The organism is Staphylococcus sp. 231237_7MaSpsaltlick (assembly GCF_043107035.1).
This window is the reverse complement of record NZ_JBICNX010000015.1, coordinates 57,672-112,077: the sequence shown is the minus strand read 5'-3', so window position 1 is coordinate 112,077 and position 54,406 is coordinate 57,672. Positions and strand designations below refer to the sequence as shown.

Here is a 54,406-nt window from a genome sequence, read left to right as displayed (position 1 = left end):
TAGCTATGTATGGACGGGATAAGTGCTGAAAGCATCTAAGCATGAAGCCCCCCTCAAGATGAGATTTCCCAACTTCGGTTATAAGATCCCTCAAAGATGATGAGGTTAATAGGTTCGAGGTGGAAGCATAGCGATATGTGGAGCTGACGAATACTAATCGATCGAAGACTTAATCAATTTTTAAATGTTTTGTTTTGGTTGAATCATATTTTACTTACTATCTAGTTTTGAATGTATAATTTCATACATTTCATTGTCTGGTGACAATGGCAAAGAGGTCACACCTGTTCCCATGCCGAACACAGAAGTTAAGCTCTTTAGCGCCGATGGTAGTCGGACTTACGTTCCGCAAGAGTAGGACGTTGCCAGGCAGCATTATAGGATGCGATGAGCCGAGACCGAGAGGTCTCTTTTTTTATGCGCGAAGAGCTTAACTTCAATAGAGAGTAATGGTCGGTTGCAACGGAATACATGAGCAGAAGCTCATGCATAAGTGGTGACTAACTCCCGCTAACTCAATAAATTGAAAATGGTCCTTAAAAGGCCGAGACATATAAAATTTACGTCTCGGCCATAATATACATATAATTATTGTTAAGAAGATTCCTTTAACATACATAATTAAATGAGTAGGGAATAAAGCATTTTATTTTCATTAATATAAATATTAGAATTATCAAACTCGTCTACATTTGCTTTTAAGTTATCTAAATCTTTGTGGTTATTTAATTGGATACCTATGATTACTGTACCTGTATTTTGAGAAGATTTTTTAAGATACTCAAATTTAGTTATATCATCTTTAGGTCCAAGGACTTCATTAACAAACTCTCTTAGTGCACCAGGACGTTGTGGAAAATTTAAAATAAAATAATGTTTCATTTCTTCGAATAATAAAGAACGTTCTTCAATCTCTTTCATTCGATTAATATCATTATTACCACCGCTGACTACACATACAACTGTTTTGCCTTTGATTTCTGATTGATATTGATCAAGTGCTGCGACGCTTAAGGCACCAGCAGGTTCTGCAATAATAGCTTGTTTTGAGTACATATCTAAAATAGTTGAACAAACAGCACCTTCATGTACTTGAACGTAGTCATCAACTACATTTCTACAAATATCAAATGTGATTTGACCTACACGCGCTACAGATGCGCCATCAACAAATTTATCTATATCAGGTAATGTGACAATTTGTTTTTCTAAAACTACTGAAGCATACATACTGCTTGCACCAGCAGGTTCTACACCAATAATCGAAGTTTCAGGAGCATGTTCTTTAAAGTAAGTGCCTACACCTGAAATTAAACCGCCACCACCGATTGCAGCAAATAAATAATCAAATTGAATATCATCTTCTTGTGATTGTTCAATTATTTCTTTTGCTAGTGTCCCTTGTCCAGCAATTGTAAAAATATTATTGAAAGGATCAATAAAGTTCATTTTATTTTCTTCTGTATATACAAGGGCTTCTTTTAAGCAATCATCAAATGTATCTCCAGTTAAAACTACTTCAGTATTACTGCCACCAAAGAATTTCACTTGATTGATTTTTTGTAATGGGGTAGTTACTGGCATAAAAATCACTGCATTTAAATTCAACTTACTAGCAGTATATGCTACACCTTGAGCGTGGTTACCAGCACTAGCACATGTAATGCCGTTTTGGCGATCAATATCATTTAGTGCAATAATTGCATTATATGCACCTCTAAGTTTAAATGATCTTACCCATTGTAAATCTTCACGCTTGAGATAAACATTACAATCATATTTATGAGATAAATAATGATCTTTTTGTAAGGGCGTCTCTTTAGCAATATCTTTTAATTGTAAATAAGCTTCATCGATATCTTTAGAAGACACAGTAGTTTTTACAGTCATATGATTTCACACCTTTATTTATTAATTTAGTAATTAGTTAATACGTTTTTGCTGATTCATAAGATTTTATTGCATCTTCGTATTGTAAAGTCAATGCAATATCATCAAGCCCGTTAACGAGTTTATTCTTCCAAGTTTCATCAATTTCAAAATCAAAAGATTTATCTGATGTAGAAACTGTTTGATTTGGTAAGTCTACAGTAATTTCACCTGCTTGTGCAAGATATTTTCTTACATCTTCATCTAATACTATTGGTAACATCGCATTTTTAGTACAATTCATATAAAAGATATCACTATAACTACCAGCGATAATAATATCAAAACCGTAGTCTTTAAGGGCCCAAGCTGCGTGTTCACGGCTTGAACCACAACCAAAGTTTTCACCAGTAATTAATATCGTAGCATCTTTATATTCAGGTTTATTTGGGTTAAAGTCTGGATTATCTGATCCATCATCTAGATAGCGCCACTCATCAAATGCAAAAGGGCCAAAACCTGATTTTGATATGCGTTTCAAATGTACTTTGGGTATAATTTGATCGGTATCAATATTATCATGGAATAAGGGAACTACTTTACCTGTATAAGTAGTAATAGGTTTAATTTCCATATTAGACAACCACCTTTCTTACATCTACAAACTTCCCGTTAATTGCTGCAGCTGCTGCCATTGCAGGGGAAACTAGGTGAGTCCGTGCACCTTTACCTTGTCGACCTTCAAAGTTTCGATTGCTAGTTGATGCACAATGTACGCCATCAGGTACTTGGTCAGGGTTCATACCTAGACACATTGAGCAACCAGGTTCACGCCAATCAAATCCTGCTTCTTTGAAAATTTTATCAAGACCCATTTTTTCAGCCTCGATTTTCACAGTACGCGATCCAGGTACCACAATAGCTGTAATATTTGGATGAACTTTATTTCCTTTTATGATATGACTAGCTTCAACCAAATCAGAGAGACGAGCATTTGTACATGATCCTAAGAATACATATCCTAGGTTAATATCTTCAGCTTTTTGACCAGGTTGCAGACCCATATAATTATAAGCACGCTCATCGTTAACATTTTCTATTTCAGGGAAAGGTGTATGGAAACTTACGCCCATTTCTGGACTTGTCCCCCATGTTACTTGAGGCTCTAAATCAGATACATCCATTTCAATGACTCTATCAAATTCAGCGTCTTCATCTGTATAGAGTTCACGCCACGCATCAATATCATATTCAAAGTTAGTGGCATAAGGACGGCCCTTAACATAATCAAATGTAGTATCATCAGGAGCCATCATACCGTATTTTGCACCTGCTTCAATAGCCATGTTACAAATAGTCATTCTTGCTTCCATAGATAGGTTTTGAATTGTTTCACCAGCAAATTCCAATGCATAACCTGTACCAAAATCAACACCATATTGGTTAATTAAATATAGAATAATATCTTTTGCATAAACACCAGTAGGCAATTGACCAGTGACTTCAATTTTTAGATTCTTAGGTTTAGTTTGCCAAAGTGATTGTGTCGCAAAAACATGTTCAACTTCACTTGTACCAATACCGAAAGCAATTGCACCAAACGCACCATGTGTTGCAGTGTGTGAATCTCCACATACTATAGTTTTCCCTGGCTGTGTTAAACCAGTTTCAGGACCAACCATGTGGACAATCCCTTGTTCATCAGAGCCCATGTCAAAGATATGAACACCAAATGCTTTAGCATTATTTTGCAAAGTCGTAATTTGTTTATTTGCAATTTCATCTTTAATATTAAAAATATCTACTGTTGGTACATTATGGTCAAGCGTAGCATAAGTCAAGTCTGGTCTACGTAGTTGTCTATTATTAAGTCTTAATCCTTCAAAAGCTTGAGGAGATGTGACTTCATGTATAAGGTGCAAATCTATATATAATAACTGCGGGTCACCTTCTTTACCAGTTAGTACATGTTTGTTCCAAACTTTATCAAATAGTGTTTTACCCATATGACATCTCCTCCTTTTTAAAGATTTTTCTTAACGTAATTAAAAATATCAGATGTATTATAATCTCCATTGAGATCGCGTGTTGTTTTGCCTTCTTTAATTAATTGATAAATAACTGATTCTAATTTATCAGCTGCGTTATTTTGGTTTAAACTTTCTCTAAGACACATCACAACAGATAGTAGCATACCAAATGGATTTGCAATATCTTGGTTAGCAATATCTGGTGCAGAGCCATGTATAGGTTCATAAAGTCTAGGACCCCGTTCACTAAAGCTTGCAGAAGGTGATAAACCTAGAGAACCTGGGATTACAGATGCTTCATCGCTTAAAATATCGCCGAATAAATTTTCTGTAACAATGACATCGAATTGTGCTGGATTAGTGATTAAGTGCATCGCACAAGCATCAACAAGTAAATGGTTCACTTCAACTTCAGGGTACTCATGGGCGACATCATTAATCACTTGACGCCATAATTTACTGGAAGATAATACATTTTCTTTATCAACTGAAGTTAATTTTTTATGACGCTTTTGAGCTAAATCAAAGCCAACTCTAGCAATTCTTTCAATTTCAGTTCTAGTATAAGTTAATGAATCGAGTGCGTCGTTATCATTTAATTGTTTTGGCTCACCGAAATAGATACCACCGGTTAGCTCTCTTACTATAATGAAATCTGTACCTGCAACACGTTCTTCTTTAATAGGGGATAAATGGCTAGTGCCATTCGTAACTGTAGTAGGGCGTATATTTGCAAACAGACCTAAAGCTTTACGAATACCTAATAAACCTTGTTCTGGTCTATTATTAGGATCTGTCCAATTAGGTCCCCCCACAGCACCTAATAGAATTGCGTCTGCATTTTTACAAGCATTTAATGTTGATTCTGGAAGTGGTTCACCGTGATTATCAATGGCAATGCCACCAAAATCATGTGTTTCTATACCATAATCAAAATTAAAGGATTTACTGAGTTGTTGTAATACTTCTAATGAACCATTCAATATTTCAGGTCCAATTCCATCTCCTGGAAGGGCTACAATCTTATGGCTCATGAGTGAATACCTTCTTCCTCATGAGTATTTGCTACATATTTGGCATGCGCTTCAACATATGATTTACAAGAAGCTAATAAGATATCATGGTCAATACCTACACCAGTAACAATTTGATCATCTATCTTAATTTGTACATGTACTTCTGCTTGAGCGTCTGTACCTTCAGTTACTGAATCTATGCGATACTCAATAAGTTCTGTATTGCGATCAAAAATACGATCAACAGCGTTATATACGGAAACAATTGATCCAGTACCAATACTTGAATCTTGATAGGTGTTACCATCTTTATCTTTAATAACGACAACTGCACTTTGTAGACCATTAGATACAAATTGGAGCTGTAATGTTTCTACTTTATATATTGCATTTTGTTCATGCTCTGTACCTTGAATTAATGCATGAATGTCACGATCTGTGACTGATTTCTTCTTATCTGCAATTGTTTTAAACTGTTTAAATAATGCTTTTTGATCTTCTGGTTCTACATCGTAACCTAAAGCTACTAGTTTTTCTGCAAAGGCATGCTTACCTGATAGTTTTCCAAGAGGTAGTTCAGTAGTTTTTACACCAACTAGTTGCGGCGTCATAATTTCATATGTTTCTGGGTTTTTCAGTACGCCGTCTTGATGAATACCAGATTCATGACTGAATGCATTTTGTCCGACTATTGCCTTATTTCTAGGGACTCGGATACCTGCAAATCTAGCAATTAAATCTGAAGTTTGTTTGGTTTCTTGTAGATTGATTTTTGTTTGATTATTGTAATGATCTTGTCGAACGTAAAGGCCGAGAGCAACTTCCTCGAGGGCTGTATTACCTGCACGTTCCCCAATACCATTTAATGTACCTTCGATGCGTTTCGCACCATTTTCAATTGCTGCCATACTATTTGCTACAGCTAGTCCAAGGTCATCATGACAATGCGCACTATAAATTACTTCATGGTTAGTTGTTATTGATTCTTGCAGTGTTTTGAAAATTTGGCCATATTCTTTAGGATAACTGAATCCTACAGTATCAGGTATATTGATAACACTGGCTCCGGCGTCTACAGCTGTTTGAACACATTCGATTAAAAATGATGGTTCTGTTCTTGTAGCGTCTTCAGGTGAAAATTGAACGACATCAAAGTATTGTTTCGCATAAGCTACATGCTCTTTAATTGAAGCTAATACTTCTTCTTTAGACATCATTAATTTTGAATCTCGGTGTATTGGACTAGTCGCTATAAAAACATGAATTCTCGGTTTTGCAGCTTCTTTTGTAGCTTCATATACAGCATCTATATCTTTCTTTACACAACGTGCTAATCCACAAACTGCAGTTGTAGTTAATGCTCTAGATATTGCTTCAACAGATTTGAAACTACCAGTACTTGATGCAGGAAAACCCGCTTCTATGATATCGACGCCCCATTTTTCCAGTTGTCTTGCTATCTTCAATCTTTCATCGAATGAAAAGTTTACTCCAGGTGTTTGTTCACCGTCTCTAAGTGTTGTATCAAAAATTTGAATATGGCTACTCATTTTCAACATCTCCTATTTCTAAATTTTAGACACAATTGCTAAGTCGTAAGTATTAAAGAATCTCAAAGAGGGGAGAAAATTAAGCGTGATTATACCTAATGAGATTCTTCTTACTACGAGTTAACAAATATAGTGTCTATTTATTTTTCAATACTTTTAGATTTAATGAATGGCATCATTTCACGAAGATCTCTACCAACTGCTTCGATTTGATGTCCATGTTGTTCTTCACGTAGTTTGTGGAATTCTTCAAAGTTATTTTCATTATCTTTAATAAAGCGATCACTGAAGTTTCCTTTTTGAATATCTTCTAGTACAGCTTTCATATTATCTTTTACATCTGGTGTGATAACACGTGGACCAGAAACATAGTCGCCAAACTCTGCTGTATTAGAAATTGAATAACGCATGTTTTCCATTCCGCCTTCATACATTAAATCAACGATAAGTTTCATTTCATGTAATACTTCGAAGTAAGCAATTTCAGGTTGATAACCCGCTTCTACTAACGTTTCGAAACCAGATTGGATTAATTTAGTAGTACCACCACATAATACTGCTTGTTCACCAAATAAATCAGTCTCAGTTTCTTCTTTAAATGAAGTTTCTAATACACCTGCACGAGTTGCTCCGATACCTTTTGCATAGCTTAATGCTAAATCAGTAGCTTCACCACTAGCATCTTGCTCAACAGCAAATAGGGCAGGGACTGCACTACCTTCAGCGAATGTACGACGTACTAAATGTCCTGGTCCTTTTGGTGCAACTAGGAATACATCTACGTCTTCTGGTGGTTGAATTACACCGAAATGAATATTAAATCCATGTGCAAATACTAATGCATTATTAGGTTCTAAATTAGGTGCAACTTCTTCTTTATATACTTGTCCTTGGATTTCATCTGGTAAAAGTACCATGATAACATCAGCTTGTTTTGCTGCTTCATTTACAGGGTATACTTCGAAGCCATCATCTTTTGCTTTATCAAAAGAACGTCCATGTCTGATACCGATAATTACGTCATAACCGTTGTCTTTTAAATTTTGAGCGTGGGCGTGTCCTTGAGATCCATAGCCTAAGACTGCTACTTTTTTACCTTGTAAAGCGTCTTTCGTTACTGATTGGTCATAATAAACTGTTGTCATAATAAAATCCTCCATGTTTTTTAAAATTTAGTTATTGTTGTTTCAAAACTATACTAAAGCTGCTGAACCGGTTCTTGAAACTTGTTCAATTTGATATGATGATAGATCATCTAATAAATTATCCATCGTATATTGTGGACCTGAAGCTTGAAGGTAAGTATACTCATCTTCATTTTTCAATATAGAGACTAGCGCATCATAAGGTTTGATTACTTTTTGTAAGTCTTGTTGATTTATTGGTTTTTGTAATTTCACCAATACCAATTCTCTATTGTAAGTATTGGTTTCTGTAATATCTTCAACGTCTATGATATTAATTTGTTTTTCAAGTTGTTGTAATAAATTACGTAATACATCTGTATCTGGTACTTCTGCTACAAACGTTATATCAGATATACCTTCCTCTAATGTAGGTGTCGCAGAGAGTGTAACGATGTTAAATTGTCTACGAACGAAAATACTCGTTAATCTATTTAATGTACCAGCTTTATCTCTTACCTTAGTTCTAAATGTCCTTCTCATAATAGTCCCTCCATCTCATGGTTGGCTTTACCACTTGGTACCATAGGAGTTACTGGTTCGATTGGTGAAATACGAACGTCGATTAGTGCTGGTCCATCGTGTTGGAAAGCCGCATCAATTTGTTGTTCTAATTGTGCAGGATCATCAACGATATATCCTTTGACATTATATGCTTCAGCGATTTTTAAAAAGTCTGGTTGACCATTAAATACTGAATGTGAGAAACGTTTATTGAAAAACTTATCTTGCCATTGTTTAACCATACCTAGGGTACCGTTATTAACAATTACAATTTTTATATCAAGGTTGTATTCTTCTAAAATTGCCATTTCTTGATTGGTCATTTGGAAACCACCGTCGCCTACAAAGCAAATAACTGTTTTATCAGGTTCTGCAAGTTTTGCTCCAATAGCAGCAGGGATACCAAATCCCATTGTTCCTAAACCACCACTTGTTACAATTTGCCCGTGGTCTTTGAATGGGTAGTACTGAGCAACCCACATTTGATGTTGACCCACATCGGTTGTTACGATTGCATCTCCATTTGTGATTTCGCCTATATACTCAATTGTACGTTGTGGCTTGGAGAAAACACCTTGCTCATCTTCTTGATAGGCAAAAGGTTGATTTACTTTGTTTTCATTACAAGTTTCTAACCATGCTTCATGTTTAATTGAATAGCTATCAAAATCTAATAGTGCCTCTAATGTAGCTTTACAATCTGCAACAATGCCCAAATCTACTTTGATTATTTTATTAATTTCTGATGGATCGATGTCTACGTGAACAATCTTAGCGTTTGGCGCAAATTCATCTGGATTACTAGCTAAACGGTCATCAAAACGACTACCAAAGTTGATGAGTAAATCACATTCAGTTAATGCCATATTACTGGCGTATGATCCATGCATACCGCCCATACCCAAGAAATAGGGGTTTTCATATGGTATTGCACCAAGCCCAAGTAATGTACTAACTACTGGTAATTGATGTCTATTTATAAATTCAGTAAATACATCATTCGCTTTTGCATGGTTAATGCCTGCACCAGAAAGAACAACGGGTTTTTTAGAGCTTTTTAAATAATCACGAAGCTTTTGTATGTCTTCCTTTGCTGGTTGATTTGGCACTGTATAACCTGGTAATTCAATTTCGTTTGTGATTTGAGCGTTGGTCGATAAGATTCCCATATCTTTAGGGAAATCGATAACCACAGGACCTTTTCTACCACTATTAGCGATATAGAAAGCTTCATGGATTATTTTAGGAATATCACTAACATTTTTAACTTGGTAGTTATGTTTTGTTATTGGTGTTGTCATAGAAAGTAAATCTGCTTCTTGAAAGGCATCTTTACCTATGCCTGGTGTTGCTACTTGTCCAGTGATCACTACCAAAGGTAACGAATCACTATAAGCATCAGCGATACCAGTGATAGCATTTGTTGCCCCTGGACCACTCGTGACAACAACTACACCAGTATTGCCTGATACACGTGCATAACCCTCTGCTGCATGAGTAGCACCTTGTTCATGTCTTGCTAGAATATGCTTGATTTTACCTTCATAAAAAGTGTCATAAAGCGGAAGAACCGCGCCACCAGGATATCCAAATATAAAATCTACTTTTTCATTTGCAAGAGATTCAACGAGCAATTCTGAACCAGATTTCATTTCATCTATTGTTTCTTGTTCTAATTCAACTTCAGGTTCAACAGTTTCAGCGGCTTCTAAATAATCAAAATTTTCTGACATTTCTTGTTCAAGCGTTTCAGTTTGTCTAGACATAGTGCTCACTCCTTAAATTAGATTTTCTGGTACTTGCATGATGCCACCTGTATTAGCGCTTGTTACTAAAGCAGTGTAACGTGCAAGATAACCTGTTTTTACTTTTGCTTTAAATGGTTTTAAATCTTGTTTTCTAGCTTCTAATGTTTCGGTTGATACTTCAACGTCTAAAGTTCTGTTTGTTAAATCAATTGTAATTTCATCACCGTCCTTGATGAGACCAATTGGGCCACCTGAAGCTGCTTCTGGAGATACATGGCCTACTGCGATACCACGTGTTGCACCTGAGAAACGGCCATCTGTTATTAAAGCTACATCCTTACCTAATCCTCTACCTACAATTGAGGAAGTAGGGGCTAACATTTCTGGCATTCCAGGACCGCCTTTAGGACCTTCGTATCTAATAACTACTACGTGACCTTCACGAACAATATGGTTATCAATTGCTTCAACTGCTTCATCGTGTGAATCAAAACAAATTGCTTTACCTTTAAATACTTTAATAGATGGATCAACGCCGCCAACTTTTATAACTGCACCTTTTGGCGCTATGTTACCGTATAAAATGGATAAACCACCTTGTTTATCATAAGGGTTATCAAGATGCCTAATAACATCATTGTTTAAAATTGCTTTGTCTTCATTATTTTCTCGTAATGTTTTGCCTGTAGCTGTTATTCTGTCTGGATGAAGTGTACCTTCTTTTTTGAACAATTCATTGATGATTGCAGGAACACTACCAGCTTCATGTACATCATGCATTGAATATGAAGAGCTAGGTGCAATTTTTGAAAGATAAGGTGTCTTTTTGGCAATTTCATTGATTCGTGTTAAATCATAATCGATACCCGCTTCGTTAGCAATTGCTAGTGTGTGTAATACAGTATTTGTTGAACCACCCATTGCCATGTCTAAAGCGAATGCGTCATCAATTGCTTCTCGTGTTACGATATCTTTTGGTTTTAAATCGTTTTTAATGTTATCTACTAATTTAAATGCTGCTTCTCTAATCATTTCTCTGCGTTGGTCACTCACTGCTAATGCTGTACCATTGTATGGAAGGGCAAGTCCTAATACTTCCATTAAACAGTTCATTGAATTGGCTGTGAACATTCCAGAACACGAACCACAAGTAGGACACGCATTTTGTTCCATATCTAAGAATTCTTCTTTCGAAATTGAACCATCTTTAAAGGCTCCTACAGCTTCAAACATTGATGATAACGTTAAAGCTTTTCCTTCAGAAGATAGTCCTGCTTTCATAGGGCCGCCCGAACAAAAGATTGCAGGGACGTTTGTTCTTACTGCAGCTAATAACATACCAGGTGTTATTTTGTCACAGTTTGGAATGTAAAATACGCCATCAAACCAGTGTGCATTAATTACAGTTTCTGCAGCGTCTGCGATGATTTCTCTAGAGGGTAGGGAGTATCTCATTCCAATATGACCCATTGCGATACCATCATCAACGCCGATTGTGTCAAATTCAAAGGGAATTGCGCCTGCTTCACGAATTGCTTCTTTGGCAATATCTGCTAATTCTCTCAGATGTACATGTCCAGGGACAATGTCGATATACGAATTACAAATTGCCACGAAGGGCTTGTTCATATCTGTTGGTTTTTCTAATGCACCAGTAGCGTGCAAAAGACTTCTTGCTGGAGCTTGCTGATCTCCTTTTTTGATCATATCGCTTCTCATATCTAATTCCCCCATAAAATTGAAAATAAAAAAGCGTCCCAATAAATAATTGGGACGCTTTTAAGTCCCATTCAACTAGAATAAGGACTTAAACGTTTAGTAGTTTCTTTACTAAAGTTCCAGTCCTATGAGCATAATAAAATGACTAAAATATTTGAAGTTGTTGGTTGATATTGCGTTGTATTTTTGGTCATTTTATTATACTCCTCTCGATAGAATGGTTTATTTTTTTGATTTGTTTGAAATGTCTAAAAATTTGATAAATTAAATTTACTACATCATATTGCCTATGTCAACAATTTTTTGTAATTTTCTATCAATTCAAACTATTCTAATTTGGTAAGAACTTGTTTCACTTTGAAGTAATATTGGAAAAAATTTGTTAAACTATAATAGTTAATTTTATGTAGATAAAAAGTTATAAGGATGTATACACTCAAAATTTATATTTAAGCTTTCCAAAGTTTATTGCACAACAGTGGCTGCTAATGCATAAGCGACACTAATCCAAATAAATTTGGAAGTGGAAAGAGGAACGCCTTAGCTTAAAGCAAATGCATAAGCGACACTAATCCAAATAAATTTGGAAGTAGAAAGAGGAACGCCTTAGCTTAAAGCAAATGCATAAGCGACACTAATCCAAATAAATTTGGAAGTGGAAAGAGGAATGCCTTAGCTTAAAGCAAATGCATAAGCGACACTAATCCAAATAAATTTGGAAGTGTCGCTAAAAAAGAGGGAGAGGAATATGATAAAAATTAATAATATAAATGACATGTCACGTTTTGGTGAGGTGTTAACTAAACATCTATCTGCCGGTGATTTAATTTTACTGAATGGAGACTTAGGTGCTGGAAAGACAACTTTAAGCCAGTTTATTGGAAAGTCATTAGGCGTAAAACGCAACATTAATTCTCCAACATTTAATATTATAAAGTCATACCAAGGTACGGATTTAAAATTACATCATATGGATTGTTATAGATTAGAAGATTCAGAAGAAGATTTAGGTTTTGATGAATATTTTGAAGATGAGGCTGTAATTCTAATTGAATGGAGTCAATTTATAGCAGAATTTTTACCCGAGCATTATTTATCTGTTAATATTCAAACAGAAAATGATGCCGAGCGCACAATAACAATAAATGCTCAAGGAGAGCATTATCTTAGAATTAAGGAGGACGTTGAACGTGAACTATCTGCTAATTGATACATCTAATCAGCCCTTATCAGTTGCTGTAATGCAAGATGATAAAGTGCTAAACGAGATAAATACTAACGAAAAAACAAATCATTCAGTACAATTAATGCCAGCTATTTCCAAAGTGATTACTGACAGTCAATTAGCAAAAGAAGATATAGATTCCATTGTAGTAGCCGAGGGACCAGGTTCGTATACTGGTCTAAGAATTGGCGTTACTGTAGCTAAAACATTAGCCTATGCCTTAAATGCTAAACTTTATGGTGTATCTTCACTAAAAGCACTCGCCGCGACAGCAATTGAAGAAACTGGTTTAATCGTACCAATATTTGACGCACGACGTGAAGCGGTTTATACAGGCGTTTATAAAAAAGAAAATGGGCGATTAAAGCAAATTATAAAAGATCAATATATATCAATTAAAGCATTGTTAGATTTATTACACGAACTAGCTGAACCATATAAATTTATTGGGATAGATAGCGAAAAGTTAGAGGCGTTATTAGATAATTCTTGTATTCCAAACTTACCACAAGCCAAGTATATGCAAGCACTCATAGATCAACCAACCGAAGTACATCAATTTAAACCAAACTATATTAAAGTATCTGAGGCTGAAAGAAATTGGTTAAACCAACAGAACAAGAGTTAAATATTCGGTTAATGAATTTGGGGGACGTCCCTCAAGTATTTGATATAGAAAGAAATAGTTTTAATGATAGTAGTTGGTCAATTGATGCATTTTATCATGAAGTAGAAAAAAATGAATTTGCACATTACTTTATTATAGAATTTAATGAAAAAATAATTGGCTATATAGGTGTTTGGATTGTTATAGATCAAGCACAAATAACTACGGTTGCGATAGATGAATCTTATAGAGGCTATGGTTTAGGACAATTATTACTCAAATATGCAATGAATTATGTCCAAACTAAATGTGAAATAATGAGTTTAGAAGTGCGCGTAGATAATGAAATCGCGCAACATGTTTATACAAACTTAGGTTTTCAATATGGTGGTAAGCGAAAAAATTATTACGGTGAAGGTGAGGATGCAATAGTTATGTGGGTGAATTTAAATGAATGAAGCAACAATAATATTAGCAATTGAATCCAGTTGTGATGAAACAAGTGTCAGTGTTATTAAAGATGGGACAGAGATATTAAGTAATATTGTTCTAAGTCAAATTGAAAGTCATAAAAGATTTGGTGGCGTCGTACCAGAAGTAGCGAGTAGACATCATGTTGAAGGTATTACAGCTACTATTGATGAGGCGCTGAATACTGCTGATGTAACAATGAAGCAAGTTGACGCAGTAGCAGTCACACAAGGTCCAGGCTTGATAGGGGCATTGCTAGTAGGTATAAATGCTGCGAAAGCACTGGCATTTGCGTACGACAAACCGTTAATCCCAGTACATCATATAGCAGGTCATATATACGCAAACCATTTAGAAAAGCCACTCCAGTTTCCAGTTATGTCCTTAATCGTTTCGGGCGGACATACAGAATTAATTTATATGAAAAATCATTTGAACTTTGAGGTAATTGGTGAAACTAGAGATGATGCCGTAGGTGAAGCATATGACAAGGTAGCTAGAACCATTGGTCTTAGTTATCCAGGTGGGCCACAAGTTGATAAATTAGCAGTTCAGGGTCAAGATAGCTATGATTTTCCAAGAGTATGGTTAGATAAAGATAGTTATGATTTTAGTTTTAGTGGATTAAAAAGTGCAGTAATAAACAAACTTCATAACGTTCGACAAAAAGGTTTAGAAATTAACGAAGCGGATGTTGCCACAAGTTTTCAAAATAGTGTTGTTGAAGTATTAGTTGGTAAATCCATAGCAGCATGTGAAGCTTATAATGTAAACCAACTTATTGTTGCAGGTGGTGTAGCGAGTAATAAAGGTTTAAGATCTGCATTATCTGAAGCTTGTGAAAGTCACAATATCACACTCTCAATACCAAGCCCTAAACTATGTACAGATAATGCTGCTATGATTGGTGCAGCGGCTCACTATTTATATCATGCAGGCATAACAGCAGATATGACATTGAACGGTGTTAACAGTTTAGATATTGAAGCATTTACAGTTAAATAATTAGTGAAAATTACTAACTTAATATTAGGTAGTTACTTTCAAAAAAGTCCTGGACATCAATAAATGTCTTGGACTTTTTCATGTTTATCAGACTTATGGATATTGAATAAATTGGTTGCTGTTCTTTAAGTTTTTAACTATTTAAGGTTGTCGTGCAAAAAATTAAAATTCCAAACTTTATAACAACAGAATATGGGTATAGGTAGTTTATAGAGAGTTAAATAATTGATTTAATATGTGTTGATGTTTAACACAACAAGGAGGATGTTAATAATGAAAGCAGTTCAATACTTTAATTTTCAAAATAGTTTAGCCGCGTTAAACTTTTATGAAGAGCATTTTGGCGCGACGGATATACAACGTGTAGGTGGAGACCATGAAATGTTCGCAGATATGCCTGAAGAATATCAAGTGGATGCAGATTTTACAATGAACGCCTCATTTAATATACTTGGCGAAACATTTTATTGCAGTGACACATGGAAAAATAAAAAAATAGATAATAGTGGTGCGATTGTTACATTTACATTTGATGGCTCGAATGAATCTGAAAAAGAAACAGCGAAAGCGTTTTTTGATAAAGCAGTAGCAGCAGGGTGCGAAGTAACGATGCCATTAGGTAAAACAGAATGGTCAGATCTTTATGGCATGTTTAATGATCCATTTGGCGTTACTTGGATGATTAACGCAGAATAAATCATGAATTTAAGTCGAATCTTTATAACAAATAAACTGAATTATACAAATCGAGAGGTTGGATTATATCACCATCCTCTCGATTGTGGTTATAGGTCACAACAAACAAAATGAAATACATTTTTGCGATTAGTTTTTGTGGTTTGCGGTTGACTTTGCACGATTATAAATTTGGTTTGGAAACGACATAATCCTAAGTAATTCTATTGCATTGCGAGTGTCAGCTTTACCAGGCTTAATCTTAAAGTCGAATGAAATATTATCTTCAGTTATAGATTCGTTAAAATGATAGTTTGAATACATATTGTCTAATAAAGTTGAGAGTTCAATATCGTGTGTAGCAGCTATAACAGTATAACCCTTGAGTTGGTCGAGATAACTCAAGACAGACTCTGAGGCAGCAATGCGCTCTGTTGTATTTGTGCCTTTAAAAATTTCATCAATGAAGCAATAAACTTTTGTAGTCGTTGTGATTTCAAATAGACGTTTAATAGACTTGATTTCGGTCATGAAGTAACTATCTCCTGTCAAGATATCATCTTGGTTGACCATTGAGGTATAAATCATACCAGGTTTATACTCAAATTTCTCAGCTGTAGCAGTATTAATGGTTTGCGATAATATTAGATTAAGCGCAACAGCTTTCATAAATGTAGATTTACCTGATGCGTTTGAACCAGTTAGTAAAATATGATTGTCTATTGCTAAATCGTTTGGAACTGCGTCATTAATCAATGGATGTGTTAATTGTTCAAAATGAATAACATCTTTTTCTACAACCTGAGGAACTGTATAATGATCTAGAGTTTCTCTCCATAAGGCCACGGCGTAGTGATTATCAATATTAGCGATGTATTCATAGCATGCCATTACTTCATCTTCGTACTTTTTAAAACTGTTTTGAATTAAATGAAATAGATGGTAATCCATCATAAAGATTAATTTGAATAATAACGAAAACACAGATGTTTCGTCGTTTGAGTTCACACGACCTAATAAGCCACTAAATTTGCGTGCAGTAACAAAATGTTTAAAGTCAATATCTAGATCGGGTGCAAGCTCATGTTGTTGGATAGCATACGCTTTTTTAATAACGGTTGAAGTGTAGAACATTGAATTTAAATCTTGTTCATAGGTCTTTTTTAAAAATCCACTTAATATCATATTAAAGATAGCTGAAAAAATAGTTAAAGTTATGCCAATGCTAGGCGTAAAAATGGATATTATTATAAAAATTAATGGTAGGTAAGTACAAAGCATAAAAAAATTATTGCGTTTAATCGATGAAATTTGGTCTGGAAAAGTAGGATAGATTGCTTTTCCAATTTGTGCTAAATGTAGAGATACTTTATTTCTGAAACCCGTGTTGATTTTAAAATCAGAAATAAGTTTAGCATCTGTTACTTGAAACATATTTTTTAAAGTTGCAAAGAGTCTCATTTCACCAATAGCTGTAAAGTTAAAATTCATATTATGAAATACGCTATCAAGGTTTAAATCTGACCATGTTTTTTCATCTATCAATGTTTCACTGTTATATTTGTGTTTATATGTATCAAATTGATAACGATAAGTATGATTCGGTCGAATGAAGGTTTCTAATGGACGTTTATTCGACCATAATGGCTTGATATCATGCATGAGTTTTTTGTTGGCGACAATGGGTGAGAAAACCATCAATGCCGTACCCAATAAAAGAAAAGCTATGAAGAACCAAAAAATTGCTGGCATGTTTTATTACTCCCTTATTTAATATGTAAATGACTGTGTAATAATTATGCCATTATCATCAAAATTTAACAAACTGAGGTGATTATTTTAATGTCAATAGAGAACATGCGTACTTATCAACAAATAGTGCACAAACTGTGGATAAGTTTGGGCAAAATGTGTGGATACATACCGTTATCTGAATTTTATACGCAATAAAAAATTACTTTTTACTTGTGGGTAACTAGGATAACTTTGTGGATAGCCTTTATTGTAGGGTGAAGGTTGTGAATAGTTATTGTGTATTTCAGGACAAGAAAAAAAGGTAAAGTAGAAAATTCTACTTTACCTTTTGATTTGAATAAGCGTTTATATTAATTTTTCTTGTAATTCTGCCCATTCGACCATGACTTGTTCTAGTTTTTGTTCGATTTCTGATTTTGAAATCGCTAGAGAATTGGCTTTTTCAGGGTCAGAGTATATATCTGGCAATGTAAGTTGATGGTTAATCTCATTTATTTCTTCTTCGTAGGTTTCGATATTTAATTCACATGTTTCAATTTGACGTTCAATTTGACGTTGCTCACGTTTTTGTTGTTTTTGATCAATATATGAGTCATTTTGTTTGATAACCGTATCATTTACTGTTGGATTTTCTAATTCTTCTTTGGCTTTTAATGCAGCTTTTTCTTCTGTTTTTTCAATATAATATTGATAATTTCCTAAATACATTGTGCCACCGTCATAATCTACATCATAAACTTTATTGGCTAATTCATTAATAAAATAACGATCATGAGATACAAACAGTATTGTGCCTTTAAAGTTTGCTAAAGCTTGTTCTAACATTTCTTTTGAATCTATATCTAAATGGTTTGTAGGTTCATCTAAAATGAGGACATTGTTTCGCTCAAGCATTAATAAGGCAAGCTGTAAACGAGCTTTCTCGCCACCCGATAAATCGTTAATTATTTTTTTAACGTCTTCTTGTACAAATAGAAAGCGACCTAAAACAGCACGAATGTCTTTTTCATTCATAGTAGGGTATTGGTCCCATAAGTAATCAAGTATTGTTTTATTTGATTTGAATTCGGCTTGTTTCTGATCATAATAACCAATTTTTAAGTTAGCACCGGTAGTGATTGATCCATTTAATGCATTTTGTATATTGGCAATGGTTTTTATTAAAGTGGATTTCCCAATACCATTAGGACCGATAATTGCAATATGATCTCCTTTTGTTACTTCAAAAGTAATCCCTTTAGTAATCGGAGACTCATAGCCAATCTCTAAATTTTTTATATGGAATACATCATTACCAGTATTACGATCAAATTCAAATTGAATGTTAGCACTTTTAGCATCAATCATAGGTTTATTAATGCGTTCAATTTTTTCTAACATTTTCCTACGGCTCTTAGCCATACCTGTAGTTGAAGCACGAGCAATATTTTTATCGACAAAAGTCTCTAATCGTTTAATTTCAGCTTGTTGACTTTCATATTCTTGCATACGTTTTTCATAATATTTGTCTCTTTGATCAATAAATTGAGCATAATTGCCTACATAATGCTGAACGTCGCCGAGTGCTACGTCATAAATTTGAGTCACAATTTTATCTAAGAAGTACCTATCATGACTGATAATTACAATGGCACCTTTAAAGTAATTTAAATAACTTTCTAACCATTGGGTCGTGTCCATGTCTAAATGGTTGGTGGGTTCGTCCAAAAGTAATAAATCAGGCTCGCTTAATAACATTTGTGCCAAAGATAACCTTGTTTTTTGACCACCGCTAAAGTCATTGATAGGTCGATCAAAATCCGCTTCACTAAAATTTAGTCCATGTAAGACTGTTTTAATTTTGCTTTCATATTGATAGCCATCTTGTTGTTCAAATTGATTGGATAATGCTTCGTAGCGATCGATATGAGATTTATATGTCTCAGTATCGTATTCAGTGGCATGTTGTGCTAACCAATCTGTTTCCAATTTCATTTCTTGTTCTAAATTTTTCATTGCTTCAAACGGTTTAGACATTTCTTCAAATACAGTTTGGTCTGTATTTAATGTCATTTGCTGTGTTAAATAACCAAGTTTTAAATTTTTACTCTTAGAAATATGACCACTATCATAATCTTCAACGCCAGCAATTATTTTCATTAATGTAGATTTTCCCGCACCATTACGGCCTACAATACCAATGCGTTCACCAGTTTTAACTTCAAAATCCACATTATTAAAAATATCTTCACCGTCAAATGATTTAGTTAAATCATTGAGTTGTAATAATATCATCTGATTTTGCACCTCTCTATTCATTATCATTCTACAGTATTCAGCGTGTTGTTAAAACTATCATTGTTTATTTTTATTATTCAGTCATGTATAATGTTGTAGTGATTATAAAATTAATGAATAACAGATAATGAAATAGGGGGACATGATCTTGGCTAATCAAAGCGAAAAGATTCCTCGTGCCACATTGAAACGTTTACCGTTATATTATAGATTCGTCAATACATTAAAATCTAAAGGCATTGATAGAGTTAATTCTAAAGCCATCAGTGAAGGCTTAAATATTGATTCTGCAACGATTCGAAGAGATTTTTCTTATTTTGGTGAGTTAGGCAAGAAAGGCTATGGCTATAATATTGATAGTTTATTACATTTCTTTAAAAATGAAATAAGCGAAAATGACGAGATTAAAATTGCAATTGTAGGTGTAGGGAACTTAGGTAAAGCATTATTGACATATAACTTTTCAATACATGATGAAATGACTATAACTGAAGCATTTGATATTCGCGAAGAAATTATTGGGACACAAATAGGTAAAGTGACAGTGAGCCCATTTGATAAAATAAAAGAAATATTATCACAAGAAGATATCGATGTAGTGATATTGACTACACCAGAAGAAGCAGCTCAAAATGTAGCTGATGTGTTAGTAGATTCAGGTGTTAAAGGGATACTTAATTTTACACCAAGTCGTGTACTAACACCTTCAGATGTTCAAGTGCATCATATTGACTTAGGTATCGAATTACAATCTTTATTATTCTTTATGAAAAATTATAGTAATAAATAAGAAATAATTTAGTTAGTTTTTTATAGATACAGTAATACACTTTGTGTGCTGTGTTTATAAAAAACTATTTTTTTATGAATTTTTAATTAGAATTTCAACATACTCTTCCTATTAAGTTAGTTGAAGTTTAAAAATTTATGAGTTACAAGGTTGAAATTTTATACGATTTCTAATATTATTAATCTTATTGATTTTATCGGGAAAGAGGTTATTAATATGACTTGGTTAATAATCAGCGGCATTATTGTGGGCAGTCTTTTAGGCTTTGTTATGCAAAGGACACGGTTTTGTCTAGCTGGCGGTTTTAGAGATATGTATATTCAAAAGAGTAACAAAATGTTTTATGCATTACTTATAGCAATTTCAGTACAAAGTATAGGGTTATTAATTTTAACTTCTACTGGTTTAGTACAAATACCTGAATCGACTTATCCTGTTATTGGAACGGTAATAGGTTCGTTTATTTTTGGTTTAGGTATTATATTAGCTGGTGGATGTGCGACTGGTACATGGTATAGAGCTGGTGAAGGTTTAATTGGTAGTTGGATGGCACTTATTGCTTATGCATTTACATCGGCAGCTACAAAATATGGTTTGTTGTTACCGTTAATGGATGGTGTTAATAAGCCTACCAATGTTAATACGAGTATGTCACAAACTACTGGGATACCGACATGGGTTTGGGTACTATTGCTTACAGCTATAACAGTATTTTTCGTAGTCAAAACATTACGTAAACCGAAACCTAAATTCGCTGTTCCTAAATTAAAACAGAAATTTACGGGCGTACGTCACTATTTATTTGAAAAGAAATACCATCCATTCGTTGCTGCAATAGCAGTAGGTATCATTGCATTAATTGCATGGCCTGTAAGTGAATCGACAGGAAGAATGTATGGGCTTGGAATTACTACTCCATCTGCCAATCTTGTACAATTTTTTGTAACTGGCGATTTGAAATTATTAGACTGGGGTGTGTTCTTAGTCCTTGGAATATTCCTAGGATCTTATATTGCCGCTAAAGGTGCAAGAGAGTTTAAATGGAGATTACCAGACAAGAAAACTATCCGTAATAGTATCATCGGTGGTGTGTTTATGGGATTCGGTGCTTCAGTGGCAGGTGGTTGTTCAATCGGTAATGGACTAGTAGAAACAGCAACGATGTCATGGAAGGGTTGGATTGCACTCGCTTCAATGATATTAGGCGCTTGGACAATGAGTTATTTTGTATTTATTAGACCTATGAAAAAAGCACAAAAGCAAACTTCTAATGAAACGGCAACGTCACAAACACAAACAATATAATTAATATAGGAGGCACAAATTTTGGTACATGAATTAGGTACAGTAGGAATGGTATGTCCATTCCCATTAATAGAAGCACAAAAGAAAATGAATACGCTAGATAATGGTGAAGAATTAAAAATAGATTTTGATTGTACTCAAGCAACTGAAGCATTACCAAATTGGGCGGCTGAGCAAGGCTATCCAGTTACAAATTATGAACAGTTAGATGATGCATCATGGACAATCACAATTCAAAAAGCTTAATTAAGAGTAATAGCTGAGATTGACATTGCAAGTGAACTTCACTTATTCAATTAGACAACATGATAATTAAAATAAAAATGGTCGAATTCCTAGCTATGCTTTGAGTTCGATCATTTTTATTTATTTATATATTTTTTAGTCAGAATTTTGTTTTTTAATATTTGAATTAATACATAGATTCCAATTATTAACATTATTATTGGTAATATCATGATCAAATAAATAGAAAAACCTTCAAAAATATTAATAGTTAACGCTAACATTAAAACAATGAGTAAAAATGAATTTAATAGATTTAACCTTACAGTTCTTGTCATGTTTTCCTCCATTAAACTAAATAAGTATATAATCAATAACCCTGTTAATCTTTATCATTATTATTGTCTTTAGCTTTAAAGATGGAGGCAATAATTAATATAATTATAGGAAGAAAAGCTGAAAAAATGGCTGAGTAACTACCATTTTTAAGTGAAAATGGTAAACAAATAACGATCACTATTATGCAAATACTTAATGTTATAAAGGTGTACAGTTTCCCTTTATCCATGACATATCTCTCCTTAAAGTTGTTATTTCCACAACTATATCATATTGAAAACTCAACTTATATGTTACTTATTTAGAGACACTAATAGTAAGTTTTAACCTTTCTATAAACGTAGATTTAAATAGTATTTAAAGCGATTGCATTATGATAAAATAAGTATTGTTTATAATAGCTAATTAATGAGAGTGAGAAAATATGAAGAACATTGCTGATATAGCTAAAATTGCTGGCGTTTCAAAAAGCACAGTGTCGAGATACTTAAATAATGGTTCGGTAAGTTTAAAAACAAAACAAAAGCTAGATAAGATCATTCGAGAAAATGATTATCAACCTAATCAATTTGCGCAAAGTTTACGAGCACATAGAACTAATATGATAGGGGCAATTATACCTAGAATGAACTCTTTTGCTGTCGACGAAACAGTTAAAGGAGTCAAAACGATTTGTGATCAATTGAATTATAGTTTGCTACTAAATTACACAAATCTTAATACTCAATTAGAAATTGATGCGCTTGAAACATTTTATAGAAGTAAAGTAGATGGTATTGTCTTTATGGCGACAGAAATCACAGAGCAACATTTAGAAGTTATTAATAAAATAAATGTTCCTGTGATTATTGTTGGTCAAGCACATGATGAGTTACATTGTATCATTCATAATGATTACCAAGCGGGATACTTGGTTGGCGATATGTTAGGTCAACAAGATTATAAAGATATTAAGTTTTTCGGTGTGACAGAAAGTGATATTGCTGTAGGTGTTCAACGTAAAAATGGGCTAGTTGCAGGTTTAGGAAAACATGGTATAAAACCACACATTTCACTTACATCTTTTAATTATCAAGAGGCGATGATAGATGTTGTAGAAGTATTGCAAGCTTATCCCTATTATGATGCAATAGTTGGAGCTACAGATTCAATTGCCTTAGCTATACATAAATATAATTCAGAACATGTGCCACATATGCACGAGAAATATATTGTAGGATTTGGTGGAGACCCAGTAACTGAAATCGTGTCACCGTCTATTCATACTGTAAATTACAATTTTGAATATGCAGGCAGTGTTGCTATGGACAAACTAAACCAGATGATACAACAGCAAGAAGTTGAACAACGCATCATTATTGATGTTCAACATACATTTAAAAACTAACTCAAAAGTGTTATGATTAAAAAGTATATTATGGAACCGGTACCATTTTAATGTAATTATTTTTAAAATAGGAGGATACGCACTATGACGGAGTGGACAAAAGAGCAACGTTATCAAAGATATGAAGATGTTGACCAACAAACGATTGAAACATTAACTGAACAAGTCAATCAGTCAAAATATAGACAAATTTTTCATATACAACCCAAAATAGGATTGTTAAATGATCCTAATGGGCTTATCTATTTCAAGGGAAATTATTATGTCTCACATCAGTGGTTCCCGCTAGGTCCTGTGCACGGATTAAAATATTGGTATACATATCAAAGTAAGGATCTTGTAGAATTTGAAGCTATTGGGCCAACGATTAAACCAGATACGAAAGATGATAGTCATGGTGTATATAGTGGCAGCGCATTTGAATATCATGACCATTTATATTATATGTATACTGCTAATCATCGTGACAGCGACTGGAATAGAATTTCCACACAACATATAGCAAAAATGGCTAAAGATGGCTCGATTAATAAATTTCCTAAAGCAGTAATATCTGAACCACCGTTTGGCTACACTCAACATTTTAGGGATCCTAAGGTACATGTTCAAAATGGAGTTTATTACGCGATGATAGCTGCACAAAACATAAAAAAACAAGGTAGAATTTTGCAATATCGTTCAACAGATATCGTAAATTGGGAGTTTCAAGGAGAAATACAAACGAATCTAGACGATTTTGGTTATATGTGGGAATGCCCAGACTATTTTAATTTAAACGGCTATGACATGTTACTGTTTTGCCCTCAAGGTATTGATTCAGAAGGAGAACGTTTTAAGAATATTTATCAATCTGGCTATATAATGGGGCAGTATGATATCAATAATTTAACTATGAATCATGGCGATTTTCATGAATTAGATTATGGTTTTGATTTTTACGCTCCACAGACATTTTTAGATGAAAATGATCAACGCATATTAATTGGTTGGATGGGTCTACCAGAAATTAACTATCCTTCAGATGCCGATGGTTGGGCACATTGTTTAACTATTCCACGTGTGTTGACAATTGAGTCAGGTAATTTAAAACAACGTCCGATTAAAGCACTTGAAAAACTTCGTACAAATGAAGAAACAGCACTAGGTTACGCTAATAAATTTACTAGACAATTACATCCATATGAAGGTAAACAGTTTGAATTAATTATCGATATTTTAGAAAATGAAGCGACAGAAGTTTATTTTGAAGTACGTACATCTAAGACTGAATCAACTTTAATTACGTATAATAAAAGGGAGCAGAAATTAACATTAGACCGTAGTGAAAGTGGTCAATTACCTGGACCTGTTGAAGGGACGACGAGAAGTACATATTTAGATACTCCGTTATCAAAACTACAGTTATTTGTAGATACTTCTAGCGTGGAAATTTTCTGCAATGATGGGGAACGTGTGATGACGACAAGGATATTTACAGATGAAAATGCGACAGGCATTAAAACATCTACTGAATCAGGCCAAACCTACCTAAAATTCACAAAATATGATTTGAAAGGTGACATTAAATGAAACGTTTACTAGCAATTGGAGAGGCTTTAATTGACTTTATACCAAGTACTACAGATTCTAAATTAAAAGATGTAGAAATGTTTTCTCGTCAAGTTGGAGGAGCACCGTGCAATGTGGCCTGTACAGCAACAAAACTAGGCGGAAATGCTGAAATGATTACACAATTAGGACAAGATGCTTTTGGTGATTTAATTGTGGAAACTCTAGATAACCTAGGTGTAGGTACTCAATACTTAAAACGTACTAACGAAGCCAATACAGCTTTAGCGTTTGTGAGTTTAACTAAAGAGGGGGAAAGAGACTTTTCTTTTTATAGGAAGCCATCCGCTGACATGTTATACAGTATAGATGCAGTAAGCGCCATCGATGTAAATGAAAATGATGTATTACATTTCTGTTCAGTTGATTTAGTGGAAAGTCCTATGAAATATGCACATAAGAAATTGATTGAGAAAGTGACACATGTAGGAGGAACAATTGTATTTGATCCTAATGTGAGGTTGCCGTTATGGAAAAATGAAGCGGATTGTAAATCAGCAATCCATGAATTTATTCCATTAGCACATATCGTCAAAATATCTGATGAAGAATTAGAGTTTGTAACAGGAATGACAGATGAAAACCAGGCTATACAGTGGTTGTTCCAAGGTAACGTTGATGCAGTAATTTATACCAAAGGTGCCGATGGTGCAACCGTATATTTTAAAGACGGAAATGAAATATCTCAACAAGGATTTAAAGTTAAAGCCATTGATACTACAGGTGCGGGTGACGCATTTATAGGTGCTTTAATTAGTAAATTATTAATTTCTGATTCTACAGATTTGATAGCAGTATTAAAAAATGAAGGTAAAGCCATACTTGAATTTAGTAATTATGTAGCTGCAACGGTTACTACGAAATATGGAGCGATATCAAGTATTCCAACTTTAGAAGAAGTGAATAAAGCAATAAAAAGCTGAGCATGTAATTAAACATGCCCAGCTTTTTATGTATTATATCTTTTTAACATTTCTTACAGACGCATAACAATGTTCATTGTTTTTGAAATAGACTATGCGCGATTTAGAGTCGATGGACTCGATATTGTGTCTATTAACTACGAAACTATTATGACACCTAAAGAAACGTTTATCTAACTGATCGATTTCTTTAAGATTTCCATAGAATTCGATTTGACGATTATCTAGATGTGCAATTAAACGATGGGACTTGCTAGATGATTCAAAGAACATCACATCGTCGTATTGTACATAAATAGAATTGCTACCACGTTTTAATTCTATTGTTTCAACACTGCTTTCTTTTGAGAGTAGTTTTAAACGTGACTCAGAAGTTTCTATGCAATCAATCACTCTTGATTTTAATTCGTCTGGATCATCTTTGAAAATAAAGTCCATTGCAGCAACCTTGTAGACAAATGTTAAGTAAGTCAGCTCACTGTGACTTGTAACAAAAATGATATTGCCAACCGGGTCATGCTTGCGTATTTCACTTGCAAGCTTGATACCATTGATATCAGCTTCTAATTGGATATCTAAAAAGTAACATCCTATATCATTAATGTTCTTTGATCGTTCTAAAATGTCATAAGGATCAGCTGTCGCAACTTCAATTTCCATTGGCTTTTCTTCAATCATAATATAATTATTAATAATTGATACCATATGTTCACGTTGTCTTTCGTCGTCTTCACAAATGAATATTTTCATAGTTACACATCCTTATGAATCAGAATTTAAGATTTCCACTTTTTGAATAAAGTAGTTGTTATCAATAGTTGTATCTAATAAAACATTTGTTGTTGAATCAGTCAATTCTTTTAACGTGGATAACCCAAGTCCACGGTTTTTCCCTTTAGTAGAAAAGTTTTCTTGGAAAAGAGTATGTACTTTAGGCATATCTGGTTCACACTTGTTCATAACGATAAATGTGACGGATGTGTCTTCATTTTTAATAAAAGCAATACGAATAAGTGGGTCTTCAGTAATCTTTTCAGAAGCTTCAATTGCGTTATCAAGTAATATACCGATTACTCTACTTAAATTTATAATAGGCATATCAATTTTTTCAATTGGTTCTGGTACTTCAATGCTGATGCGAATATTTTTTTCTTGGGCTTGAAGTATTTTAGTAGTTAACAAACCTTTAATTTCGCGAACATGCAAGTTTTCAATACCATTGATTTTAATTGCATTCATTTGCATACTATCTTGCATTGGTAATATTTCAGAATGAAAGTAATCTCTTAGACCTTCCATATCTTCTTCCCTGATAAAATCTGAGAGGGTAGATAGAATATTGACATAATCATGTCTAAATTTACGCATTTCATGATTGATTTTTTCAATTTGTAACGTGTATTTATAATAATTTTCGATTTCTTGCATATTACGCTTATATTGAATTTGACGAATAACGCTAAAAGAAATTGTAATGATAAGGATAGCCGTGGTAATAATAACGACTGCATATATAATCGAAATAAACTTAGCATCGCCAAATGATACATTCTGTTGTGGTAAATAAAAATAGATTACCCCCAAAATAGTTAATAAAAACAAGCTAACTAATGTTAAGTATAATTTATTTAATGACAAATCCGAAAAAGATAATCGCTTTATAAAGAATTTTGCAATATATGCATAAATGATAGAAGCAATCGTAAAAATGATTATAAAAAATATGGTGAAAGTATTATTAATTGATATCAGATCTACAAGTAAAGTACTTAACCACAAACTTGTAAAATTAGCCATATATAATATGAAAAAGCAAATTAATACAGAAACAATACCTATAAATTTCTTTTTAAAATACATAAACACTAAACTACAAACAAAAAGTAATACAATCGATGGTGAATCTACAAATAAAAATAAAACAACAGAAGGGACTATTATCCCAATAATTGAAATATAATCCCTTTTAGTATAAGCTATATCATTAAAAAATTTCATATTATAGAATAAAATGATTGCTTGTAATGTTGATAAAATTACTGAATTTAAAACTGACATTTTATACACACTTTCTACTTAACTGTTATTCGTATAGTTTTGTTAATTCTTTAGGAACTTCAGGTTCATCTACAAACCCACCACATGGTCTTACACTTGAAATTGTACCAATAAGTGAAAAGAATTTAACGAAAATAGATAAAATTGATGTGAAAATATTCATAATTAATTATCCTCCTTAGGGAAAAGTATTGGAAATTGTAAAATAGATATAATAATAATACCTAATAACATTAATTGTTGATAAGGTTCGATTAAAAAGGGGGAAATCAACAATAAACATATTGTTACGCATATTGCCTTAATTTTCTTACCCTTTCTTAGTCGTTCAGGTATAGGTTGCTTTTTAGTAGCAGAAGGTGCGTATATACTAATTATGATTAATCCGATTAAAGCTAAAGGATACATTATTAGAGACGTCACCTGTATATACCCGACTATCCAAGGTAGTAAAACAAAATAAACTAGACTTTCTAAGTAACAAGCTAAAGAATTTTTTGCGTGCGCACCATGTGCAAAATACCTAATAATAAAAAACGATAAATGTACAGTTAGTGTGTATAAGAATAGATGACAAAGGATAGAAATACCATAAATGACAATTGCTTTAAAGAAATTATTTACTACAACTTGCATGCCTAAACGCATCTTTAAATATTCGATATGATCTAAATTGTTGCGTAATTGTAGACTTTTAGCAAAGTTGTCTATTTTAGTATCAATTAATTTACTCATTGGCTTTTCTCTCCTCACTCGTATTATACAATTTTAATTAAGTTTTATGCGTCTTATTGCTTAACTGTATATTTTTAATTCCTAACTGTTTAAAATATTTATCTGACTAATTTTATCATATTTATGCTTACATTTAGGAATAAAATTTAACGAGTTAGGGATTTTTTTACATTAATTTAAATAATCATGGTTAAATGTACTTGTATCACAAAGAAGTGATTACATTTTACAAATCATTTAATCAAAATTTTGTTTGAATTTTTGTTTGAATGATAACGTTGATTAGACTTTTGAGCAGGGGTCTGATTAACACACTGATATTGTAACTGTACTTTCTTCGTATAGTTGTTATAGTTACAAGTTAAGTTCTCGTTTTTCAATTAATTGATTACAAACAAGAGGAGGCTGATGTAGTGACAAACCATTTCTCAGCAATGATTAGTGATTTCGTAAAATAATACTTTCAGGTACACAACGCGCTTAATTTTATTAAGCAATCCCAAAATTTGGATTCGTAGAACATTCCCAGTCTCAATTCAAATATCATTTTAACATTGCCTATAACAGAGGCGATTTAAAGTAAAACATGTAAGCTATCGTAAACATCATTCAATTTATCATTTTAATCGGTAAATTCACTAAATTTTTTCATAATTAATAACATCCCCAAAAATAGATAGAGAAATAACTGTAAAAAACATTCCCTTAATAATAAGTTACAAAAACCGTGAGTCCCTCCCAAGCTCACGGTTTTTTTGTATTCATCTATATAGATGAGGGCGAAGATTTTTGAAAACTGGGATATTTTCTCTTTGATTACTAACCTCATCCAAGTTGATATCGCATGAAATATGGTCTGGCTTATCTTCTAATTGGGCGACTATTTCTCCATTTGGATTGATTACGATAGAATGTCCAGCATATTCTGTTTGTCCGTCATCTCCACACGCATTACATCCTACGACAAACATATCATTTTCAATAGCGCGTGCTTTTAAAAGTGCTATCCAATGACTTACTCTTGCTTGAGGCCATTGTGCTACATAGAAGGCTATCTCTGCATCTTTCCGAGCAGGATAGCGTAATAATTCAGGGAAACGTAAATCATAACAAATAATTTGTGTAGCTTTAACGCCATTAGTTAAGTTAAACGCTTCAGGTACAGCATTGCCAGCAGTTAAGAATGCAGGCTCATCTAACATAGGTACTAAATGTACTTTGTCATAGCTATTGATTAAATAGCCGTTTTTTGAAACTGCAAATGCTGTATTATACACATCCTCTTTCATAGAATTTGAAACAGAACCAGCGATAATATCAACGTCGTATTGAATAGCCAACTTTGATATAAATTCATAGCTACGCGAAAGTTGAGTATCAGCAAGTTCTTTTAATTGGGGTAAAGCATACCCATTATTCCACATTTCTGGTAATACAACGACATCAGTTTCTGAGGTTACAAATTTAGAAAACCAATTAACTATGTTTTCTTCATTTAATGAAACATTTGCCGGTTCGATTTTAAATTGAAAAACTTCTATATTCATTTTTATCGCCCCTTAAATTATTGTTAGCATCAATATACTAAAAATATTCTGATAATTCAAAATTAGTAAATGTTTGATATCAATAATTATATAAAGGTAAACAGTTTTAGAAACTAAGGGAAATGCTTATTCGTATTTTATTTAACAAAAGTTGGAGGAGGGGTAAATATTATAAGTGTAAATCTATGCGTAGGATAATGTACTTATTAGTTTGATAGATATAAGATATAAATTTACTTAATTTAAAGTAAATGTGATAAATCATTTAAAATCATAAGAGGTCGAGGCAGTTATATACGCTCGACCTCTTATTTTATAAAAGACTACAACAAATTAAGTGAATGTGATTATTTTCTAACTAAAAAACGTTTACTTATATCATGGAACTCTTTGTCTCCAGCCTCATCGCGAATATTACCGAATGGCATTTGTGCAACTAGTTTCCATGTTTTAGGTATCTCAAAAGCTTCAGAAACGGCAACATCTACAAGTGGGTTGTAGTGTTGTAAAGAAGCACCAATGCCAACAGTACTTAAAGCTGTCCAAATTGAAAATTGATGCATTGCGTTTGTTTGGCTAGACCACACTGCAAAGTTTTCTGCATAGTTAGGCATTTGGTTTTGTAATCCTTCGATAACATCTTGGTCTTCAAAGAAAAGAATTGTACCATGAGAATGTTTGAAATTGTCTACTTTGTCAGAAGTTGCTTGGAAATCACGGTCTGGACCCATAGCATTTTTAAGTTCTTGTTTAGTGATTTCCCAGAATTTATTATGGTTATCATTTAAAAGTAATACAATACGTGTAGATTGAGAATTGAATGATGATGGAACATGTTTGATAGCATGCTCGATAATATCTTCTACTTCATTATCAGAGATTGAAATATCCTGATCTAAACTATATATAGTACGTCTTTTTTCTATTGCGTTTTGAAAAGTTTCTAAAGTTGAGTCTTTTTTACTGAATAACCCCATTGTGAAAGCTCCTTTATATCAATTTATTTTATATATTAAGTATAATAATTATATCAGAGTTTGTAAATAGGGGTTTACATAAAATTTCAAAAGGATTAATATTTGTTTTCAATAAATTAGTTTTGATGAAAAATAGGTCTTTTTCTTATATACTATATATGAATATAAAAAATATGAATTTTGGAGGTGAATCTATGAAGTGGTATTTTTCGCATAAATTTGTGATTTCCAGCTTTGCTCTCGCTTTAAGTACGACATTAGTTTCTAGTCAAACTCACGCTGCTGAACAACAAATTGATGAAAAATTAACAAATAATAACACAAATCAATCAGATAAAAGGCCAATTCATTCTAATCCTGCAAATCATATAAAAAGTCCAACCACAGTAGAGGATACGGCACAAAGTGATAATACAACTAATCAAGAGTCAGATAACGATTTAGGTGAAACTGTTCAAGATAATGAAAAAATACAAAATGATTGGGATAAGCAAAATACTAATAATGATGGATTAAGCGATGTTCAAGGACAACAAGACAACAGTAACTTAACTGAACAAAATCAATCTAATAACGATAATAGCAATGAGATGAATGAACAACCAAATCCAGATGAATCAAATAATGGAGATGGAACAGACGAGCAACCAAATCCAAATGAACCGAATAATGGAGAGGGAACAGAGGAACAACCAAATCCAGATGAACCGAATAATGGAGATGGAACAGAGGAACAACCAAATCCAGATGAGCCAAATAATGGAGATGGAACAGACGAGCAACCGAATCCAGATAAACCAAATAATGGAGATGGAACAGACGAGCAACCAAATCCAGATGAACCGAATAATGGAGATGGAACAGACGAGCAACCAAATCCAGATGAACCAAATAATGGAGATGGAACAGACGAGCAACCGAATCCAGATGAACCAAATAATGGAGATGGAACAGACGAGCAACCAAATCCAGATGAACCGAATAATGGAGATGGAACAGACGAGCAACCAAATCCAGATGAACCAAATAATGGAGATGGAACAGACGAGCAACCAAATCCAGATGAACCAAATAATGGAGATGGAACAGACGAGCAGCCAAATCCAGATGAACCAGGGAATGGAGATAATGGAAATACCCAACCAAACCCAGATGAGCCGAACAATGGAAGTGGTTCAGACAAACCAAGTGGGGGAGGTTCAGAAACTCCAGATAAACCAGGGAATGGAGATAATGGAAATACCCAACCAAACCCAGATGAGCCGAACAATGGAAGTGGTTCAGACAAACCAAGTGGGGGAGGTTCAGGAACTCCAGATAAACCAGGGAATGGAGATAATGGAAATACCCAACCAAACCCAGATGGGCCGAACAATGGAAGTGGTTCAGACAAACCGAGTGGGGGAGGTTCAGAAACTCCAAAACCGCCTAATGAAGATAGTGATACAAATAAACCGAATAGTGGTAGTCATGCTGGTCCAAATAATTCGAATAAACCAGGCAATAATAGTAATTTAAGTCCATCTAAACCTAATAACCAAGGTGATTCAAATGTAACATCTAATCAGGGCGGCAATACCAATAACAATTCAAATACAACTAACCATTCGATAAATCACGCTAATGACAATAATAATGAGCTGCAATATGGAAGTTCTAGTCATCATGAAATTGCAAATGGTGGCGTTTCAGCAAGTTATGGTGATTTAGCTAAAAATGAAAAATCTCAATCGAATGAAAAACAATTAATAAGTAGATTTGATCAAATGTCTTCAGGTTCGTTTAAGTATAATCCCTTTGTAGTGAATCAAGTTAAACAGTTGAGTTCTAGTGCTAAAACAGTTACTGATAAAGATATTTCATCGGTTTTAAGACGTCAAACTTTTGCTGATAATGCATTTTTAAATGAATTACAAAAAGGCACAAATTATTTTAAATTCCAATATTTTAATGTATTAAAATCAAGCGATTATTATAAAAATCTAGACAACCAAGTACTAGCGTTAATTACAGGTGAAATTGGTTCAATGCCAGATTTAAAAAATCCTAAAAGACAACAATCCTCTGGAAAATATGAATATCATTCAAGTAGTGAGGATGAATTAACGCATACAACAAATGAACAATCTAAAAATGAAATTGATGTTAAATTCGAACGTACACTATTTGCTTTAATCACTGCAATGATAATTATCTTTATTGGTATGGTTTTAGGATTTATCGTAAATAGAAAAAATAAAAAAGATAGTGAATAATAATCAAAATCTAAAAAGGGAAGAAGCTTTGACATAAAATGATGTCGTAGCCTCTTCCCTTTAATGCTTTTATAATGATTAAAATAAAAAGTTGAAAATAAATGACGCGGAATCTTGCATTTCTTTTATTTTTTCTGGTCCTACTAATACTTGAATTATAACTACAAAACCATTTTGCATAATATGTACTAAAATAGGCACCCAAATTCGTTTAGTATAAACATATAGTGCTGAGAAAATTATCCCCATACCAAAGTAAATAATAAAAAAGGAAGGATCCGAATGGGCAGCACTAAAAATAATTGAACTTACAATTCCTGCAATCAAAAACTTAATAGTTTTATTTGCTTGGATTACATTATAAATTTCACCGAAAATTACTTTTCTAAAAACAAATTCTTCTAAAATAGGGCCAACCACTGAAATTAATATAATAAATATAGGAATTTCTTGAGCTACTTTCATAAGTCTTTCTGTATTTGGACTTGATTGTGGTGCACCTAATAAGTAGATATTAATCATGTTAGCAATTATTTGATAAATCATTACTACGAAGTAGCCAACAAGCGCCCATCCAATAGCATATCTTTTCTTTTCTTTGGGCTTTTGTTCCAAGGAAGTAGGATTAGCAATGAAATGATTAATTATAATAATTATGAAAGACGCAATAATAAATAATATAACTTGCGTATAAATTTGTGCAAAGACAAGTTCTTTGCCACTATAGTGATCAAATAGGCCAGACAATTGCAGAATGATGATACCAAATTGTGCTAAACCATATATAACCAATGTCAATATGGACACCCATAAACGAGACATAATGAACCTCCAAAAATTAAATGATATCTTATTTTATCGTAAAATAGTGTTTTATACAAAATTTAGCTTAATAGTTTTAACTTGAAATATTGACCAACTTTGATTATTATAGAAGTACATTAGCACTCATCAACTTTAAGTGCTAAACAATTTTATTCTTTTTAAGGAGGAACAATCAATGTTAAAGCCATTAGGTAACCGAGTAATTATTCAAAAATCAGAACAAGAGCAAACAACAAAAAGCGGTATTGTATTAACTGATAGCGCAAAAGAGAAATCCAACGAAGGTACGATAATTGCAGTAGGTGCAGGGCGTATTTTAGAAGATGGTTCTCGTGTTGCTCCTGAAGTAAACGAAGGCGATAATGTAGTATTTCAACAATTCGCTGGAACAGAAGTAAAACGTGGAGACGAAACTTATTTAATTGTGAATGAAGAAGATATTTTAGCTATTATTGAATCATAAAAAATCATAAAAATTCTGATAATTTCAAATAAATCAATATAACATCATGGAGGTATAATTAATATGGCGAAAGATTTAAAATTCTCTGAAGACGCACGTCAATCTATGTTAAGAGGTGTAGATAAATTAGCTAATGCCGTTAAAGTTACAATTGGACCAAAAGGGCGTAACGTAGTATTAGATAAAGAATATACATCACCGCTCATCACAAATGATGGTGTAACAATTGCTAAAGAAATTGAATTAGAAGATCCTTATGAAAATATGGGGGCAAAATTAGTCCAAGAAGTTGCTAACAAAACTAATGAAATTGCCGGTGATGGTACAACAACTGCAACTGTTTTAGCACAAGCTATGATACAAGAAGGATTGAAGAACGTTACTAGTGGTGCAAATCCAGTAGGCTTACGTCAAGGTATTGATAAAGCTGTAGAAGTTGCTATTAATGCATTACATGATATTTCTCAAAATGTAGATAATAAAAATGAAATTGCTCAAGTTGGTTCAATTTCTGCTGCTGATGAAGAAATTGGTAAATATATTTCTGAAGCTATGGAAAAAGTGGGTAATGATGGCGTAATTACAATTGAAGAATCTAGTGGTTTTAACACAGAATTAGAAGTTGTAGAAGGTATGCAATTTGATCGAGGCTATCAATCACCATATATGGTAACAGATTCAGATAAAATGGTTGCTGAACTTGAAAAACCTTATATCTTAATTACTGATAAAAAGATTTCATCGTTCCAAGATATTTTACCATTATTAGAACAGGTTGTTCAGTCTAACCGTCCAATCTTAATTGTAGCTGACGATGTAGAAGGTGACGCATTAACAAATATTGTATTAAACCGTATGCGTGGCACATTTACTGCTGTTGCTGTTAAGGCTCCTGGTTTTGGTGATCGTCGTAAAGCGATGTTAGAAGACTTGGCAATTTTAACAGGAGCGCAAGTAATCACAGATGACTTAGGTTTAGATATTAAAGATGCTACAATCGATATGTTAGGTACATCAAATAAAGCTGAAATCACAAAAGACAATACAACTGTTGTTGATGGTGATGGAGACCAAAATAATATTGATGCACGTGTAAGCCAAATTAAAGCTCAGATTGAAGAAACAGATTCTGAGTTCGATAAAGAAAAATTACAAGAACGTTTAGCTAAATTAGCAGGTGGCGTAGCGGTAATTAAAGTTGGTGCAGCAAGTGAAACAGAATTGAAAGAACGTAAATTACGCATTGAAGATGCTTTAAACTCTACAAGAGCTGCTGTTGAAGAAGGTATCGTAGCAGGTGGAGGTACTGCCTTCATGAACATCTATGAAAAAGTTTCTAAAATTGAAGCAGAAGGCGATATTGCAACTGGTATTAATATTGTATTGAAAGCTTTAGAAGCACCAGTACGCCAAATTGCTGAAAATGCTGGATTAGAAGGTTCAATTATAGTTGAAAGACTTAAAAATGCAGATGTAGGCGTTGGTTTCAATGCGGCTACAAACGAATGGGTAAACATGTTAGAAGCTGGTATTGTAGATCCTACAAAAGTAACACGTTCATCACTACAACATGCTGCAAGTGTTGCTGCAATGTTCCTTACAACAGAAGCAGTTGTTGCTAATATTCCAGAAGAAAGTAGTAACGACACTCAAGCAGGTATGGGCGGCATGCCAGGTATGATGTAAAGTTTCATATAAATATTTAACTAAATAGCATGAGACTTCTCTTGCTAACTTTAATAAATTATATGTAGTAAAAGTTATAGAGGCTGGGGCAATTTTTAATCGTCCCAGCCTTGATCTTTGTATTCGCAGTAACTCACTCTATTGAAAAATAGAGACTTACTGTATATCTAACATACATGCTGATTAAGACAGTGTAACCCATTTTAGTGAAAAGTAGTTTATGTTATGGGTCCTTAATTGTTAAACATAACTAATAAATAATATTGTTAACCAAAATAAAAGAGCGAGGCAAATTAATAAAACGATCCTTCGATTTGTTCTATTCATAGTCATTTGATTTTGAGATGTGGATATAACTTTTAGAATGATTGATAAAGATTGAAAGTTAATGAGTCCTAAGAAAACAGCTCATCATTTTGATACTTTGATGAAAAAATATAAACAAAAAGTACGCGTAATACAATTTCTATGTTTTTCATTTTAAGTAAATATATTTATAGAAATATTGAACGATTATTTAGAGAGTATTTAATAAAGTATAATATAGCATTAAATTTTAAAGTATTGCGCTTTTGAACAAATTATATAATGTTAAAAGTGTGGTGTATAGAGCTTCTATATCTATTAAAATGAAGTATTAGTGCTTTTAAATTAAGTTTATAAATTTTTCATTTCTAAAGCATTTTATTATGTGAATATTTAATTATAGTTTAGGGTAAAGTATGTAAGTATAATTAGAAGCGGTTCTTATACATGATTTTAAGTGTACTTAAATTTTTGAAAGACGAAAGGAAGTTTAATTATGACAAAACCAACAGTTTATGAAGTTATCGATTTAGGTATTAATTATTTAATATCAGGATATGATAACTGGAGTAACGCACAGGTGCTAGATGATAAGATTGCTGCCTTTCCAAATACAATTCATTGGCAATATGGACATGTACTTACGATATTTGAAAGTGCATTATCATTATGTGAACAAAATGAAGTAGATATTGCTAAATATACAAGTTTATTTGGATACGGTTCTTCACCAGAAAAGTGGGGAGATGAAGATATTCCTACCGTTGATGAAATATTTGAACATTTAAAAACATTACCCAACCGTGCCAGAAATTTAACTGATGAACAGTTAGAACAAGAATTAACAGAAACTATCGCTGGTTGCAGTACGTTAAATGAATTATTAGTACTCAACGCGATTCATATTCCATTACACGCTGGTAAAATTGAGGAAATGTCACGTATACTTAAACAACATCAATAAATATAGCAAATTTAATCAGTCCAGAACGTAAATAAGTATTTTGGGCTATTTTAATGTATAGTTGTATTTTGTGTGTTGGGTTAGCTTAAAGAGAAATCTTGTTAATAAAAGTTACTATTGTGGCACACCCGAGACGTTGGATACTTGCAAGTAATATTAACTTATATTTGCAACTAACCTAAGATTTTTCAGTTATAACAAAAGAGGGCAACGAAAGTTTATTAATAAGCTTTCGTTGCCCTCTTTGATTTTATATTAAATCAATAAATTATTTTTGTAATTCTGAGATTGCTTTTGCTATTGTATCAAATACATGAGGGATATCGTCTTTTTCCACACAACTGAACGCGATACGTATATCAGTATCGTTAAGCGCAATGATACCAATTGAATATGTTTCGATTAAACGTAAACGCAATTGCTCAGGATCTACACCATGAACTTTTAATGCCATGAAATATCCAGAATTAAAGTCATATGCTTGCCAATAAGGCGCATATTGCTCATCATAAACTACTGATTTAGTGATTTCATATCTCGCTTGTAGGGTGTCAATATTATGCTGTATTTCACTTTCGAAAGTCTCAGAGTGTTCCAAAACATATTTTACAGCACTTTGAGAAGGCATTGGACCGCTTGAGATGTTGCTTCTAATTAATCCTTTTACTTTTTCTTCAAGTACGTGTTTCGTCATTTCATTTGTCACACCAAAGCTAATGAAACCAACACGAAGTCCCCATGCGAAAAATTCTTTTGTAGCACCATCTAAACGGATTGGCAATACATTATCTAAATGTAAATTTGTTAACGCAGTAAATAGTGATTGTGTATAAACGTCTTCATAAAATAAACCGTAATAAGCATCATCTACTAAAGCAATAACATTTGTCCCTCGTTCTGCTAAAGATTTGATAGCAGTAACTATTGTACTAACTTCTTCTTTAGTAGGTGTGTAGCCTGTTGGATTATTTGGATAGTTTAAAATTAAAACTACTTTATCTTTTTGGTAATTTTCCAAAGTATCAACAAAATTATCAGTTGTAAAATGGCCATCTTCATCAAAGATATCGTACGTTTCAATATCAGCGCTGTGTCTAGCACTATATACAAGTTTGTAATTTCCCCAATTATGAGTTGGTAATAGTAATGTATCACCACTATCTACAAACATGTCAGCTACTAATGATAAACCATGTGTTAAAGCATTAGTAAGAATTGGTCTAGTCATGTCGCCTGCATCTAAGTCTGGATTTTCTTTTAAAATTTTTTGTTGCCATAAATCACGAAGTGATTCAATACCTTGAGGAGGTGCGTATGGAAAGATTTCATCAGGAGTAAGCTCTGTAAAAACATCATTTAATGTATTAGCATACATTTTACTGTCTTTATAAGTAGCCATACCGATTGTCGCATTATACTTTGTAGATTTTGCTTCAGCAGATTGAGATAAAATACCTTTTGGATAATACATTAATTTTCCAAGATCTGATAGCATATCGGCTATTTCTGGATTTGATTTAGATAATTTTTCATTTAAATCTAAAGCTAAAGGATTCATATGTTGGTCAACCTCTCTTTACTATTTCAGGATACTATTATATTATCGCGAAACAGCTTGAAATTAAAGCATAGCGCAAAGATTTGACGGAAAAATAAAAAATCTAGAGTTTGAAGCGAACATACGTTCTATTTTATGTTAGAATATGGTTAGGCCATCGAAATCCTACATGGTACTTTTTTCTGTGGGAGGTGTAATATGATCACGTGGTGGCAAGAAATCATTACAACTTTGTTAACAGGTAGCTTACTTGTTGTATTCCGTGTTTGGTTAGAAAATAAATGGAAAGACAAATAGGTGGCCTTACACACAAAAAACCCCAAGTCTGCGTCATCAGACTTGGGGTTGTGTAATATAATCCGTGGATACATTAATAATTTTATCATCATATTTTAATAACTGCAAACATTATATTCTATTGCTCCAAATATGATAGAGGCAAAATAAAAATCAAAAAAATTAAATGAATTAGTAGAGATTTAGAAATACTTAACATAATTTGGTATAATGAAAATTGTTTGAGGTGAAATGAATGAAACATTTAACAAAGATATTTGTAATTATTGCTATTGCTCTGTTTGTAGCGGGATATTATTTGCAAGCTACAGGACATGAAAGCTCTGGCATCAAATTATTAATCGCGGCTATTATGTTTATGGTTTGTGCGTTTATTGACCGCAACAATAATAGACGAAAAAAGAAAAATAACCAAAAAAAATAATAGTTATTATAAAGACTATATCTATGGAAAAAGCAAAAATATGCTTAGTTTCAGATATAGTCTTTTATTTTTGTATATGCATCTCAAAAATATTATTTAGTGTTCAAAGGTGTAAAATTAAAAAGTGCGCAATTAATTTCTAATTTTCCCTTTACAAGCGTGTATATATTGTATATATTGTGTATATACAGTTGCAAGGGAGGACGTCCGTGAGAATACTTTTAAAAAATAGTAGTGAAAGCCCCATCTATGAACAAATTAAGCAACAAATAAAAGAAAATATCTTAAAAGGGTACGTAGTTCCAGGTGAACATCTACCTTCTATGCGTGAGTTAGCACAAGATTTAAGTGTTAGCGTGATAACCACTAAGCGTGCATACGAAGACTTAGAAAAAGATGGCTTTGTATTTACAATTAGAGGTAAAGGCACGTTTGTAAAGCAACAAGATAGTTCTATTTTAAAAGAAAAACAATTCATCGTAATTGAGTCATTAGCGAAATCAATGTGTAAAGAAGCCAAGACAATTGGTATGTCATTGCCTGAGTTACAAGAAATTCTGGAAATGATTTTTGAGGAGGATGAGGAATGAATGCTATAGAATTAAATGCTGTTAATTATCAGTATAAAGAATTCAAGTTGAATAATATTTCTTTTGAAGTTCCTCAAGGATTTGTCACAGGATTTATTGGCGCAAATGGTGTTGGCAAAACGACACTCATTAGATTAATTATGGATTTGATTGAACCAGAAAGTGGAGAAATCTTAGTATTTAATAAACAGATGAAAATTAATGCTGAGGAAATCAAAAATAGAATAGGTTTTATTTATTCAGAGTTGTATTTAAATGACAAGTGGACAGTGAACAAAATTGAAAAATATATCGCTCCTTTTTATAAAAAATGGGACAATGATCGTTTCAATTACTTTCTTGAAAAGTTTAATTTAGCTCGAGATAAAAAGCTCAAAACTTTCTCAACAGGTATGAAAATGAAATTATCTATTGCGATTGCTTTTAGTCATCATGCAGAATTATTTATTTTAGACGAACCTACTTCTGGGTTAGATCCAATTGTTCGAAATGAAGTTTTAGATATCATTCAACAAGAACTCATCGATGAAAATAAAACTGTATTTATTTCCACACACATCATTTCAGATTTAGAGAAAATTGCTGATTACTTGGTGTATTTAAAAGATAGTGAAATTGTCTTTAATGATTTTTTAGATGATATTCTTAATAAGTTTCAAATTGTAAAAGGCGATTCTAGTCAGATAGACGATGAGTTAGTGTCTTTAGCATATTATATTGAATATAATAAAACAGGTTATACGGCACTTACAACACATGCAAATGTCTTTAAAGAAATATTTGGTAATGAAGTAGCAATAACTAGACCTAAAATTGAAGAACTAATGGTTTTCCTCGAAAAAGGATTACATAAAATTGAAATTGAAAACGACATTTCATAGTGAGGAGGACCATTAGATGAAAAATTTACTTATTAGAAATATAAAATTACGTAAATGGACTATAATTATTTATTTGATTTTATTGTTGATTGCGCCGTTACAATTAGTAATCGGACATGGTACATTACTTACTAAATCAATTTATTCAGCGGTTGCTATGATATTACTGTTTATATCTATCGTTGATTCTGGTCATGTATTTAGGTTTAATAGTAAGTTAGGACATAAAATGTCTTACGATTTCTTTGCTAGTTTACCAGTTTCGAAATTAGCTTTACTTAACGCAAATTATATAACGGTAATCATGTTTACATTAGTAGGAGCATCTATATTATCGCTATACAATATACCGGACTCTAACGTTTCTGCGGACCAACTAAATTTGAATATTATGGTACCTTACTCATATATAACAATTAATTTCTTTGCTATACCTATAGCATTTAAAAGGTATACTGAACAGAAATCGGAATATATTTCTTATTTGATATATCTATTAACGATGTTTATTATTATACCGGTTTTTGTCATACTGATTGCTGTTGGTCTTATCGCGATATTCAACTTTAATTTAATAGAATTAGATTATCTAGAACCGATGTTTAATTATGGATTTTTAGTAATGAGTATTTTATTTCTTATTGCTAATTATTTCATTCAATATAAAAAAATAAATTAATCTCAAAGGGAGGCGCATTTATGGAATTAAAGAATATTACTAAAACATATGGTAGTAACAATGTTTTAGATCATATTGATTTTGATTTTGGCCGGAGCCAAATTGTGGGCTTGATAGGTAAAAATGGTGTTGGTAAAACAACACTTATGAAAGTTATGAATGGAAATATTATCAATTATAAAGGTGACGTGAAAATAGGTAACAAAGAAAATATCGGTTACTTAATCGAACATCCTAAATTATATGATAATAAATCTGGATTATATAATTTAAAACTTTTCGCGAATGTTTTAGGAAAAGGCTTTGACAAAAAATATGCGGATCAAATTATCGACGCGTTCGGTATGAGACCTTACGTTAAGAAAAAAGTTAAAAAATATTCTATGGGTATGAAACAAAAATTGGCAATTGCTGTTTCACTAATGAATAAACCGAAGTATTTAATTCTTGATGAGCCTACAAATGGTATGGATCCAGATGGTTCAATCGATGTTTTAAAAACAATTCAATCCCTTGTAAAAGAATTAGAAATGAAAATTTTAATTTCTAGTCATAAATTGGAAGATATTGAATTGATTTGTGACAGAGCAGTATTCTTACGTGATGGTAAATTTGTTCAAGATGTAGATATGAAAGAGGGGACACCTTCTGATTCTACAGTACTAGTATTTGAAGGTAATGATTTCGATGCTGCTGCAACGTTCTTAAATGAAAAATTTGATGTAATTCAAACGCAAAAGGCAAGTGGAGAAATTATTATAAAGGCTCAAAGCAGCTATCAAAATGTGCTTAAAGGTTTAGCGAATAAAGAGATTTATCCTAAATTTATTGAAACACGTAAAAGTTCATTACGTGATACTTACTTCAACATCAATCAGAAAGGTGGTAAATAATGAATAGTTTACAACTTGTAAAATATGATATGTACAGTATTTTTAAAAGTCCATTAACGTATTTAGCGTTGCTTTTAACATTATTACCGATGGTTGGTTTTACAATCTTATTTGTTCAACAATCAGATGAAATGGATGGCAATACATTGCTTTCAATAGGTAGTTGGTTCTTTTCGATTATGGGCTTACTATTTGTAATCAAAACAATCACACGTGATATTTCACAAGGAACAATCCAGCTATATATGAATAAAACGTCTAATCGTATTGGTTATATTATTGCCAAAGTGATTTCGATTATTTTAATTGCAGTATTGATTACAGCAGTATTAGTTGCATTTGTGCTTATCGTTCAAGGTATTGTGGATGGCGATAATATTAAAACTAAAAAGGTTTTTGAACTATTATGGTTCTTTTTAATGTTCCATTTATTCTTTGGCTTACTTTTATATTTATTTTCACTTATCGTGCCTAAGACAGCTCTTATTTTTACACTTGGTGTATTCTTAGTGTTAATTGTCCCATTTGCAGAACCATTTTTACCTATGATTCCTAAAATTGGCGACAATATACAAGATTCATTAAAATATATTCCATTTAGCTATTTAACTTCAAAAACAACTTCTGGTGACTATACATTTACGAACTGGCAATGGTTTATAACTTCAGCGTCGATTGTTATCTTATTTGTAGTTAATATATTCTATTCGTCTAAGAAAGATATTTAATAACGAATAGTTAATAAAGAGTAAAAAAGACGTATGAATGTGCAGTTAAACAGCATCATTCATACGTCTTTTTATTTTATGATTAATTTATCTAATATGGAATCATAAACGTGTTTCCATAATTGAGAATCTGTTTTATAGCGATTCATCATAATTGTATGAGCTTCGGCAGACTTATCTTCAAAAGTTGGATCGTCTTTTGCTGGGACATTTGAACGCGTTTCATCAACAAAGTGTTGCACTTGTCTTGCACGTGGCCCCCAGACAGTTTGTTGTTCATAAGCGTCATTTAAGAAAACAAAAATAGGTATTGAACGAGCGGTTCCATTTGTTAAATACTGATCTATTAAATCTGTATTTTCATCTCGGTGGAATACTCGAACTTCTAAATTTAAACTTTCACTAATATGTTTTAAAATTGGGACATTCATCATGGCATCCCCACACCAGTCTTCAGTGATGACTAATACTTTTGAATAGTTTAATGATTTAATTTTTTCAATTCGGTTATCCTCTTCTGGTAAAGAGAAAGAATTGTAAATCGTTAACAAATTCTCTTTGTTTTCAGTCATAGCTTCGATATATTGATCAAGCGGTTGACTGTTTTTGAAATAAGTTTCTAAACTTGTCATAATATTTCCCCCTTTAACGTATTAGTTTTTATTATATCAATTTTTAATATGAAAGAAAATTTTAAATACTTAGAAAAAATAAATTTGATTTCAAGTTAACCTGACAATTAAAATTACCAAGCTTGGCTTTTATTATATTGGAGTGTGACAACAACATTGAATATACATAGGTCATTTAAAATATTTACATTTACTATTTTTATATCAATAGGGATAGGCACTATCTTAATTATTAATCATATTAACAATACGCAATCTACTGATTTATCTCAATTAACTATTGATGATATGAAATTAGACACACAAATAGATGTCAGAAATTATACAGTAAATAATCGTATCGTAATGAAGAATCATCGTATTTATACAAAAGATAATAAACATTATTTAACTTTTAAAGTAAATAAAAGTAATCATTATTTGAAAGGCATCACGCTCGTTAAAGATACTAAGATTGAGACTAATTTTAATGCTAACATAGATGGTGATATACAAAGTGTGATTAATCAATTAGGGAATCATTATAAAGATAAGAAGTTACATAAATCATATAAAGTTGTTACTTATCGAGATAAAGTTAATCAAATAAAGTTATCTATCGTGTACAAACATGATAAAATAAAGAAAATTGAATTTTACAAGAAATGAAATATTTAAAAATCTAATGAATAACAATCTTATGTAATGCGTTATGCTTAGATATTACAAAAGATATTTTGATTCGAATTTAGAATTAGAACGGCGGTAGATAATTTGGATAAAATCACTTTCTTGAATGAACTTGAACAAGAATTAAATAGCATACCAAGCACAGAACGAGATAACGTCATGTATGAGTATGAGCAATACTTCTTTGATCAAGAGAGAGAAGGGAAAAATGAATATCAAATTATAGGTGCATTAGACTCACCTAAAAAAATTGGAAAAGAGATTAAAGCAAAGAACGCAATTGTTTCGGCAGAATATAGACCAAATGTTAAGTCAATTATTAGAGCGATTATGGCCTCCTTAGGTATGGGCATTTTATCTTTAATTATTATCTTAATACCAATGATATTTATTGGTAGTTTTATGTTTGTATTACTTCTAGTCGCATTATTTTTAGCAATTAGTCCGATTTTATTAATTATTCATGGCTCATTATATAATATGTTCAGCTTAGCAATTAGTAATTATCTTTTTGCGTTTTCATTTACTGGTTTAGGCATTGTATTATTTGTGATTATTGCGAAATTAGCTCAATTCGTTTATCGTTTGATACTAAAATACTTACGTTGGAATATCAAAACGATTAAAGGAAGTGCAAATGAATGAGGAAATTATTTTTTAGTGGTTTAGCGCTATTTATTGTGTGCTTTACCTTAGGTTGTATTACTTGGTTTGGTTTTGAAAAGCAAAACAATAAACTTAATGTTATTGATAAAACGTATAATGATGTGGAAGTAAAGCATTTAGATATTGACACCCGTTCTAGTAATGTAACGATTGCCAAAGGAAATAAGTTTGCAATTCACTATAAAGGCCAACAGAAAGTAGATATAGGTAAAGATAAACAATCATTAAAGTTGAAAGAAACTAGTAACCGAGTCGATAATTATGGCTTAAATTATAATCCATTTAGACAAATTAAGGCTGAAATGAAAATTACCATACCAAATGAAAAATTAAAAGAATTGAAAGTTTCTAGTAAAGCACGCAATATTAAACTTCAAAATATCAAGGCTGACAAAGTCGATTTTGATATGAATGAAAAAACTGGTAGCCGTGTTTATGTGCAAAATTCAGAAGTTGAAAAATTATTGTATAGAGGTTTAAAATCACCTATACATATTAGCGATAGTGAAATTGTTAATGCTAATATTAAAACAAAAGAAGCGAGTATATATGCTGAAAATACATTGATTAAAAATTCTGTGTTGCTTGCTCAAAGTGGCCATATTCAGTTAGATTGTATGGATATTGATTCTGCATTTAAAGCCTCTAGTCAAAATGGTGATATTATTATGTCCTATAATAAAAAACCAGAAAATACGTTATTGAAATTAAATCCTGACGATGGGGTAGAAAAAGTTAATAATAAAAGTTTTGATAATGATAGAGTTGGCGAAGGGGATCATGTTTTAGAATTCTATACTGTACATGGCGATATTTATATTAAGTAGTATGATATATATTAAAAATAGCTATGAAGAAATCTATATTGATAGATGACTTCATAGCTATTTTCTAGTTTCTTATCAATTTTTGATATGCAATTAATAACTGGCAAAGGTCAAATCAGTGTCTATATGTCCGTAGAGAGAATGGATATCTAGTGGTTGTCCGTTTAGCCATTGTTCAAAATCAATTACAGTGGGCATTTTATTTTCACCTAAAGTCATGTACGCTTTGAGTGATTGCGGCTCATACATTGTTGTATGAATCGTACCAGACCAACTTTTAAATAATTTACTATATATTTCAAATTCTGGGTTGTTAAATAATTCAAATGCATGCATTTTATCCAGACCATTCGGTGTTTGTTTTAAAAGTCTATCTAAACGTTCTTTAGACTCTTTTGTGTAATTTCTATTCTCATGAGTTAATAACTTGAAATGATTCGTACATGTACGATCATATCTTACATCAAGTGATCTAGGAGAAACTTCGATTATGGCGTGATTTAAGTGCTTATCCATGACAATATAGCTAAATGAACTTCTGTGTGGAATTTCTTTCAATAATTGAATTGCCTCTGGTACGTCTTTACAATATTGCAAAATGAGCCTACCAATCATATAGCATACGAAGCCATCGCCTGGATGTTTTCTATGCATAAAGTTATATCCCATAGATAATCCAGCTTCATTCATACCATCCATTCTGCCAGTCACGCGAGATGTAGGGCCAATTTGTGCTAGACCTCCATCATTTGGTTGGAAAAGCTGATAACGACCATCATAAGTTGCAGGGTGGTAGTCATAATTTCTTACCATGTAGTCTCGGCCTAAATAGACCGTACAGCCACTATTTTTTAGTGGTGTAAAACGATAGTGTGCAAAGTTTAGTATCATTTGATTTGTAGGTAGATTAAGGACTTCTTGCATACCTCTAATTTCTTCCCAAATTTGAGGTGCGTAGGTTTGGAAGATATCGTATGTTTCCTTTATGTGGATATCAAAGCGAGGCATACGTTTTTTCCATTCTTTTTCTCTATTTTTTAATAATGGTGTTTGTTGCATCCACTGAGCAGTTTGTACACCTAAATCGAAATGCGATCCGCGGTGAGTTAATATATCTGTTTTTACTTTTTGCATAATGTAACACTCCTGTTTTAGTTGTGTAATCTTACAAATTTGTAACTTTATTGTAACTCCATGTTAATTGTATTATATGATGCTTGTCGTTATTATAAGTATAACAACGACGACTGGTTATTTATTTTTAAATTAAAATGAGGTGATTGCAATGGCAAATTATTATGATGCTGTTAGAGATGCAATGAGTACTTGGTGGGGCAAGTAATTGACTAAGTGGCTGGGACAAATTAATTGTCTCAGCCTTAATTATTATATAGAGTTAGTGGGACATTTGCATGAGGATCAGCTCAGATAAACTATTTATCCATATTAACTCTAGTGATTTTTGCCGAGGTGGGACCGCGAATTACCTTTAAATAAATTAGATTTCTTTCCCACTCTTTTTCTATATGACTAATAAATGTAATATTTCTAAGAGTTCTGTTATTATTAAAGTATTAAAGGTAGTAATTAATATACAGTCTTTAATTATAACTTAAAGCATTACTACAATAATATCATATTATTACTATAATAATATTTAAATTAAAGTAGTGAAAAGCGGGTATATATTTATTGATGCTTTTAAGTATGCTATCATTAATAACGGATATGTTAATAATTTATTGAGGTGAAACAGAATGTGGAATTTTATTAAAGGTTTATTTAAATTTGTATTCGGTACAATCCTTACTGTATCATTAGCAGCAGGAATTGGTGCAGTAGTATTCGCTTATATTTTCAAAAAAGACTTTGAAGATATTGAAAGCAAAACAAAAGAGATTGTTTCAGATATCGAATCTAATAATTAAGTTATTAATAGGTCACTATAGCGTGTTCTATTCAGACTGTCGACAAAGTCTCCAACTTTGTGGGCAGTTTTTTTTTGTGCACGCTTGCCGCGAGCACTGCCTTAGTCTGTAGTCTTCGGCTAGTGCTATTCTCGCAGGAGTCGGCTCAAATCACTGACGGTATTAAACAAAAAAGATGATAATATATAAATTAAACAGTGCGGCGTTTATTATATTGAATAAACCAATTGATAAAAGATCACTGCTATTTTGAAAAATAACTATACAAATATAAACAACTAACCTTAGGCGAACTATCACCTAAGGTTTGTCTACGTTCTGAATAGAAAACTTTAGAGGGTTTTATTTTTTATGCATATAGGTAGAAAATGTTTAACGAGATAATTAGTTGTTCTTTCGTAATAAACATGAGCTTAGTTAAACTTCCCACAGTTATATTAAGTGAAATAAGACTAAGTATGAGGTTTTGTAGTATAAGAACGTAGGAGTCATGGATTATATGGATTAATACGAGTGATATCAAAAAGTGATAATTTAATAATTTCTAAGTTGTTTAGCGAATAGCCTTCTAAATACATATGAACCATATCTATATTCTTAATTTTTAAGGTTATATGTTCTAGCCACCCAGATTGGTAATATTCAATTGTGATGTATTGTTCTATATGTAGCGCTTGATGAAGTTGTAAATTAAGCTCACTTAATTGATCGTCTGATAATATTGGTCGATCAATTTTATTTTGGTCAATCAAATATTGCTGTATGGTTTCGAATTGTTCTGGTAAAGTAGCGAATGGTTGCCATTTAACCATGCCTCGGCCTTTAGGTATATTTGGATTTAAATACTCTCTAGGTATATTTCTATAATCAGTTTCGTCCTTAAATTCTTTCGGAATCATTTTATCACCTCAATAATCATTATAGAACATATGTTCGTTTAAGTGAAGTAATAATTCATTATATTGTATTTGTAATAAATCTCTATTAAAATGAAACTATCATAACATGGAGGGGTTTTCATAATGACGATAGGTTATATCGGTACTTATACAAAAAAAGAAGGTAAAGGGGTCTACCGTTTCCAACTTGATGAACAAACAGGAAAAATAACTGAAGTTGAAACTGGGTATGAACTAGAAGCGTCAACTTATTTAAATCAACATAATTCATTTTTATATGCGATAAATAGAGAAGGTGACAATTGTGGTATCGCTAGCCTTAAAATAGAAGAAGACGGCAAGTTAAGTCTTATTAATAAATGCTTAGCGTCAACAGCTGGAACTGGTTGTTATGTTGCAGTATCACCAGATGGTAAATATGTTTTTGAAACTGTTTATGGCGCAGGGTTAGCACGTTTATATGAAGCAAACCCACAAACAGGCGAAATTGTTCGACTTATACAGGAGTTAGCACATGATTTTCCAACGGGTCCATCAGAGCGACAAGATCATGCGCATATTCATTTTATGGATGTAACACCAGATAAAAAATATGTAGTGGCGATGGACTTAGGTACGGATAAACTTGTGACATATGAATTTGGTGACGAAGGATACAGTGAATATGCTGTGTTTGATTTTGAACCAGGCGATGGCCCAAGACATATTACTTTCCATGAAAATGGTAAATATGCCTATGTAGTTCATGAAATATCAAATATTGTAAGTACAGTAAAATATGAAGATGGCAAATTCACAGAAATAGAACGTCATTTGACGATTCCAGAAAATTTTGAAGGTGATACAAAATTAGCGGCAGTAAGGTTATCAAAAGATCAAAAATTCTTATACATTAGTAATAGAGGTCACGATAGTATTGCTATTTTCAAAGTAGCTGATGAAGGCGATATGATTTCATTAGTGGATATTGTATCAAGTGGCGGTGAGTTTCCACGTGATTTTAATATTACTGATTCAGACGATTACTTAGTGTGCGCACATCAAGAAGGTGATTATGCGCTTACTGTATTTAGACGTGATAAAGTAACTGGTGAACTAGAAAAAGTTGACGATAAACACACTGCGCCTGAAGGTGTTTGTGTACAATTTTTAAAAGAAACGTAAACTCACAAGTTTATTAAACAACTTAATACTAAAAAATTGCGCCTATCCCAAATGTATTGGGAGGCGCAATTTTTTTGCTATAGAACTTTTATAAATAAAATTACTTATTAAAGAAAGTTTTAATATATTTAAATTTCCCTTTATACGGAGGAAACAATAAACTAGATTCAAGTCGAGTTGATTTGAAAATATATGATTTATCATGACTAAATGTGTCGAAACTGTATTTACCATGATATTGGCCAATGCCAGAGGCACCAACACCACCAAATGGTAAGTTTGAATTTGCTAATTGCATTAATGTATCGTTAATTGCGCCGCCACCGAATGATATTTCGTTTAATACACGCTCTGTTGCATTTTCATCTTCACTAAACAAATATAAGCTTAATGGTTTAGGTTTGGAACGTATTAAATCAATAGCTTCATCGAAATCATCATAGGTAATAATTGGTAAAATGGGACCGAAAATTTCGTCTCTCATTATTTTAGCATTAAAAGTAATCCCATCTAACAGTGTAGGAGCGATGTACCTTTCTTCTGCTGTTGATTCACCACCAAAGGCAATCTCAGCATGATGAACCTTTAATAAATTATCTAAACGATTAAAGTGTTTATGGTTTACAATACGTCCAAAATCAGGACTTTCTTGAATGTTATTACCATAAAACTCTGTAATTGTTTTTTTAAGTGCAGCAATTAATTCATCTTTCACTTTACGATTCACAAGTATATAGTCAGGGGCAACACAAGTTTGACCAGCATTTGTAAATTTACCAAAACTGATACGTTCACTTGCGACTTTAATATTTGCTGTTTCATCAACAATTACTGGAGATTTACCACCGAGTTCTAATGTGACAGGAGTTAAATTTTTACTTGCTGCCTGATACACAATTTTACCAACTTGTTCGCTACCCGTGAAAAAGATATAGTCAAATGGCAATTGGATTAATGATTGCGTGGTTTCAGCATCACCTTCACAAATACTAATATATTCAGGATCGAATACATCTTCGATTATATGTTTAATAACTTCTGAAACATGTGGCGTAAATTCAGAAGGTTTGAGTATGGCAGTATTTCCAGCTGCTATAGCACCAATAAGTGGCTCAATCAATAATTGGAAAGGATAATTAAAGGGTCCAATTATTAAAACTGTGCCATAAGGCTCTTTTATGATATAGCTTTTAGTTGGAAACATATAAATAGGCGTATTAACTTGTTTTCTTTTAGCCCAATTTTTGAGTTCTTTACGAGCATTTTTAATATTTTTTAAAGTGAAACCAATTTCTGTAGCATAAGCTTCAACTTTATTCTTACCTAAATCTTTTTGAAATGCCTCTAATAAGGCGTCTTCATGATTTTTGATACTTTTACTCAAAAATTTAAGTTGCTTTCTTCTGAATTTTAGATCTTTAGTTACGTGTGTTTTAAAATATTGAGTACTATTGTGGAAAGTTTGCTCTATTGAATTCAAATATATTCCTCCTAGTAAGGTAAATGCGTTTCGTAGGTACAAGTGATAAAAAACTGGAACATATGAACTATGCTCCAGTATAATGAATTTTAAAATCTAAATATTTAATTTAACTCCCTTTAAAACTGTATTAGTTTTAAGGCATTTGATTAATTTAAAGCGTCTGTGATTTGTGGAACCACTTGTTTTTTACGAGATACAACACCAGGTAAGAATGCAGTATTGTTATCAAGCTCTACATCGAAAGCAACGCCAACTTTATCTTTTTCAGCACCAACTACTAAGATTTTAGAGTCGCTGTTAATAATGTCTGTAACAACTAATACAAATAAATCATACTTTTCATTAGCGCTTACTTCTAACATTTCTTTTTCTAATTCTTCCTGACGTGCAAATACTTCATCAATATCAACAGTGTTAACTTGTGCAATACGCGTTACATAGTCTCCCATGTTGAATGACTTCGCGTCCATAGTTAAAATATCTGTTGCTGATTTTTCTTTAGTAGAAGCACCAGCTTTTAACATTTCTAAACCATAAGTTTCTAAGTCAATGCCAGCAATTGATTTTAAGGCTTCAGCTGCTTTTACATCTTCTTCTGTACAAGTAGGTGATTTGAATAATAGGCTATCTGAGATAATTGCTGATACCATTAAACCAGCAATTTCTGGTTTGATTTCAAAACCGCGTTCTTGATACATTTTGTATAAAATTGTAGCTGTACAACCAACTGGTTCAGAACGATAGTATAATGGTGCTGCCGTTTCAAAGTTAGAAATTCTGTGATGATCGACCACATGGTGAATTGTAGCACCATTAATTGAATCAGCACTTTGTTGGAATTCATTATGGTCTACTAATATTACTTTTTGATCGGATAAATCATCATTAAGTAACGCTGGTGCAGTTACATTAAAATGATCTAAAGCATATTGTGTTTCAGGTCCTACTTCGCCTAAACGGTATGCAGTAGCTTCAGTGTTACCTGTTTGTTGTTCGAAATCTGCCATGATAATAGCAGATGAAATTGCGTCTGTATCTGGATTTTTATGTCCGAAAATATAAGTTTTTGCCATATCTAAATTCTCCTTATTTATATAGTTATTATTATTCTAGCACGATTTTGCATAGTTATTCTACTACAGCACCTAGTGAATTTTTAAAATGATCTAAAGCCCATGCGTGACCTGAAGGATTAAAAGAAGCAACTCCACGATGTGAAATAGTTATTGCGTATCCTAGATTATAAGCACTAATTGCTGAATGAAGCACGCAAATATCAGTACATACACCGACAAATTCTAAGTGTGTAATATTTCGCTCTCGTAACATTAAATCCAAAGAAGTCCCACAGAAAGCATCATAACGTGTTTTATCTAAGTAATGTATGTGATCATTAAACAAAATATTTTGATAAATATCATTCACTTTGCCATAAAGTTCTCTGCCAACAGTACCAATAATATTATGTGGAGGGAATAAATTACTTTCCGGGTGATAGTTATTTTCTTCATAATGTAAATCCATCATGAAAAAGATATCATGTTGCTTTTTATTGTACGCTTCAATTCGTTCAACAATATAGTCTTCAATTTGCTGCCCTGGAAGGCCACAAGTTAATTTTCCGTTGTCAGCTACAAAGTCATTTGAGTAGTCAACAACGATTAATGCGGTTTTTTTCATAAGGTAAAAACACTCCCAATAAACAATATAAAAGTAATTATATACTAAGTCGTTCAATCAATAAAGGGAGCGTTAATGCGTTTGAAAGATATCATTTTTGTATATTATAAAGTAATAGCTCAGAAAGGAATTAGCATATGATAATTAATGCAAAACAATTTGGTTTAAAAGGAAAAAGCAAATACGCAGATACAAGAGCGATGCAAAAAGCGCTAAATTATGCTAAGAAGCATAAACCAACGACGATATACGTACCAGAAGGTGAGTATCATATTCGTAAACCACTGGTTATATATGATTCAACAACATTGGTACTAGATGAAGCGGCAGTGCTTAAAAGATGTGGCAAAGATACAATGTTGAAAAACGGACGAAGATTC

General features: G+C 32.6%; 54 protein-coding genes, 2 rRNA genes and 1 pseudogene (1 of these 57 running past the window's edge). 31 read left to right on the top strand and 26 right to left on the bottom strand.

Translation table 11 applies throughout. From position 1 onward, the window contains the following. Together ACF91D_RS22135 and rrf are read left to right on the top strand one after the other, a co-directional pair. A 23S ribosomal RNA gene (locus ACF91D_RS22135) occupies positions 1-177 on the top strand; the annotation flags it as partial. 79 nt (positions 178-256) lie between these two features. Next, positions 257-371, top strand: a 5S ribosomal RNA gene (gene rrf, locus ACF91D_RS22130). A gap of 250 nt (positions 372-621) precedes the next feature. On the opposite strand, the gene ilvA is transcribed toward rrf, so the two are convergent. The 9 genes from ilvA to ilvD form a co-directional block, all read right to left on the bottom strand. After that, complete coding sequence (gene ilvA / locus ACF91D_RS22125; RefSeq protein WP_039069588.1) at positions 622-1,890, bottom strand: threonine ammonia-lyase IlvA; 1,269 nt, start codon at positions 1,888-1,890, stop codon at positions 622-624. Between the two features lie 37 nt (positions 1,891-1,927). After that, positions 1,928-2,503: a 3-isopropylmalate dehydratase small subunit gene (gene leuD / locus ACF91D_RS22120; RefSeq protein WP_039069587.1), complete on the bottom strand. Its 576-nt coding sequence runs from the start codon at positions 2,501-2,503 to the stop codon at positions 1,928-1,930. Between the two features lies 1 nt (position 2,504). Continuing rightward, entirely contained in the window at positions 2,505-3,875 is a 1,371-nt protein-coding gene (gene leuC / locus ACF91D_RS22115) for a 3-isopropylmalate dehydratase large subunit (RefSeq protein ID WP_069793033.1), read from the bottom strand. Positions 3,876-3,892: 17 nt separating this feature from the next. Further along, the gene (gene leuB / locus ACF91D_RS22110; protein WP_039069585.1) at positions 3,893-4,933 is read right to left on the bottom strand and encodes a 3-isopropylmalate dehydrogenase; all 1,041 of its coding nucleotides are present in this window, start codon (positions 4,931-4,933) and stop codon (positions 3,893-3,895) included. After that, the gene (locus tag ACF91D_RS22105; RefSeq protein WP_069793032.1) at positions 4,930-6,465 is read right to left on the bottom strand and encodes a 2-isopropylmalate synthase; all 1,536 of its coding nucleotides are present in this window, start codon (positions 6,463-6,465) and stop codon (positions 4,930-4,932) included. Before ACF91D_RS22105 ends, leuB begins: the two co-directional genes overlap by 4 nt. A 140-nt stretch (positions 6,466-6,605) precedes the next feature. Further along, positions 6,606-7,610 carry a ketol-acid reductoisomerase gene (ilvC, locus tag ACF91D_RS22100; RefSeq protein ID WP_039069583.1) on the bottom strand — a complete coding sequence of 335 codons (1,005 nt, stop codon included), beginning with the start codon at positions 7,608-7,610 and terminating at the stop codon, positions 6,606-6,608. A gap of 48 nt (positions 7,611-7,658) precedes the next feature. Further along, a complete protein-coding gene (ilvN, locus tag ACF91D_RS22095) occupies positions 7,659-8,132 on the bottom strand; it encodes an acetolactate synthase small subunit (protein ID WP_039069582.1) in 474 nt (157 codons plus the stop codon). Then, a complete protein-coding gene (ilvB, locus tag ACF91D_RS22090) occupies positions 8,129-9,919 on the bottom strand; it encodes a biosynthetic-type acetolactate synthase large subunit (RefSeq protein ID WP_069793030.1) in 1,791 nt (596 codons plus the stop codon). Before ilvB ends, ilvN begins: the two co-directional genes overlap by 4 nt. Positions 9,920-9,931: 12 nt before the next feature. After that, a complete protein-coding gene (gene ilvD, locus ACF91D_RS22085; RefSeq protein ID WP_327621065.1) occupies positions 9,932-11,620 on the bottom strand; it encodes a dihydroxy-acid dehydratase in 1,689 nt (562 codons plus the stop codon). 748 nt (positions 11,621-12,368) lie between these two features. Between ilvD and tsaE the strand changes: the two genes are divergently transcribed. The 5 genes from tsaE (at position 12,369) to ACF91D_RS22060 (ending at position 15,624) form a co-directional block, all read left to right on the top strand. Further along, a complete protein-coding gene (gene tsaE / locus ACF91D_RS22080; protein ID WP_101051175.1) occupies positions 12,369-12,830 on the top strand; it encodes a tRNA (adenosine(37)-N6)-threonylcarbamoyltransferase complex ATPase subunit type 1 TsaE in 462 nt (153 codons plus the stop codon). Next, positions 12,811-13,473, top strand: a complete 663-nt coding sequence (gene tsaB, locus ACF91D_RS22075; RefSeq protein ID WP_327621064.1) for a tRNA (adenosine(37)-N6)-threonylcarbamoyltransferase complex dimerization subunit type 1 TsaB — start codon at positions 12,811-12,813, stop codon at positions 13,471-13,473. Before tsaE ends, tsaB begins: the two co-directional genes overlap by 20 nt. After that, on the top strand, positions 13,446-13,910 hold the full coding sequence (rimI, locus tag ACF91D_RS22070) for a ribosomal protein S18-alanine N-acetyltransferase (RefSeq protein WP_039069577.1): 465 nt from the start codon (positions 13,446-13,448) through the stop codon (positions 13,908-13,910). The genes tsaB and rimI overlap by 28 nt, the downstream gene beginning before the upstream one ends. Continuing rightward, complete coding sequence (tsaD, locus tag ACF91D_RS22065; RefSeq protein ID WP_039069576.1) at positions 13,903-14,928, top strand: tRNA (adenosine(37)-N6)-threonylcarbamoyltransferase complex transferase subunit TsaD; 1,026 nt, start codon at positions 13,903-13,905, stop codon at positions 14,926-14,928. The genes rimI and tsaD overlap by 8 nt, the downstream gene beginning before the upstream one ends. Positions 14,929-15,201: 273 nt before the next feature. After that, positions 15,202-15,624 (top strand): VOC family protein, encoded by a 423-nt coding sequence (locus ACF91D_RS22060; RefSeq protein WP_039069575.1) that lies wholly within the window; start codon positions 15,202-15,204, stop codon positions 15,622-15,624. A 129-nt stretch (positions 15,625-15,753) separates the two neighbouring features. Here ACF91D_RS22060 and ACF91D_RS22055 read toward each other — a convergent pair whose 3' ends face one another. After that, positions 15,754-17,355 (bottom strand): MutS-related protein, encoded by a 1,602-nt coding sequence (locus ACF91D_RS22055; protein ID WP_119585722.1) that lies wholly within the window; start codon positions 17,353-17,355, stop codon positions 15,754-15,756. A gap of 78 nt (positions 17,356-17,433) precedes the next feature. Here ACF91D_RS22055 and ACF91D_RS22050 point away from each other — a divergent pair. Continuing rightward, a pseudogene (locus ACF91D_RS22050) lies at positions 17,434-17,499 on the top strand (hypothetical protein); the annotation flags it as partial. A gap of 204 nt (positions 17,500-17,703) precedes the next feature. Here ACF91D_RS22050 and ACF91D_RS22045 read toward each other — a convergent pair. Then, the gene (locus tag ACF91D_RS22045; RefSeq protein WP_327621063.1) at positions 17,704-19,632 is read right to left on the bottom strand and encodes an ABC-F family ATP-binding cassette domain-containing protein; all 1,929 of its coding nucleotides are present in this window, start codon (positions 19,630-19,632) and stop codon (positions 17,704-17,706) included. A 145-nt stretch (positions 19,633-19,777) separates the two neighbouring features. On the opposite strand from ACF91D_RS22045, the gene ACF91D_RS22040 reads away from it, so the two are divergent. The 3 genes from ACF91D_RS22040 to ACF91D_RS22030 all read left to right on the top strand — a co-directional run bounded on the left by ACF91D_RS22040 (position 19,778) and on the right by ACF91D_RS22030 (position 21,976). Continuing rightward, positions 19,778-20,425: a redox-sensing transcriptional repressor Rex gene (locus ACF91D_RS22040; RefSeq protein WP_172643908.1), complete on the top strand. Its 648-nt coding sequence runs from the start codon at positions 19,778-19,780 to the stop codon at positions 20,423-20,425. Positions 20,426-20,641: 216 nt separating this feature from the next. Further along, positions 20,642-21,730 (top strand): YeeE/YedE family protein, encoded by a 1,089-nt coding sequence (locus tag ACF91D_RS22035; protein WP_119585718.1) that lies wholly within the window; start codon positions 20,642-20,644, stop codon positions 21,728-21,730. Positions 21,731-21,751: 21 nt separating this feature from the next. After that, entirely contained in the window at positions 21,752-21,976 is a 225-nt protein-coding gene (locus ACF91D_RS22030) for a sulfurtransferase TusA family protein (RefSeq protein WP_002482777.1), read from the top strand. 361 nt (positions 21,977-22,337) lie between these two features. On the opposite strand, the gene ACF91D_RS22025 is transcribed toward ACF91D_RS22030, so the two are convergent. Further along, positions 22,338-22,523, bottom strand: coding sequence for a hypothetical protein (locus ACF91D_RS22025; RefSeq protein WP_039069570.1), 186 nt, complete (start codon positions 22,521-22,523; stop codon positions 22,338-22,340). Positions 22,524-22,718: 195 nt separating this feature from the next. Here ACF91D_RS22025 and ACF91D_RS22020 point away from each other — a divergent pair, with 195 nt between their 5' ends. From ACF91D_RS22020 to ACF91D_RS22010, 3 genes are all read left to right on the top strand, one after another. Then, positions 22,719-23,681 carry a LacI family DNA-binding transcriptional regulator gene (locus ACF91D_RS22020; RefSeq protein WP_327621062.1) on the top strand — a complete coding sequence of 321 codons (963 nt, stop codon included), beginning with the start codon at positions 22,719-22,721 and terminating at the stop codon, positions 23,679-23,681. Positions 23,682-23,765: 84 nt separating this feature from the next. Continuing rightward, positions 23,766-25,250 (top strand): sucrose-6-phosphate hydrolase, encoded by a 1,485-nt coding sequence (locus ACF91D_RS22015; RefSeq protein WP_039069568.1) that lies wholly within the window; start codon positions 23,766-23,768, stop codon positions 25,248-25,250. Next, positions 25,247-26,212: a carbohydrate kinase family protein gene (locus ACF91D_RS22010; RefSeq protein ID WP_327621061.1), complete on the top strand. Its 966-nt coding sequence runs from the start codon at positions 25,247-25,249 to the stop codon at positions 26,210-26,212. The genes ACF91D_RS22015 and ACF91D_RS22010 overlap by 4 nt, the downstream gene beginning before the upstream one ends. 33 nt (positions 26,213-26,245) lie before the next feature. Here the strand turns inward: ACF91D_RS22010 and agrA are convergent, their stop codons facing one another. The 6 genes from agrA to ACF91D_RS21980 all read right to left on the bottom strand — a co-directional run bounded on the left by agrA (position 26,246) and on the right by ACF91D_RS21980 (position 31,529). Continuing rightward, a complete protein-coding gene (agrA, locus tag ACF91D_RS22005; RefSeq protein ID WP_039069566.1) occupies positions 26,246-26,962 on the bottom strand; it encodes a quorum-sensing response regulator AgrA in 717 nt (238 codons plus the stop codon). Between the two features lie 12 nt (positions 26,963-26,974). Beyond that, positions 26,975-28,270, bottom strand: coding sequence for a quorum-sensing sensor histidine kinase AgrC (gene agrC, locus ACF91D_RS22000; protein ID WP_327621060.1), 1,296 nt, complete (start codon positions 28,268-28,270; stop codon positions 26,975-26,977). Positions 28,271-28,295: 25 nt separating this feature from the next. Continuing rightward, positions 28,296-28,433: a cyclic lactone autoinducer peptide AgrD gene (gene agrD / locus ACF91D_RS21995; RefSeq protein WP_327621059.1), complete on the bottom strand. Its 138-nt coding sequence runs from the start codon at positions 28,431-28,433 to the stop codon at positions 28,296-28,298. 2 nt (positions 28,434-28,435) lie between these two features. Continuing rightward, positions 28,436-29,005, bottom strand: coding sequence for an accessory gene regulator AgrB (locus tag ACF91D_RS21990; RefSeq protein ID WP_327621058.1), 570 nt, complete (start codon positions 29,003-29,005; stop codon positions 28,436-28,438). 761 nt (positions 29,006-29,766) lie between these two features. After that, positions 29,767-30,552 carry a carbon-nitrogen family hydrolase gene (locus ACF91D_RS21985; protein WP_327621057.1) on the bottom strand — a complete coding sequence of 262 codons (786 nt, stop codon included), beginning with the start codon at positions 30,550-30,552 and terminating at the stop codon, positions 29,767-29,769. A 347-nt stretch (positions 30,553-30,899) separates the two neighbouring features. Next, positions 30,900-31,529 carry a nitroreductase family protein gene (locus ACF91D_RS21980; RefSeq protein WP_107550041.1) on the bottom strand — a complete coding sequence of 210 codons (630 nt, stop codon included), beginning with the start codon at positions 31,527-31,529 and terminating at the stop codon, positions 30,900-30,902. 194 nt (positions 31,530-31,723) lie between these two features. Here ACF91D_RS21980 and ACF91D_RS21975 point away from each other — a divergent pair, with 194 nt between their 5' ends. Further along, positions 31,724-33,784: an SdrH family protein gene (locus tag ACF91D_RS21975; protein ID WP_327621056.1), complete on the top strand. Its 2,061-nt coding sequence runs from the start codon at positions 31,724-31,726 to the stop codon at positions 33,782-33,784. Positions 33,785-33,862: 78 nt separating this feature from the next. On the opposite strand, the gene mroQ is transcribed toward ACF91D_RS21975, so the two are convergent. Then, positions 33,863-34,606 carry an intramembrane glutamic endopeptidase MroQ gene (gene mroQ, locus ACF91D_RS21970; RefSeq protein WP_069792506.1) on the bottom strand — a complete coding sequence of 248 codons (744 nt, stop codon included), beginning with the start codon at positions 34,604-34,606 and terminating at the stop codon, positions 33,863-33,865. A gap of 178 nt (positions 34,607-34,784) precedes the next feature. On the opposite strand from mroQ, the gene groES reads away from it, so the two are divergent. From groES to ACF91D_RS21955, 3 genes are all read left to right on the top strand, one after another. Beyond that, positions 34,785-35,072, top strand: coding sequence for a co-chaperone GroES (groES, locus tag ACF91D_RS21965; RefSeq protein WP_029378932.1), 288 nt, complete (start codon positions 34,785-34,787; stop codon positions 35,070-35,072). Between the two features lie 63 nt (positions 35,073-35,135). Continuing rightward, positions 35,136-36,758 carry a chaperonin GroEL gene (gene groL / locus ACF91D_RS21960; RefSeq protein ID WP_039068958.1) on the top strand — a complete coding sequence of 541 codons (1,623 nt, stop codon included), beginning with the start codon at positions 35,136-35,138 and terminating at the stop codon, positions 36,756-36,758. A gap of 802 nt (positions 36,759-37,560) precedes the next feature. Continuing rightward, positions 37,561-38,028 carry a bacillithiol transferase BstA gene (locus ACF91D_RS21955; protein WP_327621055.1) on the top strand — a complete coding sequence of 156 codons (468 nt, stop codon included), beginning with the start codon at positions 37,561-37,563 and terminating at the stop codon, positions 38,026-38,028. 268 nt (positions 38,029-38,296) lie between these two features. Here the strand turns inward: ACF91D_RS21955 and ACF91D_RS21950 are convergent, their stop codons facing one another. Beyond that, positions 38,297-39,586 (bottom strand): aminotransferase class I/II-fold pyridoxal phosphate-dependent enzyme, encoded by a 1,290-nt coding sequence (locus ACF91D_RS21950; protein WP_327621054.1) that lies wholly within the window; start codon positions 39,584-39,586, stop codon positions 38,297-38,299. A 201-nt stretch (positions 39,587-39,787) separates the two neighbouring features. Between ACF91D_RS21950 and ACF91D_RS21945 the strand changes: the two genes are divergently transcribed. From ACF91D_RS21945 to pmtD, 7 genes are all read left to right on the top strand, one after another. Further along, on the top strand, positions 39,788-39,883 hold the full coding sequence (locus ACF91D_RS21945; RefSeq protein ID WP_230454283.1) for a Trp-rich small protein: 96 nt from the start codon (positions 39,788-39,790) through the stop codon (positions 39,881-39,883). 235 nt (positions 39,884-40,118) lie between these two features. After that, a complete protein-coding gene (locus tag ACF91D_RS21940; protein ID WP_039068961.1) occupies positions 40,119-40,307 on the top strand; it encodes an SE1626 family protein in 189 nt (62 codons plus the stop codon). Positions 40,308-40,516: 209 nt separating this feature from the next. Then, entirely contained in the window at positions 40,517-40,897 is a 381-nt protein-coding gene (gene pmtR, locus ACF91D_RS21935) for a PSM export ABC transporter transcriptional regulator PmtR (protein WP_039068962.1), read from the top strand. Further along, entirely contained in the window at positions 40,894-41,778 is an 885-nt protein-coding gene (pmtA, locus tag ACF91D_RS21930) for a phenol-soluble modulin export ABC transporter ATP-binding protein PmtA (protein WP_039068963.1), read from the top strand. The genes pmtR and pmtA overlap by 4 nt, the downstream gene beginning before the upstream one ends. Positions 41,779-41,794: 16 nt before the next feature. Continuing rightward, entirely contained in the window at positions 41,795-42,457 is a 663-nt protein-coding gene (gene pmtB, locus ACF91D_RS21925) for a phenol-soluble modulin export ABC transporter permease subunit PmtB (protein WP_039068964.1), read from the top strand. A gap of 20 nt (positions 42,458-42,477) precedes the next feature. Continuing rightward, entirely contained in the window at positions 42,478-43,350 is an 873-nt protein-coding gene (gene pmtC / locus ACF91D_RS21920; RefSeq protein ID WP_327621053.1) for a phenol-soluble modulin export ABC transporter ATP-binding protein PmtC, read from the top strand. Then, positions 43,350-44,078 carry a phenol-soluble modulin export ABC transporter permease subunit PmtD gene (gene pmtD / locus ACF91D_RS21915; protein WP_039068967.1) on the top strand — a complete coding sequence of 243 codons (729 nt, stop codon included), beginning with the start codon at positions 43,350-43,352 and terminating at the stop codon, positions 44,076-44,078. The genes pmtC and pmtD overlap by 1 nt, the downstream gene beginning before the upstream one ends. A gap of 71 nt (positions 44,079-44,149) precedes the next feature. Here the strand turns inward: pmtD and ACF91D_RS21910 are convergent, their stop codons facing one another. Further along, positions 44,150-44,710 carry a thioredoxin family protein gene (locus tag ACF91D_RS21910; protein WP_069792511.1) on the bottom strand — a complete coding sequence of 187 codons (561 nt, stop codon included), beginning with the start codon at positions 44,708-44,710 and terminating at the stop codon, positions 44,150-44,152. A 144-nt stretch (positions 44,711-44,854) separates the two neighbouring features. Here ACF91D_RS21910 and ACF91D_RS21905 point away from each other — a divergent pair, with 144 nt between their 5' ends. The 3 genes from ACF91D_RS21905 to ACF91D_RS21895 all read left to right on the top strand — a co-directional run bounded on the left by ACF91D_RS21905 (position 44,855) and on the right by ACF91D_RS21895 (position 46,872). Then, a complete protein-coding gene (locus ACF91D_RS21905; protein ID WP_238347237.1) occupies positions 44,855-45,358 on the top strand; it encodes a hypothetical protein in 504 nt (167 codons plus the stop codon). A gap of 105 nt (positions 45,359-45,463) precedes the next feature. Then, positions 45,464-46,024 carry an HAAS signaling domain-containing protein gene (locus ACF91D_RS21900; protein WP_039068971.1) on the top strand — a complete coding sequence of 187 codons (561 nt, stop codon included), beginning with the start codon at positions 45,464-45,466 and terminating at the stop codon, positions 46,022-46,024. Beyond that, on the top strand, positions 46,021-46,872 hold the full coding sequence (locus ACF91D_RS21895; protein WP_069792512.1) for a DUF4097 family beta strand repeat-containing protein: 852 nt from the start codon (positions 46,021-46,023) through the stop codon (positions 46,870-46,872). Before ACF91D_RS21900 ends, ACF91D_RS21895 begins: the two co-directional genes overlap by 4 nt. 93 nt (positions 46,873-46,965) lie before the next feature. On the opposite strand, the gene ACF91D_RS21890 is transcribed toward ACF91D_RS21895, so the two are convergent. Then, complete coding sequence (locus tag ACF91D_RS21890; protein WP_069792513.1) at positions 46,966-48,006, bottom strand: C45 family autoproteolytic acyltransferase/hydrolase; 1,041 nt, start codon at positions 48,004-48,006, stop codon at positions 46,966-46,968. A gap of 623 nt (positions 48,007-48,629) precedes the next feature. On the opposite strand from ACF91D_RS21890, the gene ACF91D_RS21885 reads away from it, so the two are divergent. Continuing rightward, on the top strand, positions 48,630-48,800 hold the full coding sequence (locus ACF91D_RS21885; protein WP_017723456.1) for a hypothetical protein: 171 nt from the start codon (positions 48,630-48,632) through the stop codon (positions 48,798-48,800). 488 nt (positions 48,801-49,288) lie between these two features. On the opposite strand, the gene ACF91D_RS21880 is transcribed toward ACF91D_RS21885, so the two are convergent. Further along, on the bottom strand, positions 49,289-49,699 hold the full coding sequence (locus ACF91D_RS21880) for a YolD-like family protein (RefSeq protein WP_039068976.1): 411 nt from the start codon (positions 49,697-49,699) through the stop codon (positions 49,289-49,291). Between the two features lie 120 nt (positions 49,700-49,819). Between ACF91D_RS21880 and pglS the strand changes: the two genes are divergently transcribed. Next, positions 49,820-50,863 (top strand): 6-phosphogluconolactonase, encoded by a 1,044-nt coding sequence (gene pglS, locus ACF91D_RS21875; RefSeq protein WP_039068978.1) that lies wholly within the window; start codon positions 49,820-49,822, stop codon positions 50,861-50,863. Positions 50,864-50,963: 100 nt separating this feature from the next. Here pglS and ACF91D_RS21870 read toward each other — a convergent pair whose 3' ends face one another. From ACF91D_RS21870 to ACF91D_RS21860, 3 genes are all read right to left on the bottom strand, one after another. Beyond that, entirely contained in the window at positions 50,964-52,343 is a 1,380-nt protein-coding gene (locus tag ACF91D_RS21870; RefSeq protein ID WP_039068979.1) for an aldehyde dehydrogenase, read from the bottom strand. A 149-nt stretch (positions 52,344-52,492) separates the two neighbouring features. Continuing rightward, the gene (locus tag ACF91D_RS21865; protein WP_069792514.1) at positions 52,493-53,419 is read right to left on the bottom strand and encodes a manganese-dependent inorganic pyrophosphatase; all 927 of its coding nucleotides are present in this window, start codon (positions 53,417-53,419) and stop codon (positions 52,493-52,495) included. Positions 53,420-53,474: 55 nt separating this feature from the next. After that, positions 53,475-54,026 (bottom strand): cysteine hydrolase family protein, encoded by a 552-nt coding sequence (locus ACF91D_RS21860; RefSeq protein ID WP_039068981.1) that lies wholly within the window; start codon positions 54,024-54,026, stop codon positions 53,475-53,477. 137 nt (positions 54,027-54,163) lie between these two features. Here ACF91D_RS21860 and ACF91D_RS21855 point away from each other — a divergent pair, with 137 nt between their 5' ends. Further along, positions 54,164-54,406: the 5' end (the start) of a glycosyl hydrolase family 28-related protein gene (locus ACF91D_RS21855; protein ID WP_327621052.1), read on the top strand. Its footprint extends 846 nt past the window's final position; only the first 243 of its 1,089 coding nucleotides appear in the window; it begins with the start codon at positions 54,164-54,166; its stop codon lies off the right edge, out of view.

Coding starts and splice junctions, on each gene's coding strand:
- ACF91D_RS21885 (WP_017723456.1), top strand. CDS start 48,630: ATGTGGAATTTTATTAAAGGTTTATTTAAATTTGTATTCGGTACAATC.
- leuC (WP_069793033.1), bottom strand. CDS start 3,875: ATGGGTAAAACACTATTTGATAAAGTTTGGAACAAACATGTACTAACT.
- ACF91D_RS21990 (WP_327621058.1), bottom strand. CDS start 29,005: ATGAGTAAATTAATTGATACTAAAATAGACAACTTTGCTAAAAGTCTA.
- ACF91D_RS22015 (WP_039069568.1), top strand. CDS start 23,766: ATGACGGAGTGGACAAAAGAGCAACGTTATCAAAGATATGAAGATGTT.
- ACF91D_RS22020 (WP_327621062.1), top strand. CDS start 22,719: ATGAAGAACATTGCTGATATAGCTAAAATTGCTGGCGTTTCAAAAAGC.
- ACF91D_RS21980 (WP_107550041.1), bottom strand. CDS start 31,529: ATGGGGTTATTCAGTAAAAAAGACTCAACTTTAGAAACTTTTCAAAAC.
- leuD (WP_039069587.1), bottom strand. CDS start 2,503: ATGGAAATTAAACCTATTACTACTTATACAGGTAAAGTAGTTCCCTTA.
- ilvC (WP_039069583.1), bottom strand. CDS start 7,610: ATGACAACAGTTTATTATGACCAATCAGTAACGAAAGACGCTTTACAA.
- ACF91D_RS22035 (WP_119585718.1), top strand. CDS start 20,642: ATGACTTGGTTAATAATCAGCGGCATTATTGTGGGCAGTCTTTTAGGC.
- mroQ (WP_069792506.1), bottom strand. CDS start 34,606: ATGTCTCGTTTATGGGTGTCCATATTGACATTGGTTATATATGGTTTA.
- ACF91D_RS21940 (WP_039068961.1), top strand. CDS start 40,119: ATGAAACATTTAACAAAGATATTTGTAATTATTGCTATTGCTCTGTTT.
- ACF91D_RS21910 (WP_069792511.1), bottom strand. CDS start 44,710: ATGACAAGTTTAGAAACTTATTTCAAAAACAGTCAACCGCTTGATCAA.
- ACF91D_RS22040 (WP_172643908.1), top strand. CDS start 19,778: ATGATCTTGGCTAATCAAAGCGAAAAGATTCCTCGTGCCACATTGAAA.
- ACF91D_RS21975 (WP_327621056.1), top strand. CDS start 31,724: ATGAAGTGGTATTTTTCGCATAAATTTGTGATTTCCAGCTTTGCTCTC.
- ACF91D_RS22025 (WP_039069570.1), bottom strand. CDS start 22,523: ATGGATAAAGGGAAACTGTACACCTTTATAACATTAAGTATTTGCATA.
- ACF91D_RS21955 (WP_327621055.1), top strand. CDS start 37,561: ATGACAAAACCAACAGTTTATGAAGTTATCGATTTAGGTATTAATTAT.
- pmtB (WP_039068964.1), top strand. CDS start 41,795: ATGAAAAATTTACTTATTAGAAATATAAAATTACGTAAATGGACTATA.
- pmtA (WP_039068963.1), top strand. CDS start 40,894: ATGAATGCTATAGAATTAAATGCTGTTAATTATCAGTATAAAGAATTC.
- groES (WP_029378932.1), top strand. CDS start 34,785: ATGTTAAAGCCATTAGGTAACCGAGTAATTATTCAAAAATCAGAACAA.
- ACF91D_RS22010 (WP_327621061.1), top strand. CDS start 25,247: ATGAAACGTTTACTAGCAATTGGAGAGGCTTTAATTGACTTTATACCA.
- ACF91D_RS21895 (WP_069792512.1), top strand. CDS start 46,021: ATGAGGAAATTATTTTTTAGTGGTTTAGCGCTATTTATTGTGTGCTTT.
- ilvN (WP_039069582.1), bottom strand. CDS start 8,132: ATGAGAAGGACATTTAGAACTAAGGTAAGAGATAAAGCTGGTACATTA.
- leuB (WP_039069585.1), bottom strand. CDS start 4,933: ATGAGCCATAAGATTGTAGCCCTTCCAGGAGATGGAATTGGACCTGAA.
- pmtD (WP_039068967.1), top strand. CDS start 43,350: ATGAATAGTTTACAACTTGTAAAATATGATATGTACAGTATTTTTAAA.
- ACF91D_RS21865 (WP_069792514.1), bottom strand. CDS start 53,419: ATGGCAAAAACTTATATTTTCGGACATAAAAATCCAGATACAGACGCA.
- ilvB (WP_069793030.1), bottom strand. CDS start 9,919: ATGTCTAGACAAACTGAAACGCTTGAACAAGAAATGTCAGAAAATTTT.
- ACF91D_RS21890 (WP_069792513.1), bottom strand. CDS start 48,006: ATGCAAAAAGTAAAAACAGATATATTAACTCACCGCGGATCGCATTTC.
- tsaE (WP_101051175.1), top strand. CDS start 12,369: ATGATAAAAATTAATAATATAAATGACATGTCACGTTTTGGTGAGGTG.
- agrD (WP_327621059.1), bottom strand. CDS start 28,433: ATGAATATTTTCACATCAATTTTATCTATTTTCGTTAAATTCTTTTCA.
- ACF91D_RS22060 (WP_039069575.1), top strand. CDS start 15,202: ATGAAAGCAGTTCAATACTTTAATTTTCAAAATAGTTTAGCCGCGTTA.
- ilvD (WP_327621065.1), bottom strand. CDS start 11,620: ATGAGAAGCGATATGATCAAAAAAGGAGATCAGCAAGCTCCAGCAAGA.
- ACF91D_RS22105 (WP_069793032.1), bottom strand. CDS start 6,465: ATGAGTAGCCATATTCAAATTTTTGATACAACACTTAGAGACGGTGAA.
- ACF91D_RS21950 (WP_327621054.1), bottom strand. CDS start 39,586: ATGAATCCTTTAGCTTTAGATTTAAATGAAAAATTATCTAAATCAAAT.
- ACF91D_RS22045 (WP_327621063.1), bottom strand. CDS start 19,632: ATGATATTATTACAACTCAATGATTTAACTAAATCATTTGACGGTGAA.
- groL (WP_039068958.1), top strand. CDS start 35,136: ATGGCGAAAGATTTAAAATTCTCTGAAGACGCACGTCAATCTATGTTA.
- ilvA (WP_039069588.1), bottom strand. CDS start 1,890: ATGACTGTAAAAACTACTGTGTCTTCTAAAGATATCGATGAAGCTTAT.
- tsaD (WP_039069576.1), top strand. CDS start 13,903: ATGAATGAAGCAACAATAATATTAGCAATTGAATCCAGTTGTGATGAA.
- ACF91D_RS21860 (WP_039068981.1), bottom strand. CDS start 54,026: ATGAAAAAAACCGCATTAATCGTTGTTGACTACTCAAATGACTTTGTA.
- agrA (WP_039069566.1), bottom strand. CDS start 26,962: ATGAAAATATTCATTTGTGAAGACGACGAAAGACAACGTGAACATATG.
- ACF91D_RS22055 (WP_119585722.1), bottom strand. CDS start 17,355: ATGCCAGCAATTTTTTGGTTCTTCATAGCTTTTCTTTTATTGGGTACG.
- pmtC (WP_327621053.1), top strand. CDS start 42,478: ATGGAATTAAAGAATATTACTAAAACATATGGTAGTAACAATGTTTTA.
- agrC (WP_327621060.1), bottom strand. CDS start 28,270: ATGTCAGTTTTAAATTCAGTAATTTTATCAACATTACAAGCAATCATT.
- ACF91D_RS21985 (WP_327621057.1), bottom strand. CDS start 30,552: ATGAATATAGAAGTTTTTCAATTTAAAATCGAACCGGCAAATGTTTCA.
- ACF91D_RS21880 (WP_039068976.1), bottom strand. CDS start 49,699: ATGATTCCGAAAGAATTTAAGGACGAAACTGATTATAGAAATATACCT.